We start from the raw sequence: 49,357 nt of genomic DNA, 5'->3' as shown, positions 1-49,357 counted from the left end.
CCGGGCTTGGCCCCATTCAGCACGGCCACGACGCCGGTATGCGCCACGCCCGTCTGCACCTCCATGCCCAGCTTTTTCAGGTGGTCGGCCACCAGCTTGGCCGTGCGGAATTCCCGGTTGCCCAGTTCGGGATGCTGATGGATGTCGCGGCGCCAGGCCACGATCTTGGGTTCCAGCGCCTTCACATCAGACTTGATATAGGCAGGAATGTCGGGGGTGGGGGCCGTCTGCGCCTGCACCGGCGGGACCAGCAGCGGCAGCGCCAATGCCGCCAGCAACCCCGCCCGCTTCCACTTTGCCCGACCCGTCACCCGCATTTGTTTTCTCCGCATGGATGCTGATATGCGGATAAGGGTGACAGGCGTGGCGGGCGGGCGCAATGGGGATGCGGGCGGCCCAATGGGTATTGGTCGCCGGAGGAAGGCCCGCAGCTTTCGTGCGGGTGGCCGCTTAAATTGCTACCAAGCACCACTGAGCCCGAGCATCTTCCTCAACTACTGACGCGAGTGATAGAACTCCGCTGGTGCCGGGTGCGTTCAGATCGCGCAGGGCGAGGCCACTCTGTGTGCTTGTGATATAGAGGTATGTATTATCATCCTGAATGACTTTAACCATCCAATATTGATCTCCACTATCAATGGATTGGGAAACAAAAGCAACATCAGATGAACTCGCGGCAATGAACCAGCCAGGCCATCGAAGATTATTTATTCGAAATGACTCTGGTCTTACAGAAAGAAAATACCAAATCTGATCATCTCTTACGTCCGATCCGCCATAGACATGCAAGCCAGCCGTTTGATCCCAGCCTCCGCTCTGGGTAATGAGATTGTTGGTGTATTTGTTCCTCAGGCGATACCGGGATGCATAGTTGAATGCCATGGTGGCGCTCCCTTTTCATCGGTTCGGTTGATTTTAATTCTATTAAGATGATTTTATCATATGCCTAATTATAGATAATGCACCAGAAAAATTAAATAGAAACAAAATACATCCAATAACTGATCTACGGTTATTTAAGTAGCCGTAAAATAGCATATTGCCTTAAATATCTATATGCGGGTATATTTAATGACTACATTTAAATGTTAGATCTTGTTAGATATTTCCGTCGGAATACACAATGTCCGCGAAGGGGGCGATCTTGTTGCGCATGCGCTGAGCACCAGATCGGCTGGCAGGTGGTCGCTGATTCACCGTCAGCCCATCAACCGCGTTGGGGACAGCGATGGTCGGGACGGTGCCGGCAGGGCAAAGAGCGCTGCGGGATGGTGACGAATTTCCCACCGGGCATGGGTGCAAAAACAGCGGCCTAGCGGCCACGCTTCGCGCTCGGGCTGGCCTCGGTCATATGCTGGCCGGCGGTTAGATATGTCGGGGATGGGGCATCCCTGAGAGCCGGACGCCCAGATCCCCACAACATTGCGTGGCTGCCGAGCCTTACTGGCCGATAAATGTCTGGTTGATAGGCCAGCAGGAAAAAAATTCAATGATATTTAATGCTCTATTTAAAAAATATTCGAACAGTACAATTTAGACCCCGTAGAAAACCGTCAAACAAAAATCTCGGAATACTTTCTCCGGCAATGGCATAAGGTCCATTGCCGGAGAAAGCTGAGTCAAGAAGGTCAAACCACCCGAATATTCTTGAACTGCCACGGATCGGACGTGTCCACGTCTTCCACGAACAGCTTGTTGCGCCCATCCAGCGGCGTCCAGTCCGTGTAGGCACCGACCACCGGGCCCAGATAGGGCATGCAGATATCCAGGCAGCGCTGGAAATCCATATCGTCGGCTTCGACGATGCCGCGATCGGGGTTTTCGATGGCCCAGATCATACCGGACAAGGCGGCGACCGTGACCTGCAGGCTGGTGGCGCTGTTGAATTCCACCAACTGCCGCGCCTCCGAACAGGTGAGCTGGGAGCCGAACCAGTAGGCGCCCTTTTCATGGCCGGCCAGCAGCACGCCCAACTCATCCACGCCGTCGATGATTTCCTTCATCAACAGGCGTTGGGTTTCCTGCTGCACGAAGTTTTTGCCGGCGAATTCGTGGATGGATTTCACCGCATCGTCGCAGGGGTGATAGGCATAGTGGCAGGTGGGGCGGTAGATCGCCTTGCCGTCCGCGTCGCGCACCGTCAGGTAATCGGGGATCGACAAAGCCTCGCTATGCGTGATCAGGAAGCCGTGGAAGGGGCCTTCCATCGGGGTCCAGGTGCGCACGCGCTGTGTCACGCCCGGCCGGTTCAGGATGATGCCGGCCTGACAGCCGAAATCATGGCGGATACCGTCGGGCGGGAACGTCGCCTCATGCGTGCCCCAGCCCAACTCCGCCGGTTGACACCCTTCGGAGATGAAGCCGTCGATGGACCAGGTATTGACAAACTCCCCCCGTTTTTTCGGGATGGAGGAGACCTGGGTGTCGCGTTCGGCGATATGGATCACCTTCACGCCCAGGTCATGGGCCAGCTTGGCCCAGGCTTCGCGCCCGGCCGGCACCTCGGTCACGTCGCGGCCCGTATCCTCGGCAATGTTCAGCAGCGCCTGCTTCACAAAGTGGGAGACGAGGCCGGGATTGGCGCCATGGGTCAGCACGGCGGTCGGCGCGTTGGTCCCCAGCTTGCCCCGGAGATCAAGCGCCTGTTCGCGCAGCGCGTAATTGGAGCGCATGGAGGGCGACAGGTTGGGATCGGTATAGCCGCCGGGCCAGGGCTCGATACAGGTGTCGAGATAGAGCGCGCCGCGTTCGGCACACAGCTCCACCAGGGCCGTGGAGGAGACATCCACCGACAGGTTGAGCAGGAAATCACCTTTGGAGAGCAGGGGTTCCAGCATGGCCCGGTAATTCTGCCGGGTCAGCGGTTCCTTGACGAACTTGATGCCGAAATAGTCAGCCTCACCGTGGCCGCGCTCGTCCGCCGTGATGATGGTGATGTTCTGCCGGTCAATCTCGATATGCCGCAGAATCAAAGGCAGCACACCTTGACCGATGCTGCCGAATCCAACCATCACAAGACGCCCGGGAAGGGCACAATGCTTCTGATATTGGGTCATTTTCGGGGGTTCTCCGGGGCTATTACCCGCCTATGGGAGCCTCATGGCTGTGGGGTTGACGTGCTTCAGACGTGATGCAGGACAACAGAAAGGCACGGCCCCGCCCAGATGGATGGGACCGCGCCCGGTTGGAATTAACACAATGCTATATCAAGCGTTGCGATTAGTGAAGATGATGCGTGTCAAACTATCATCGGCCCGATGCGGGGTGCAACGACGCCCCTGTGAAATAATCATGTAACACCCCGGCGATCATCGGTGAAAGGAACGGTCAACAGCTTATTCCGCTGCTGCACAATCTGGATTTTAACCCTGATAAACTTGGCCGGCGCCCTGCGCGTGGCACGATCGTTGCGCAGGCGATGCCATTATTCTCGCATCCTTGCCAATTATACTCCCTGTGGCGCGAAGCGCGCGACATCACGCCGCGCGAACCGATAGGGCGATACCATGGCCGGCGGTCTCCAGCAGCGGGCCGTCCGCCACCTCCACCAGATGCGCCTGATCAAAACCGTTGAATTCCGTGCGCAGCGTCGCCCCATAGGCACCCAACTGCCCGATTTCGATCCAGTCGCCCTCCTGCACGTCGGCGGGCAGCAGGAACGGGCCTTTCATGCGGTCGGCACTGTCGCAGGTGGGACCCCAGAAGCTGAACGGGGCGAGCGGCGCATCGCTGCGGCGGATCAGGCGGCAGGGGAACAGGAAGCCGGGCACGCCCGCATCCGACAGGCTGCCATAGACGCCATCATTGATGAACAGCTCGTCCGTTCCACGCCGGCGCTCCACCTGCACCACGACGGACCCGCTGGCGGCGACCAGGGCCCGGCCCGGTTCGCACCAGATGCGGGTGCTGGACGGCAGGTTCAGGGCCGCGATGCCCTTGGCGATTTCGTCCATGTACAGCGTCAGGTCGGGCGGGTCCATGTCGGGATAGGCGACGGGGAAGCCGCCGCCCACATCCAGAACGTCGATGGCGACGCCGGCGGCCTCCATCACTTGGCCCGCCAGTGCCAAGGCACGACCATAGGCCGCCGGTTCCAGCATCTGACTGCCGACATGGAAGCACAGACCAACGCGCCCCCCCACGGTCCGGGCGCGGCGCAGCAGGGTGACGGCCTCGTCAAACTGCGCCCCGAACTTGCCCGACAAATCATAGGCAGCCTTGCCCTTGGGCATGGCGAGACGGATGAACAGGCCCAGGTCGGGGGCATTGCTGGTGACCGCCAGGATCTTCTCCAGTTCCTCCACACTGTCCAGCGAGAAGTCGCGCACCGCATAGTCATTATACGCCTTGGCAATGGCGGCGCGGTTCTTGACCGGGTGCATGTAATGGATCTGCGCATCGGCAAACATCTGCCGCACCACGCGGATTTCCGCCGGCGAGGCGCAGTCGAAATGCCGGATGCCACCATTGTACAGCGCACGCAGGAAGGCCGGATCAGGATTGCACTTCACGGCGTACAGCACATCGCCCATACCGCCCGTCGCCTTGCCGAACAGGTCAATGAAGCGGCCCGCCGTGGCGCGCAGGGTGGCGGGGCGGATGCAGTGCATCGGCTCCGCCGGTTCCAGCCTTACCACCATCTGATCGACGCTGGGCAGGCGGGGCGTGGTGCTGCGCGCGGTAGCGCGGCGCAAGGGGGCGACGGCGGTGCGGAAACGGACCTGGGCCATGGACGTGCCTCTGGGGGACAATCCCCGATGCCACCCAGCCTCGCCGATCAATGGGCGCAGAACAGGGCGGGAATATGAAATGATCGCGGCGGGCGGTACGGACCGGCCAACCGGATGGTGCGGGGAAGATCGGGGTCTGGTGCCGCGTCGTGATTGCCGGGTCGAACAAGACCGCAAAGCGTCAACGGACGAAGCGAACCAGCGGGGTCCTTACCGGACCATGCCTTCTCGGCGGGAAACGGCGTTCATGTGACTATCCCTCTCGGGGTACCGGCCCACGGTTGACCGGTGCTGCCAAAAAGGACGCCTGACGTCGTTGCATAAACACCAGGGGCATCGCCGGTTTCCGGCGGTGTCGCCACAAGGGCCAGGGGCACGTGCGGGTGCGTCGTGAGATCAGCTTATCCATGCGAACGCCCGTTCGTGCAAGACCTTGTTGCAGTGCAGTTCGCATGGCTGGTTTCCCCCCTGTGCGGGCGGCAAAAGGATGCCCATTTAGGGTGCATGCACACGGCGATCCTTCTTCCCGCACTGGCTGCCCTGATCATGCTGTGCCCCTATGCCGGGGCGCAGGAAAACCCGCTTCTGTCCCCGCCGCCGGGCCTGCCGGGATTACCGGCCAACCCCAGCCCCCTGGACGCCGAGCGCGGCCGGGCGCAGGCGGATGGCTTGCGGGGTGGGGCTGACCTGTCGTTGCGGCCCGCGCCTGACCCGATGCAGCGGCGCGACGCCAGGGATGCGCGGCTGGATGCTGACCGGGCTTTGCGCGCTTTGCAGGACCCGGTACCGCCCACACCGCCCGCCCCCGGCATCGAGGGGCCGCCTGCCCCGCGCATCGACCCACCCGAACCCCGAATCAGCCATGGGCGCAAGAAGGGCGCGCCGACACCGGCCCAATCCTCCCCCGTGCCCGGCGCCAAGCCACCCCCGCCGCCCGACCCTTGACGATCGGCCCCGATTGCTGTTGTTGACGCACAGCAGCAGCGGAACCGGACCCATGATCCCCATCACCCCCTATATCGCCATCGACGAGGAGGAGCTTCAGGAAAGCTTCCTGCGCGCGGGCGGTCCGGGCGGGCAGAATGTCAACAAGGTGGAAACGGCGGTGCAACTGCGTTTTGACGTCGCCAACTCTCCCACCCTGCCAGACTGGTTGAAGCAGCGGGTGCGGGGCGTGGCGGGGCGCAAGCTGACGGCGGACGGGGTTCTGGTGCTGGTGGCACAGGCCCACCGCAGCCAGGAACGCAACCGCGAGGATGCCAAGGCGCGGCTGGTGGAAATCCTGGCCAAAGCGGCGGAAAGGCAGGCCCCGCGGCGGCCCACGCGACCCACGCTGGCATCCAAGACCCGCCGCCTGGACGCGAAAACCACCCGGTCGGGGGTGAAGAAGATGCGCGGTAAGGTGGATATGGAGTGATCCCCATGATCTTCGCCTGACCGGCCCCTGGCCGTTCGCATTACCCCTTTGCGTTAGAAGCCGCCCATGTCTTAATGCGTTCACAGGGGCCGGAGCGTTTCCGGCATGGTTTCCAGGCCTTGGGTTCGATGTCGAAATTTACCCGCACCGGCGGTTCCTCCAGAACCGATCTCAGCCGCGTGGCGATCCAGAAATCGCCTTCGCTGCTGGATGAACGGTTGGGCGTGTACCGGAACAAGATCGCGCAGAATGACATCGACGTGATGCTTAAACAGCATCAGGCCTTTGTCGAACAGCGCGTCAGCGGGGTGCGCGCCCATTTCAAACTGTGCGAATTGTCGAACCTGGACCTGTCGGGTGCGGTGCTGGCCTCTGCCGATTTCACGGGGGCCAAGCTGCATAACACGCTGTTGCGCGGCGCCGATCTGCGCATGACCAATTTTTATGCCGCCGATCTGGCCGAAGCCGACCTGATGCATGCCGATCTGACCGCGGCGGATCTGCGCGGGGCCATCCTGCGCGGGGCGGTGATGATCAGTTGCAACCTGACGTCGGCCGATTTCCGCAACGGCACCCTGGCGCTGGCCCGGAACGGCGAACTGGTGTCGGTGCAGTCTTCGTCCGAGGCGGACCTGTCCAAGGCCGTAATCATGCGTGCCACCCTGTCCAAGGCGCGGCTGTCGGACAGTTTCGTCATGCAGACCGACCTGCGCGATGCCGACCTGCGCGGGTCCATCCTGGTCAAGGCCAACCTGTCGGACAGCAACCTGACGGGATGCGACCTGACCAGTTGCGATCTGACGGAGGCCAACCTGGAAGGCGCCAATCTGGAAGGCGCCATCATGACCGGTGCCATCCTGCGCCACGCCAACCTGAAGGGCGCCAACCTGATCGGGGCCATCCTGGACGGGGTCGACCTGACCCTGGCCAATATGGAGGATGTGAAAACCATCGAGCAGTTGGCTGGCATGGAGGAAAGCCTGGCCGACATGCTGACAGCCCACGCCAAATGGATCGAAACCAATGGCGGGGCCGGCAAGCAACTCGACCTGTCGGGCAAGGACCTGACCGGCATGGACCTGTCGCGCATGACCCTGTCGGCGGGTATTTTCCGGGGGGCCGTGCTGCGCAATGCCAACCTTTCCCGCTCGGCCCTGCTGATGGCGGACCTCTCATCCGCTGACCTGCGCGGGGCCAACATCCGCAATGCCAATCTGCGCGGGGCGCGGCTGATCCGGTCCATGATGGTGGGGGCGGACATGACGGGCGTGTTGGCCTCGCCCATCAATATCCAGGGCCATGACTGGCAGACCAATATGGAACGGGCCCGGTTGGGCAAGGCCATTCTGGTCGGCGCCGACTTGACGGGCGCCAACCTGACCGGGGCCGATCTGCGTCAGGCCCAGATCCGCAATGTCAGCATCAAGGGGGCAGACCTGACGGATGCCAATCTGACCAATGCCGACCTGCGCGGGGTTGACTTTGGCAAATGCAAGCTCAGCAACACCAAGGGCCTGCCTGATATGGATAATCTGGAAAGCGACGATTGATCGGGCTGGCATTCCCTGCTACCCGACGGGGATGACCTTACACCACGACATCATCATCGCCGGCGGCGGGGCCGCCGGGCTTTACGCCGCCATCTTTGCCGGACGGCGCGGGCGGCGCGTCCTGGTGCTGGACCATGCGGAGAAGGTGGGGAAGAAGATCCTGATCTCCGGCGGCGGGCGCTGCAACTTCACCAACCTGGACGCCAAGCCCGACCGCTACCTGTCAGCCAACCCGCATTTCGCCATTTCCGCCCTGAAACGCCATACGCAGCATGATTTCATCGCGCTGGTGGATCGCCACGGCATCGGCTGGCATGAGAAGAAACTGGGGCAGTTGTTCTGTGACGATGGGGCGACCCGCATCCTGGGCATGCTGCTGGATGAATGCGCCGATGCCGGCGTGGCCATCCGCACGGCATGCCGGATTGATGAGGTCACGCCTGTTGAGGGTGGCGGGTTCAGTGTGGTGACCAGCCATGGCACCTTCACGTCCGACAGTTTCATCCTGGCGACGGGGGGGCCCTCCATCCCGAAGATGGGGGCGACGGATTTTGCCTTCCGTCTGGCGGCCCAATGGGGGCTGAATGTCGTGGAGCCCCGCCCCGCCCTGGTGCCCCTGACCTTCGCGCCGCTTGATTTGGACAAGCTGAAGGACCTGTCGGGTGTGCCGCTGGAGGCCAGCGTGTCCTGCGGCAAGGGCAAGTTCCGTGAAGCGCTGCTGATCACCCATCGCGGCCTGTCCGGCCCGTCGATCCTGCAGATCTCCTCCTACTGGCAGCCGGGGCAGGGGGTGCGTATCGATCTGTCGCCCGACCTGGGCCTGGCCGAGCATCTGAAGGGGCTGAAGAAGACGCGACACAAGGCAGAACTGAAAACCATCCTGGGTGAGATCTTGCCCCGCCGTTTTGCCGAACGGTTGTTCGAGGTGGCGCTGGTGGGATCGGCCTCCCTGGTCAACCGCCCCATGGCGGATATCAAGGATGCCGACCTGGTGGCTGTGGCCAATGCCCTGCACGCCTGGACCGTTCACCCGGACGGAACCGAGGGTTACCGCACGGCGGAGGTTACGCTGGGCGGTATCGATACGGCCGAGCTGTCATCCAAGACCATGGAATCCCGAAAAATCCCCGGCCTGTTCGTGGTGGGGGAGGCCGTGGACGTCACCGGCTGGCTGGGCGGGTATAACTTCCAATGGGCCTGGTCCAGCGGCCATGCAGCGGGCATGGCGGCCTGACCCAACGCCTCACGGCCGCCATCTTCGTCCCTGACAACCAACCTTGTTGCGCCCTTCGCCGATCGGCCTAGGATGCAGGTTAGGTTCCCTTTCGGAAGTCCGATCATGAAAAACACCCTTCGCGTCGCCGCATCCCTGTTGGCCCTGGTCAGTCTTGCCGGTTGTATGGCTGCACCGGCCCAGCGCGAATCGCGTGAAGGCATGGACCCGCGCCGTGCCTGCATGGCGCAATGCAGCCGTGATAACAATATCTGCATGGATCAACATGCAGCCAGCCCCGGCAATACCTCTCAGGTCGGTCGCACCGACTATGGTATGGGGGCAACCTGCAAGGCCGAGTTACAAAGCTGTCAGGCCCGTTGCTGATTTCTGCTCAGGTGTGACGATGACCAAGACCATCGCCCCCCGTCTACTGGCCCTGACGCTGGCCACAGCCGTGTTGTGCCCGGTGCCGGTTGCCATGGCCCAGACCGTGCCGGCCACCCGCGCTGATATCACCATGTCGTTTGCGCCGCTGGTGAAACAGGCTGGCCCGGCCGTGGTGAATATCTACACCAAGCGACGGGTGCAGCAGCGGATATCCCCCCTGTTGCAGGACCCGCTGTTTCAGCGGTTTTTTGGCGATGCCCTGTCTGGCATCCCGCGCGAGCGGGTGGAAAGCAGCTTGGGCTCCGGTGTGATCCTGGCATCTGACGGGCTGATCGTCACCAATGCCCATGTCATCAAAGACAGTGATGAGATCACCGTCGTCCTGGCCGACCGGCGCGAGTTTGCCGCCAAGCTGGTCACCACTGATGAACAGGTCGATCTGGCTGTCCTGCGCATCGATCCGGGTAAAGAAAAGCTGCCCTTCCTGCAGATGCATGACAGCGACAATTTGGAGGTGGGTGATCTGGTCCTGGCCATCGGCAACCCGTTCGGGGTCGGCCAGACGGTGACCAGCGGCATTGTATCGGCAGTGGCCCGCACCGCCGTCGGCATCTCTGACTATAATTTCTTCATTCAGACCGACGCTGCAATCAATCCTGGCAATTCCGGGGGCGCGCTGATCGGCATGGATGGACGGCTGGTCGGTATCAATACTGCCATCTACAGCCGGTCGGGCGGGTCCATCGGTATCGGTTTTGCCATACCCGCCAACATGGTGCGGACAGTGGTGGACGCGGTGCGCAATGGCGGCAAGTTGATCCGTCCCTGGATTGGCGCTGGCGGGCAGGCGGTGACCAGCGATATCGCGTCTTCGCTGGGGCTGGCGCGCCCGGCCGGTGTGCTGATCAATCAGGTGCGCAAGGGCGGACCGGCGGATCAGGCGGGGTTGAAGGTCGGTGACGTGGTCACTGCCGTCAATGGCAAGCTTGTCGACGATCCCGACAGCATGCGTTACCGCGTGGCCACGCTGGGTGTGGGCGGTACGACCAATGTCACGATCCTGCGCAATGGCCGGGAACAGACCCTACCGCTGCGTCTGATCGGTCCGCCGGAGGACCCGCCGCGCCAAGAGACCACGCTGGCCGGTCGCACGCCCTTGTCGGGCGCGAAGGTGGCCAATCTGAACCCCGCCCTGGTGGAGGAACTGCGGTTTGACGGCGCCGACACTGGTGTGGTTGTGCTGGAGGTCGGGCGTGGATCGCCTGCGGCTTCACTGGGGCTGCGCCCTGGTGACGTGATCCTGTCGGTCAACAATGCCGACATCCGCCGGGTGGGTGATCTGGATGCCGCCCTGTCCAGTCAGATTCGCCGCTGGACCATTGCAGTCAGACGAGGGGACCAGACATTGACCACCACGGTCGGTGGCTGATCCGGATGGCGGTCAGCGCCGTATATCGGAGCGACCATCCCGCCCCGGAAAGACCGCCATGACCAGCCGCCGAAACTTTCTTGCCGTTTGTGTGACAGCGCCATTGCTGTCTCTGCCGCCCCTATGGTCGGCGAAGGGCGCAGGGGTCGATCCCACATCGCCCGACCTGCCGGTGGTGACAGGCCTGATCCAGGATGCCATCCGTCGTCACCGCCTGGACGGGGTTGCTGCTATCGCCCATCACAGGGAGCGGGTGCTTTATCGCGGCTATTTCGGGGATATCGGGCCTAACACGGTGATGCCTGTGGCGTCGGCCAGTAAATGGGTGGCGGGGCTGGTGATCATGGCCCTGGTCGCGCAGGGAAAGCTGCGGCTGGACCTGACCCTGGAGCAGGCGGGCATGGTTACCGGCGGTCCTGCCGCTGACATCACCCTGGCGCAGTTGATGAGCCATACCTCTGCCCTGCCTTCCATCGGGCCGCTCAGGCAGGATTGGCGCTATCCGACCCCGGCCGCCGCCGCACGCGGTCTGCCCAAGATGCACCTGATCGGGCAACCGGGGCAGGTCTTTGCCTATGCCGGCGTGTCGATGGAGGTGGCGGCGGCCCTGGCGGAACAGGTGGGAGGGGCTGATTGGAATAGCCTTTTCCGCCAGCTTATCGCCGATCCGCTGGGCCTGTCCCCGGCCTGCCGCTGGGGCGAAAAATGGGGAGTGGGTGGGGGTCTTTTCGCCACCCCGGACGATTATGAACGTCTGCTGCTGCTGGTCGCGGCCAAGGGTGTCACCCGGCAGGGGCTGCGCCTGCTGCCGGCTGACCTTGTCATGGACATGGAACGCGACCGTATCGGCACTGCTGTTCGCAAAGGTCAGCCCAAAGCAGCAGCATTGATGCAGGGCTATGGCATCGGGCTTTGGTGTGAAACGGTCCTGTCCGACGCGACCTGTCCTGTGGTCTCCAGCGCCGGGGCTTTCGGCACGTTGCCGCGCATCGACCGCGGGCGCGATTTGACCATTCTGTTGATGGTCAAATCGCGCCTGCCGAAACTGCTGGATGACTGGCGTGCCATCGTCCAGGCGCTGACCGACGCGGCAGATGCCCATACGCCCTGACCCGCTTGGCATTCACGGCAAACAGGCTCCAACCGCTGCCCGGCGTCAGAGTTGCGCTGCCAGAGCGTAAGCCTGCTGGGTCGCGAAAACGATACGCCGGGGGGCAAAGGCGTCGCCCAGCAGATGCAGATTGGGCTGTCGCCCTTTCAGATCGGCATAAAGCCCGGCATCCGCCACCGATCCGCACGCCAGCACCACGCTGTCCACGCCGTCGGCCAACTCTTCCTTGAAGGAGAAGACGTTGCGCAGGCGGATGCGGTCCGGTTCGATGGCCACGGCCTGTACCTGATGGCGGAACGTCACGCCCCCGCGTGACAGCCGGGCCAAAAACGCCCCCAGGGTATAGCGCCCGACCAGCGGGGCCGGTCCCGGCGTCTGGTACAGCATGGTGACCAGATGCCCGCGCTGGGCCAGCATGTCAGCCAACGCCAGGGGGGCGGAATGGTCATCCTGCACAATGATATGCACCCGCCGCCCCAGGGCTGCGCGGTCGGTCAGCACGTCGCGCATGTCATGCACGAAGGGCAGGTCCAGACCCGTGATTTCGGGGCGGCGGGCCACCGCACCGGTGGCCACCGCCACGATATCCATGCCTTCGGCCAGCACATGGTCCGCCGTGGCCCGACGCCCGCGATGGACATTCACGTCCAACTGCCCCAACCGGTGCGCAATATGGTCGATCCAGGCCAGGAAACCCTCCTGTGTCGGCAGTAAGGCGGCCAGCCGCACCTGTCCGCCCAGCCGGTCACCGGCTTCCCACAAGGTAACCTTGTGCCCGCGCTCAGCGGCACGGACAGCCAATTCCAGACCGGCCGGTCCGCCCCCCACCACCAGGAGCCGTTTTTTCGCCGCCACGCGGGGGAGTGGCCCTTCCACCTCCCGCCCCGCATCGGGGTTCACGGCGCAGGCAAAGGGCAGGTTTTCCACATAGCGCCGGCTGATACATTCGTTGCAGCCGATACAGGGGCGGATATCGGCGGTCCGGCCTTCGCGTGCCTTGGCCAGCAACTGACCGTCGGCGAAATGCGCCCGTGCCATGCCCAGCACATCGGCATGCCCGTCCGCCAGCGCCTGTTCGGCCACGTCAGGCCCGGTGATGCGGCCTGTGTAGACGATGGGGATGGACAGCGAGCGGCGGTAAAGCGCTGCCTGCTCGGCCCAACCGCCGGCAGGGTAATGGTGCGGCTGAATATAGGACGGGTCGCCCCAGGGGCTGCCCATGACCAAATGCACATAATCCACCAGCTTGGCATCGGCCAGGCGGCCGGCAATGGCGGCACCGCCCAGCAGGTCATAACCGCCTGGCTCACCTTCGGCCATGTTCATGCGGATGCCGACGGTGAAGCCCGGTCCGGTCGCATCCCGGATCGCGGTCAGGATTTCCGTGATGAAACGCAGACGGTTGGCAAAGGAACCGCCATACGCATCGTCGCGCCGGTTGGTCAGCGGCGACAGGAACCATTCCATGAGATCGTCATGGTTGGCATGGATTTCGACCCCATCCAGTCCAGCCTTCTGGGCCTGGGCAGCGGAAAACCGGTATTCCTCCACAAACCAGCGGATTTCATCCCGGTCCAAAGCGTGGGGGATCTGGTTGATCAGGGGGCCGGACAGGCGCGCGCTGGGCGCGTGCGGCATGCCGCCCTGGATCACCAATTGTGTGGTCGCCGTCGCCCCTTCTGCCTTGACCGCTGCCGCATAGGCCCCGGCCCGTTCCAGATAATGTGGCAGGCGGAACACGCCCTGTTTCATGGCACCGACGCCTGTCGGTTCAAATCCCGGCGGCATCCGGTTCTCAACAAAGCCCGTGATGCCGTCGATCCAGCCGGCACCGGCCCGTGCCCGCGATGCCCAATAGGCGATGTTGCGGTCGGCCTCCGCCGCGGTGCCCCAGAGATTGCCGACAGCGCTGGCGTGGGGGGGCAGCATCACCCGGTTCCGCACGGTCATGGCGCCGATGGTCAGGGGACGGAACAGGTGCGGATAGCTGTTGGTCATGGTGCCTTCCCCGTTAGCATTGATTGGACCGGGCCGCCGCACGGCCTGCGCGCCAGCCAAAGATCATCGCCGGGCCCAGCGTGCCGCCAGCACCGCCATACACTTTGCCGGTGACCCCGCCCATGGCATTGCCGGCTGCGTAAAGGCCGGCAATGGGCTGGCCCGACAGGTCCAGCACTGCCCCGTCCCGGTCCGTCTTTGGACCGCCCTTGGTGCCCAGCGTGCTGGCATGCACCGGTACGGCATAGAAGGGGCCGCGATCCAGCGGTCCCAGGGTGCGGGCAGGCCCGGCGGGGCGGTCGACATCGCCGTTCCAGCCGTCATAGGCACTGGTCCCCCGTCCAAAATCGGCATCCTCACCGACGGCCATCATGCGGTTCCAGCGGGCGACCGTGTCGGTCAGCGTATCCTCAGGCAGACCCAGATGCTGGGCCAGGTCCGCGACGCTATCACCGCGCGCGATCCAGTCCGGCGCTACGGCCCCTGGTGTCACACCGAAAAAGCCGTACCGGTCCAGGTAGGTCTGGCAGAAAATCAGCCAGCAAGGCTGGTTGGCATAGGTGAAACCGACAGGATCGAAAGCGTGCAGCACGGCCCCAAAGGCATTGTAATTCGTCGCCTCATTGGCGAAGCGACGGCCCTTGGCATTGACCATGATTGAGCCGGGCAGGGTCCGTTCCCGCAGCAGCAGGAAATGGCGGCTCGGATCGTTGCCGGCTGCCGCCTCCCCACCCCAGGCGATGGTGGGCACCCACCATGCCTCTGCCATGTTGGTCAGGGCAGCCCCGGCCCGCATGGCCATGCGCAGCCCGTCGCCAGTGCAGGTGCGTGCCGTGGGCAGATGGCCGATAGGGCCGCGCAGGAAATCGCGGGCCAGATCCCGGTCCCATTCAAACCCACCGGTGGCGATAACCACCCCGGATCGGGCAGCAATCATGGTGCCATTCGCCCACACACCGGTGACGCGGCCGCGTTCATTGCGCTCAAGGTCGGTGACCGTCTGGTTCAGGCGCAGTTCGATCCCCCGGTCCAGACAGGCTTTCAGCAACCAGCCCACCAGCGCGCGGCCGCAGCATTCGATGCCGGCGGCCCGGCGAGCCTGAAGCGTGGTTGCATCCACCCCACCGCTGCCATCACCCCGGGGGCGTTCGCCGATCATGGTCCAAGGATTGGCCCGACCGCGCAAAACCTTGTCTGCCCAGTCGCCCAGCGACGGCATGGGAAACGGGCCGGGTTCCAGTGACCGACCGCCGTCCGGCATGCCACCTGGATGTTCGGGGTGATAATCGGGGAAACCATCGACCAGCCTGATATCCATGCCCACCGGACCCGACAGCCAGTCGATCAACGCAGGCACCGTGTCCACATAGGTTTCGGCTATCAAAGGATCAATCAGACCCAGCGACAGGGCATCGAGATAGGCCAGTGCCTCCTCCCGGCTGTCCCCATCACCGGCGAAGCGGTTGGCCGGCAGCCAGAACACCCCGCCCGACAGGGCGGTGGTCCCGCCCACTGCACCCGCCTTTTCCAGCAGCAGCACCTGCGCGCCCGCGTCGGACGCGGCCAGGGCGGCAACCAAGCCGGCGGCGCCGCTGCCCAGGACGATCACATCCGCCATCTCCATTCCCGGCCCTTCCATCTTTTCCTCCCGCGCGGCATGATGGCCCGACGCTCGTTATATAACGGGTGTTATTTATAACAAACGTTATAGGAAAAGCAATGCCGGCCGTGGTGGATCACGAGGCGCGCCGACGCGCTGTGGCGGAAGTGACGGCGGACCTTGTCGCCAAGGCGGGGATCGAGGCGGTGACGGTGCGGGAAGTGGCGCAGGCCGCCGGCTACAGCACGGCCATTGTCAGCCATTATTTCGCGTCCAAGGTGGACCTGCTGTTCTATACCTACCGTACCACGGTGCTGCGTGCCCATCAGCGGATGGAGACGGCCCTGGCAGCGGGGGACGGCGCCATGCGACCCTATCTGGCGGCCCTGTTACCGCTGAATGCCGAACAGCGGCGGGACTGGCTGGTCTGGTTCGCCTTCTGGACCATGGCCATTGCCGACCAGACCCTTTCCGCCGAACAGCAGGTCCGTTCACGGCAGATCACGGCGCGGGTCGCCACCCTGTTGCAGCAACGTGGATTGCAAGAAGAGGCGGCCAAGGCCGGTGCACGGCGCCTGCTGGTCACCATATATGGCATGGCCAGCCAGGCGTTTTTTGATCCTGACCGCTGGCCCGCCGCGACCCAACTATCCTTGCTGGATGCTGATCTGGCAGCGCTGGGCGTCAATTGATCACGCGTGCCGGTGCCGGGGCAGGGCGCTTGGGATAGTCAAATTTCGGCGGTAGCCGGTGATGCAGGGCGGCATAGACCACCATCACCGCCGCCCCGGCAACCGCAATCGACAGCAGTTCCAGGGCCGGCATGGCCGATGATCCGGCCACCACAACGGGCATGGCGCCGGCGGGCGGATGGGTCAGGCGGGCCAGCGACATGGCGGTGATTGCCGCCCCCACGGTCAACCCCACCACCCACCAGTCAGCGGGCAAGGTCATCTGGGCTAGCAGCGTGACCAGACCAGCCAGCAGATAACCGCCGACCACGTTGACCGGTTGGGCCAGGGGACTGGCAGCCTGCGCGAACAACAGCACCGCGCTGGCCCCGAACGGCGCCAGCAGCAATGGCAAATGTGTCCGCCCCGCCAGCCAGCCCGCCGCCCCGATACAGACCGCCGCCCCCAGCCCTCCCTTCAGATGCGCCACCAGATGCGGATGGCGGGTTTCGTGTCGGACAAGCAGATGACGCGGCATGGGTAAATCCTGTGCATTATCTGCCTGTTTTCTGACCTGATATTGCACAATTTGCAATCAGCATTGATCCTGTCCGCGATTGTCGGTCGTGCAGGCCTGTCTCACCGGCATCAGCATGTGATGGTCGATGCGTGTCATTTCCCGTGCCTGCCGGATTGTTGACTTGTCACCGGACCGTGCTTTGGCCACCCTGGGGCAAATCAGTGATGGGAAGTGGCATGGGTCCGGTTTTCGGGTTGCAGGGCAAACTGGCTGACTGGCAGCGGGATGGCATTATTGATGCCGATCAAGCCGAACGCATTGCCACGTATGAGGCGGGGCGCAGCCGGCCCCGACTGGCCCTGGCGCTTGCCGTGCTGGGGGCTTTCACGATCGGGGTAGGGGTCATCGCCATCATCGCCGCCAATTGGGATGCCATCCCCATCGCCCTGCGGCTGGGTCTGCATATGGCGCTGAACCTTGTTCTGGGAACCGCCGCCTGGGTGTGGACCCGATCAACCGGGCCGGAACCGTCGGTCAGAGGCGAAGGGGCGGTGCTGCTGCTGTCGCTGTCCACCCTGGCCTTGATCGCCCATATCGGGCAGAGTTTCCAGTTGCAGGGCAGTGCTGCCGGGCTGCTGGGCGGGTGGTTGCTGCTGGCCACCCCCTTTATTGTGCGGCTGTCGCGTGGCGGCATCAACCGTTGGGTCTGGACCGGGGGGCTGTTCGCCTGGATGCTGTTTACCTTGGATGAGCATCATCGCTGGCTGTCGGATAAGCATCTTTTAAGCACGTTTTTCATGCTGTTCCTGGCTGTGCTGTCGGCCTTGCGAGCCGATAGGCTCCGCCTGCCACCCGTCTGGGCGCGGCATCTGGGGCAGGTGGCAGCGGGTGCCGCCATCCTGGGCACCTCCATCATGCTGATGATCGTGGCGCCGCTGATGACCCGGCCGGTAACCGAGGCGGCGCGCCACGATGTCCTGATCGGGGCTGGTGTTGGCCTTGTCGCGTTGGCAGCGGCGCACCTTCTGGTGCCGGCAGACCGGCGGGGTGCGCGCCTGGGGCTGGGTGTTGCTGTCGCCCTGGCACCGGCCCTGTTCGCCCTGCCGCTTCTGTTCACCGGCACCACCGGGGCCATCATCGCCGGCGTGGCCTTTTGTCTTTACTGGATCGGGCTGGCGCGGCTGGCCCTGGTGGCAGGGCGGCCGGGCTGGTACCGGCTGGCCGTGGTGTTAATCGCGGTCAGGGTGTTTGTCGCCTATCTGGATGCGGCAGGCGGGTTGATGGCAACAGGCCTCGGCCTGATCTTGGCGGGACTGGTTTTGCTGGGTCTGGCCTATGCCGCGTGGCGGATGATGGAATGGCGCATGGAGCGGCCGGTATGAAAAAATCAGCGCTGTCTGCCGCTCTGCTGCTGCTGCCCACCCTGATCCTGGCGGGATGGGCACTGTGGCTGCCCATTCCACGTGCCGATGATCCCGGCCTGCGCATCCGGCTTCTGGGCTTTGATCCGCGCGACCTGCTGCGCGGTCATTACCTGCTGGCCCGGCTGGATATCCATGATCTGCCACCGGGTCGGTTTGGTCCCGACGATTGTGTCTGTCTGTTTGACCGGCCGCAGGATCCTGGCCGTCCCGGCTTTACGCCCTTGCCTTCCTGCGCGGCAGCGATCTTGAAAACCTGCCCCCTGCCCCTGTCCGATCCTGGCCGGGAGTTGCGCCTTTACCAGTCGCAGGAGATGGCGCAGGCGCTGGAGAACTGGCTGGCCGGTGGCAAACGGATTGTCGATATTGACGTCCGTTTCGACGGCAAGGGCGGCATCGCCCTTCAGGATATCCGTGTTGACGGGCAGACGCCGGACAGTGGCCGTTGACCGACTGAAAACAGGAGCAAAGCCATGGCGCGTGAAGGACGTCTGATCCGGGTTGAAGTGGCTTTGAGCCATCTGGACGGGTTCATCGAGTATTTCGGCCATAACCTGCGCCACAGCCGGGAAGAGCCGGGCTGTATCCAGTTCCGCGCAGCGCGGTCCCGGTCGGAAGAGGTGGAGGGCGGCCCCGCCATCTTTCATGTCTGGGAGGAATTTGTGGACGCCGACGCGATGAATGCCCACCACGCTTCGGCGCATTTCCAGCGCTGGAGCCATTGGCGTGCTGAACAGGGCGACGCCGTGGTGCGGGTCGGTCTGGTCACCGAACCCTGGGAATGATGCCTGGCGCTCAACCCAGCATCAGGTAACCGGCGCCCCCTGACACGCCCGTGAAACTCAGGATGCCGGTGGCCTGTACATTCGACAGGGTGACGCTGGCATCGACGATGCTGTCACCGGTCAGATCGATATGCCAGGTGGCCCCCTTGTAGCCATCGGCCCCGTCCACCGGCGTGCCGATCACACGGCTTTTGCCCGCCACCCAACCCCAGATGGTTACACTTTCCAATCCTTTCGTGAAATCGGTAATGGTGCTCCATACCGTCCGGCCTGCGGCGCCGTCGGCACTGCGTCCATCAATGAAAAAAATATCGCTCCCAGTGCCGCCTGTCAGAAAATTGGACCCCGTGCCGCCATCCAGGATGTCGTTGCCGGCCCCACCCTCCACCGCGTCGTTACCGGCATTGGCGTTGATGAAGTCGTTGCGGCTGGTCCCAACAACGAGATCATTGCCGCTATCGGTCACAAGCACCCATTCCAGGCCGAATGACCCGTCCGCCAATTGCGGCGTCACGGTCTTTCCACCCACCAGCATCTGCTGTGCGGTATCCCGGACTGCATTTTCATCGCCAGCCGTATTTACCGCCAGGGTGCTGAGGGCGATATCGCGCCGGACTTGCTGTGCCAGGTCAGCCCCGAAACTCTCTAGGGAAACAACGCCCTTATTCATATAGTTCTTGGCTAACAATGACTTGAATGACGCTTCTGGCCAGGGAATGTCTAAGAAAAAGGATACCGTCCAGCTTTCTATCCTGTTGGCGGTGGATTGCCAGTCGATGAAGATCACGCCGCCACCCGTGCGGGTGTCGATCATCATCAGATGACGCCCGTCCAATTCTGCGATGTAGTTCACGTTCCGCAGGAAGCCGCCATCATCGAAACTGTCACCGCTGCTATTTCCGCCATCCAGGACATAATTCAGGCTGGTTAATGGCGACGTTAGGGCATAACGGTCGCCGCCCTTGCCGCCCGACAACAGGACCCCTTCGAAACCGGCGCCCAGCAGCAGCGTGTCGATGCCATCCAGGCCAAAGACACGCTGATATGTGGTGGTTGGCGACAGGATGTCGTTGCCCGCACTGCCAAAGATATCCAACAGATCCCCCGTCGCCCGCATCGGCACCGCCCGTGGGGGCGCTTTGCGCCTTCACGCGGCGATGAATATGCCGGGGGATGGGTCGGGCGATCCGTGAACTGGTTCACAGCAGCGCCCGTTCATTGCATTGAGACAAGGGGCTGAACTATTCAGTTGTAGCTTTCGCGGTCATCCACGTTGCGGGCCAGCACCTCACGCTTTCCGGCATGGTTGGCCTTGCTGATCACGCCTTCTTTCTCCATCCGTTCAATCAGGCGGGCGGCGGAATTATAACCGATGCGCAGGTGACGCTGGATGAAGCTGGTGGAGGCCTTGCCCTCGCGGGTCACCACTGCCACAGCCTGGTCATACAGGTCGTCGCCCGACGCCTCGCGCCCGCCATCGCCGCCGCCACCCCCGCTGCTTTCCGCAGCAGAGGGATCGAACTCCTCATCCTCCTCGGTGACGGCATCGACATAGGAAGGCTCGCCCTGGGCCTTCAGGAACTTCACCGCCTGTTCCACCTCTTCGTCGCGGACAAAGGGGCCATGGACGCGGGTGATGCGGCCGCCGCCGGCCATGTACAACATGTCACCTTGGCCCAGCAACTGTTCAGCCCCCATTTCGCCCAGGATGGTGCGGCTGTCGATCTTGCTGGTCACCTGGAAGCTGATTCGGGTTGGGAAATTGGCCTTGATAGTGCCGGTGATCACGTCCACGGATGGGCGCTGTGTCGCCATGATCAGATGGATGCCGGCCGCACGTGCCATCTGGGCCAGGCGCTGGATGGCGGCTTCAATATCCTTGCCGGCGACCAGCATCAGATCCGCCATTTCATCGACGATCACCACGATATAGGGCAGTTCCGTCAGATCAATGGGCTGTTCTTCATAGATCGGCTTGCCCGTGTCGGGGTCAAAACCGGTCTGGACACGGCGCATCAGCACTTCGGCATTCTGCCGCGCTTCCTTGAGGCGGGCATTGTAGCCATCTATGTTGCGCACACCCAGCTTGGACATATTGCGATACCGGTCCTCCATCTCCCGTACCGCCCATTTCAGGGCCACGACAGCCTTCTTAGGATCGGTCACCACCGGTGCCAGCAGGTGCGGAATGCCTTCATAGATGGACAATTCCAGCATCTTGGGATCGACCATGATGAAGCGGCACTTGTCCGGCGGCATCCGGTACAGCAGCGACAGGATCATGGTGTTGATGGCCACAGACTTGCCCGAACCGGTGGTGCCCGCGACCAGAAGATGAGGCATGCGGGCCAGATCGGCGATCACCGGGCCGCCACCAATATCCTTGCCCAGGACCAGGGCCAGTTTCTGCTGGCTTTTCTCATAGGCGTCCGACATCAGCAGTTCGCGCAAATACACTGTTTCGCGCCGCTGGTTCGGCATTTCGATGCCGATGACATTGCGCCCCGGCACGACCGCCACACGCACTGACACTGCCGACATGGACCGGGCAATGTCATCGGCCAGACCGATGACACGGGCTGATTTCACACCCGGCGCGGGTTCCAGTTCATAAAGGGTGACAACAGGGCCAGGGCTCACCTTCACGATCTGCCCGCGCACACCGAAATCCTCCAGCACGCTTTCCAGCATCTCGGCATTGCGCTGCAACGCCTCCTCGCTCATCAGCGGGCCGGCACCATGTGGGGGCAATTGCAGGATATCCAGCGGTGGCAATTCATAATCGCCGCGCGCTTCGGGTTCCAACAGCAGGTTGGCCTGACGCGCCTTCTCCACCTTGCGGGCCACCTCCGGCAGCGGTTTTGGCGCTGGACCGACGACGGGGGGGGCGTGGCGGCGGCGTTCCTCCGCGGGGGCGCTGATCCGCTCCGTTGCCGGTGGCTCTGCCGCAGCATCGGTGCTGCCTCCCGGACCGGGGTCGCCCAGGCTGGGTGCCACGCGCGGGGGCACGGCTGTGGGGGCTGCGGCGCTGCCCGTGCCCTTGATCCGGGCACGCAGACTGCCCAGCAAGGCCCCGGCTTTGGTAGCCAGGGTGGCCATGTCGGGCGAACCGCCCGCCGTCTCCGGCTTGGGTGCCCAACGGGTCGGCTGGACCGGGGCTGGCGGTGGCACCGCCTCCTCATCCGCGTCTGCCCTGGCCGTCGCACGCCGCAGCGTTGCAGCACGCCGGCGCAAGGTCCGGATAAATTCACCCACCTCCCACAGGCGGACATCCAGCGCCCACAGGCACAAGAAGATGGCCGGCACCAGCAGGACCAGTCCCATCATCAGCCCGGAAACGCTGCCCGCCAGGGCCACCACCAGTTTCAGCAACGGCTTGACCAGCAGCGCTCCCGCCGGACCACCCCAGGCGGCATTGCCATTGGCTAGGCAGACCATGGCCATGGCTGTGACCAACACCGCCGCCAGGGCCAGGGGTACACGCAGGGCGATGTTGCGGACCGGCCGATGCCGGAACACACGCAGTCCCCAACCCAGCAGGAACAGCGGCAGCAGGTAGGCGGCATACCCCAGCGATTGCAGCAGCAGATCGGCCGTATAGGCGCCGGAGCGGCCCAGCAGGTTGGAAACGGGGATGGTATCCCCCGGTACCGCCGTGCTCCAGGACGGGTCTCGGCTGTCATAGGACAGGAACGATAGCAGCAGGGCCACACCCAGCAGCATCACCAGCAGACCCGCCCCTTCCACCAGCCGGCGCAGCGCAAACACCAGCATGCCTTCTGGCAGCAGACCGGATCTGCGCGATCCCGGACCCGCGCCGATGCCGGGACCGGGTGCCGGTCCGCGGGGCGCGGGGCGGCCGGCGGGGGGCGGGGTCTGGGGGGCGGAGCGGCTGGGCATTGGCGGTTCGTCCGGTAGCGGAATGAACAGGGATTGATCAGGTCAGGATACGGACCAGCCGTTCCATCGACCGGGCAACATTGTCGGCATCCTGAACCAAGGCGACGCGGATATAGCGGTCCCCCGGATTGAAGCCATCCATGTGTGGTTGGGTCAGATAGGCACCGGGCAGCACCTTGATCGCCCCCTCTCGCCATAGGCGTACGGTGGCTTCTTCGCCATTCTCCGCAACCTGGGAGACATCCAGCCACAGGAAAAAGCCGGCGTCAGGTCGGTAATAGCCCAGCTTTCCTGCCAGTACCGCTTCTGCCGCGTCGACATTGGCGCGGTAATAGGCGCGGTTGATCGCCACATGCGCATCATCGGCCCACAGCAGCGCCGACGCTGCCAATACCGGCAGCGGCATGCCGGCCAGCGAATAGGCCCGCAGACGGGTGAAGCCGGCGATCAGGGCGGGATCACCAACAACGAACCCGGAACGAAGACCGGCTGCGCTAGATCGTTTCGACAGCGAATGGAAACTGAGCAGGTTCGATAATGGGCGATCCCCTCCCAGTTCGCGGGCCGCGTCCAGCCCGCCTGCCGGCACGCCATTGTGCCACAGTTCGCCATAGCACTCATCGAAAGCCACGGTGAATCCGTGCCGCCGTGCCAGGGTCAGGGCGCGTTTCAGATAGTCCAGGCTGGCCACCGCACCCTGTGGATTGGCGGGGGTGCAGAGATAGAACAGGGCCGTGCGCGCCCAGATCTCCTCGGGTACGGCATCCAGATCAGGTAGGTATCCCGTCTCTTTGGTGCCATCCAGGAAGACAGGCTCCGCCCCGGCCATCACGGCGGCCCCCTGATAGACCGCGTAGAACGGGTTGGGGATCAGGACCACGGGCTTTTGCCCGGCTTTGGTTTCCGGTACCACCAACTGCGCCAGTTGATACAAAGCCTCCCGCGTGCCGCAGACCGGCAGGATTGTGCGGTCCGCATCAATGAAATCAGCGGGCAGGGAGAAGCGACGCGACAGCCAGCCACCGACCGCCGCGCGAAATTCCGCGGTACCGGCTGTGGGCGGATACTTGGCCCAGGCGGATGGCGCAGCGGCAGCCAGCGTCTGCGTCAACAAGGTGGGCGGGTTATTCTGCGGTTCCCCGATGGTCAGGATGCCAGGCACCACATTGGCCCGTGGCGTGACATCGGCCAGCAGCGCGTGCAGCCGGGGAAACGGGTATTCGGACAGGCTGGTCAGCCGATCACTGTGGCAGGGCGCCTGATCGGCGGGGGCGGCGTTGAACATCATGGCCCTTGCGGCTGGCAAAATCATGGTCATGCCGCACGACAGGGCGGCGGCCTTTCGCGAAGTGTAGCCGCCACCCGTGGCCCGCACAAGCCGCCCATTCGGGGGCGTCCGAGCCTAAGAATCCACCTGTTACAAGGGCTTGTGGATAAGTCTTGAGAAAAACGTTGAAAACTCTCGTAAACGCTTGATCCGAATCACAAATATTTTCGTGAACGAATCAGGACAACCTGTTCGCAGAAGGTTCCGCGAACAGGTTTTCCGGTCGATGAAAGCTGTGAAATGTGGGGTGCTTACAGCGCATCCCCATTCTGTTCGCCCGTGCGGATACGGACGGTCTGCACCACATCCAACACGAAGATCTTGCCATCACCGATGCGGCCGGTATTGGCGGCCTTCTGGATGGCATCAACGACACCATCCACCAGTTCGTCGGTGACGGCCACTTCCACCTTCACCTTGGGCAGGAAGCTGACAGAATATTCAGCGCCACGATAAATCTCGGTCTGGCCCTTTTGACGACCGAACCCCTTCACCTCCGAGACGGTCAGGCCCTGGATGCCAAGTCCCGTCAGGGCCTCGCGCACCTCGTCCAGCTTGAACGGCTTGATGATGGCCACGACGAGCTTCATTGCGCTCTCCCTTCCTCTGCATGGAACAGAAACGACTGCGGATGCCGGCACCGGCCCGGGTTGGAACCGATGCATCGACATCCTAACTTACAAGAACCGTGCCGTGCGCCATTTCCATGGGGTTTGGCGCGAAAAGCTGTGGGTGCCGCGGGTCCATGGTTGAGAACCGGCGCGCACATGAGCAGATGTTGATTAAAAATTGAGCAAAGACTGCGACGCCACGCCGTCTGGACAGGCGACAGGGCTTACGACAAGCTGACCAGCGCCCAAAAGAACAGCCAAATCCCGGAAAAACGCATCATGTCCGTGCAGAATGCCGATCACCAGGCCGATGTCATCATTGTGGGCGGGGGCCTGTCCGGCCTGACCCTGGCCTGCGCATTGGGGACCGCCGGGGTCACCACCCTGGTCATTGATCGGGAGCCGGCCGACGTCACGCTGCTGCCCGATTTTGACGGCCGTACCACCGCCATCGCTTATGGGGCCGGGACGGTGCTGATGGGGGCTGGTATCTGGGAGCATCTGGACGGCAATGTCGGGCCGATGCTCGATATTCGTGTCACTGACCAGTCCTCGCCGTTATTCCTGCATTATGACCATCGGGAAGTGGGTGATCGTCCCTTTGGCTGGATCATCGAAAACCGCGTGCTGCGCCATGCGCTGCACCGCCGGCTGGCACAATTGCCGTCGGTCACGCATCTGACGGCGACGATGGTGACCGGCATGGTGCGCGATGCCGCCGGTGTTCGTGTCACCCTGTCCGATGGGCGCACAGTCGCCGGGCGGCTGGTGGTGGGGGCCGACGGCAAGAAGAGTTTCTGCCGGGAGCATGCGGGCATCAAGCAGATCGGCTGGTCCTACAAGCAGCATGCCATTGTCTGCACTGTCCGGCATGAAGGGCCCCATGGCGGTGTGGCGGTGGAGCAGTTCTTACCCGCTGGTCCGTTTGCCATGCTGCCGCTGGCCGGTGGCCATCATACCAGCATCGTCTGGACCGAACCGTCCAGCATGGTCGATTTCTACATGGGCCTGCCGGAGGAGCGGTTCCAGCAGGAGTTGCAATTGCGGGTGGGTGACTGGCTGGGCCGGATCACGCCGGTAGCCGGGCGTTGGTCCTGGCCGCTCGGCCTTTCCCATGCCGAACGCTATGTCGATACGCGCCTCGCCCTGGTCAGTGAAAGCGCCCATGGCATGCACCCGATCGCCGGTCAGGGGCTGAATGTCGGTATCCGCGATCTGGCCGCACTGGCCGAAGTGGTGGTGGATGCCCTTCGTGTCGGTCTTGACCCCGGCGCGGCTGATGTGCTGGAGCGTTATCAGCGCTGGCGGCGCACGGACACTGTCACCCTGCTGGCCACCACCGATGTGCTGGTCCGGCTGTTCAGCAACGATATCAAGCCACTGGGCCACGCCCGGCGACTTGGGATGGCGGCGCTCAACAACGTGGCGCCCCTGAAACCCGCCAAGCAGTTCTTCATGCAGCATGCCATGGGCATTGTTGGCGAGTTGCCGCGTCTGGTGCGTGGCGAAGCTTTGTAAAGCCCGGCCGCAACCAGCCTGCAGGGCAGGCTGGTTCGCGCAGTGACCAGCCCCGCGTCCGCCGCCCTTGCCACACCGGCGGCATGCTTCAGGCGCCCGGCACACCCTTTGTGGTTGAATATTCAAAATGCATGGGCTGATCGGGATGGATCAGCGCATGTACGGCATGGGCTGCCATGGCCGCCTCACTGAACCCGCACAGGATCAGCTTCAGTTTGCCCGGATAATGGGCGATATCGCCGATGGCGTAGATGCCGGGGGCGGAAGTGGCCAGGGTCCGCTGGTCAGCCAGGATATGGCCTTTTTCCATGTCCAGGCCCCAATCAGCGATGGGCCCGAGATTCATGGCCAAGCCGAAGAAGGGCAGCAGTACATCGGCTTCCAGCACCTTTTCCTGATCATCCAGGTCGGCGACGCGCACGCCCGTCAGCGTGCCATCGGCCCCTTCCAGGCCGGAAAGCTGATAGGGCACCACCATTTCGACCTTGCCTTCCTTCACCAGCGCCTCCAGACGGGACACGCTTTCGGGTGCTGCGCGGAATTTCGGGCGACGATGGACCACCATGACATGGGCGGCAACTTCTGACAGGGAATTGGCCCAGTCAACAGCACTGTCGCCGCCCCCGGCAATGACGATCCGCTTGCCGGCGAAATCCTGGCGCCGTTTCACCAGATAGAAAACACCCGTCCCCTCATAGCGCTCAAGCCCAGCCAGCGGCGGCTTATTGGGACCAAAGGCGCCGACACCGGCAGCGATGATCACGGCCTTGGCGTCGATCTGGGTGCCCTTGTCGGTACCCACGCGCCAGCCGCCGTCGATGCGGGTCAGGGTGGTGACCTGCTGGCCCAGGTGATAGGTGGGGTTGAAGGGAGCCGCCTGTTCGGCCAGCCGGTCGATCAGGTCGGCGCCGTCGATGGCCGGGTGCGCCGGAATGTCATAGATCGGCTTTTCCGGATACAGCGCCGCGCACTGCCCACCCACCATGTCCAGCGCATCCACCACATGGGTGCGCAGTTTCAGCATGCCGCACTCAAACACGGCGAACAGGCCCACAGGCCCGGCGCCGATGATGACGACATCAGTGGAATGGAGGGTTTCGGTGGACATGGACAGCGCTCCCCAACGGGCGGACATCAATTCAAGCGGGTTTGGTGCCGCGTTTCAGGCGCGATGGCAAGTGTGGAAGCGGGGATGCGGGATTGCGTCGCCCCTTGCGGTGTGAGGGGCTTTTATCGGAGTCTGTCCATATGACCGTGGAAAGCCAAGCTGAATGACCCTGACCCTATCCCTTGCTGATGAATCCGCCACCAAAGCGCTGGCGGCCCGGCTGGCGCCGCATCTTCGGGGCGGCGATGTGGTGACCCTGCGCGGGGACCTCGGTGCCGGCAAGACGGCGCTGGCGCGTTTTCTGATCCGGTATCTGGCGGGTGACGAGGCGGAAGAGGTGCCAAGCCCAACCTTTACCCTGGTCCAGACCTATGAACATCTGACCCCCCCCCTCTGGCATTTCGACCTGTACCGTCTGACCGATCCGGGAGAGGTGGTGGAACTGGGGTGGGAGGAGGCACGCGAGGCCTGCGCCCTGGTCGAATGGCCGGAACGGCTGGGTCCGCTGTTGCCGCGCGACCGGCTGGATGTGCAACTGACCCTTGACGGGCCGACGGCACGCCGGGTGGTCATCACCGGCCATGGCGCCTGGGAAAAACGCGTGGCGGGGATATGAGGGTGATGCGCGAGAATGTGATTATCTGCTTCCTGGCCAGAGCCGGCTGGGCCGATGCAGCGCGCGCGCCGATGGGGGCTGACTGGTCCACACGACGCTACGAGCGGCTGACCCGGCCCGATGGAGCAAAGGCCATCTTGATGGATGCAGCGGGTGACGGGGCCGGGCAGGTACCGCCCTTTGTTCGCCTGTGCGGCCTGCTGCGCGCCATGGACCTCTCGGCGCCGCTGATCTTCGCGGAAGATCAAGGCCAGGGCTTGTTGCTGTTGGAAGATTTTGGCGATGACAGTTTTGCCTTGCTGCTGGATCGGGGAGATGATCCCTGGCCGCTCTATTGCAGGGCGACCGATGTCCTGTCGCATCTGCACAAACGCTTTGATCCCGGCACTGCCCCGGATATCCAACGTTATGACCTGACCCTGTTCACCCAACAGGTGGCATTGTTCGGCGATGCCTATCTGGATGCGGCGGCGACCCCCCTGAGCCCCGCAGGACGGCGGGCGCTGGATGATGCCTGGACGATGGTTCTGACCCAGGTGCTGGGTATCGTGCCGGACAGCCTGTTGCTGCGCGACTATCATCCGGGCAACCTGATGGCGCTGCGTGACCGGGCGGGTGTGCGGGCATGCGGTTTGCTGGATGTTCAGGATGGGGGCATTGGGCCGATCAGTTACGACCTGCTGTCGCTGCTTCAGGATGCGCGACGCGACGTGCCGGATGAGATCCAGTCGGCGATGATCGACCGGTACTTGTCGGCCATGCCCGGCCTGTCCCAGGGGGCCTTCCTGGCCAGTTACGCGGTGATGGGCGCGATGCGGCATGCCCGCATCCTGGGACGTGTGGCGCAACTGGCGGCGGGCGGGGGCAAAGCCCGGCAGTTGGCGTTCCTGTCCCGCGTCTGGGGCCAGTTCCGGCGGGCTATCGCCCACCCGTTGTTGTCCCCAATACAAAGTTTCACGGATCAACATTTGCCCCCCGACGGCGCCGTGCCGCATATTCTGGGTCAGTAATTAACAGGAGTAGTGTGATGTCCTTCATGCCCAAGCGGGCGATGGTGCTGGCGGCGGGCCTTGGCCTGCGGATGCGCCCGGTGACATTGGAGATGCCCAAGCCATTGGTGACCGTCGGTGGCCGGACCATGCTGGACCATGCGCTGGATCGGCTGGAAGCTGTCGGCGTGGAAGAAGCAGTGGTGAATGCCCATTGGCTGGCCGAAAAGATCGCTGCGCACCTGGATGCCAATCCGCGCCGCCATCTGAAACTGACCCTGTCACGTGAGGATGTGCCCTTGGAGACGGGCGGCGGCGTGAAGCACGCGTTGCCGCTGCTGGGCGATGATCCGTTTTTTGTGGTCAATGCGGACATTGTCTGGCTGGACGGGCCGGTCCCGGCATTGAAGCGGCTCGCCGATAGCTGGAACCCGGCCGTGATGGATAGTCTGCTGCTGGTCACGCCCACCCCGTTTGCCATCGGCTATGACGGGCGGGGGGATTATCAGATGGACCCGGATGGTCGTCTGACCCATCGTCCCGATCTGGAGGTCGCCCCCTTCGTCATGGCCGGCGTGTCGATCATGACGGCAGCCCAGTTCACCGATACGCCCGAAGGTGCCTTTTCCAACCTGCTGCTCTGGCAGCGGGCCGAGGCGGCGGGCCGGCTGTTCGGCGTGCGGCATGAAGGCAACTGGTACCATGTCGGCACACCGGCGGCGATCCCGCTGGTCGATACGCATCTGGCCGCCCCGGCCAGCCGCGAGGTTGTGCCCTGATGATGGACCCGGCTGGCGTGTCCCCTCCGGCCAGTGTTTTCACGCTGGCCCCCAACCTGCCCTTTGTGGACGCCCTGGCGGCGGGCCTGTGGGCGCAGGCGGGCGGGGATCCGCTGGCGCTCAACCGGTTCACGGTGCTGCTACCCACCGCGCGGGCTGTACGCTCCCTGCGGGAAGCATTTTTGCGTCTGTCGGACGGCCGCCCGATCCTGCTGCCCCGCATGGCCCCTTTGGGCGATGTGGACGGGGATGAGATATCGCTGATGATGGATGGGGTGACGGGCAAGGCCGGCGGCTTGGACCTGCCGCCCGCTATATCCCCCTTGCGTCGGCAATTGCTTTTGGCGCGCGCCATCGCGGCGGCCGGTGACCGGTTCGCCAAGACAAAGGCCCAGGCGGCGCGGCTGGCGCGGGAACTGGCCAAGCTGTTGGATCAGACGCAGACGGAAATGGTGGGATTCGACCGGCTGCACGCCCTGGTCCCGGATGATTATGCCGAACATTGGCAGGTGACGCTGTCCTTTCTGTCGATCATCGTTGATCAATGGCCCTCAATCCTGGCCATCGAAGGCGCGGTAGACCCGGCGCAGGAACGCAATAACCGTCTGCTGGCCTATGCGGCGGCGCTGCGGGCGGCACCACCGCCGCACCCCATCATTGCCGCTGGCTCCACCGGGTCCATTCCCGCTACGGCGGAACTGCTGGGCACGATCGCACGGTTACCCACCGGTTCGGTGGTGCTGCCCGGCCTTGATCGGGCCTGTGACGAGGCGACCTGGGCGGCGCTGGACGACGCCCACCCGCAATTCGGCCTGAAACAATTGATCGACCGGATCGGGGTGACACGCGACCAAGTGGCAGATTGGCCCCTGGCCGCCGGCGTTGTTCCCTCCTGCCCACCGGCGCGCACGGCCCTGATGGCCGAGGCGCTGCGACCGGCCGTTACCACAGAGGCGTGGCGCGACCTGGGTGACCTGGACCCATCGGCCCTGTCCGGCCTGTCGCGCATCGATGCCACGACACCGCAGGAAGAAGCGGGCATCATTGCCCTGATCCTGCGGCAGGCACTGGAAACACCAGGGCAGACGGCGGCCCTGGTCACGCCGGACCGCAATCTGGCCCGGCGGGTCGCCACCGAACTGCGCCGCTGGGACATCCGGGTGGATGACAGTGCCGGCCGCCCCCTGGCCCAGACACCGGTCGGGTCCTACCTGCGCCTGATCATGGATACGGCAGTGCAGGGCGCGCCCATCCCGCTTCTGTCGCTGCTGAAACACCCGATGGCTGGGGCCGGTTGGCCGGCGGGGCAGTTGCGCCGACAAGCCCGCCTGTTGGAAACCGCCATCCTGCGCGGGCCCCGCCCGCCCGCCGGACTGGAAGGGTTACGACAGGCCATTCGTTTCATGGCATCGGATGCCGCCGACAAACGCCGCCGCATCAGCAACCCCGCCATCCGCGACGATCTTCTGACCCTGGTGGACCGGTTGGAGGCGGCGATGGGCACCCTTGCCAATGCCGTTGCGGATGGGGCGGAACGATCCCTGTCGGACTGGTTGCGCCTGCATGTGGCGGCGGCAGAGGCCCTGGCGGCCCTGGAGGGAGAGGCGGGATCAGACCGGCTGTGGCGCGACAAGGATGGGGAGGCGGCCGCTGCCTTCATTGATGAACTGCGCGACGCGGCCCAGGGCTATCCGCCGCTGGGCGGCAAGGATTATGCGGGTTTGATGGAAGTGCTGATCGCCGGCAAGGCCGTGCGGTCCGCATTTGGCCTGCACCCGCGCCTGCATGTGCTGGGTCTCATGGAGGCCCGGCTACAGCAGTTCGACGTCATGGTGCTGGCGGGATTGAACGAGGGGACCTGGCCTCCCGCCCCACCGCCCGATCCTTGGATGTCGCGCCCTATGCGGCGGGATTTCGGCTTGCCAGCCCCGGAACGGATGGTCGGGCAGGCGGCCCATGATTTCGCCACCGCTTGCGGGGCGAGGACACTCTACCTGACCCGGTCAGAACGGGTGGAGGGCACCCCCACGGTGCCATCGCGCTGGCTGCTGCGGCTGGATACGGTGCTGGACAAGGCTGGCCTGCGCGGACGGATCGAGGCGGATGGCGATTATTGGCGCGGCCTGTGGCAGGCGCTGGACCGTCCCGCCCTGGTCCGGCCCTGTCCGGCGCCGGCCCCGAAGCCACCGGTTTCAGCCCGTCCCCGTCGATTGTCGGTGACCAAGATCGAAACCTGGATGCGTGATCCCTATGCCATCTATGCGGGAGAGGTGCTGAAACTATCTGCCCTGGACCCGATTGATGCCGATCCCGGTGCGGCGGAACGCGGCGAGATCATCCACAAGGCGCTGGACCTGTTTGTGCAGCGTTATCCCGATACTTTGCCCGCCGATCCGTTGGGCGAACTGATCGCCATCGGGCGTGGGGCTTTTGGGGATCTGATGGATCAGCCCGGCGTCGCCGCCTTCTGGTGGCCGCGCTTTGAGAAGGTTGCGGCATGGTTTGTGGCGCAGGAGACGGAGCGGCGGCGCACCATCAAGCCGCTGGCCACCGAGGTGGCAGGCCGCATCACCCTGTCTGGCCCTGGCGGCGATTTCATTCTGTCGGCCAAGGCCGACCGCATCGACCGTACACCCACGGGGGGTCTGGTGCTGATTGACTATAAAACAGGCACTCCGCCGAGCGACAAGGATGTGCGGTTGGGTAAGGCGCCACAATTACCGTTGGAGGCCCTGATCGCAAGCCGGGGTGGGTTCGAGCATGTGAAGGCGGCGGCAGTGGACAGTCTGGAATATTGGCGCCTATCGGGTGGCGACCCGGCCGGTAGCATCCAGGCCCTGAAAGAAGATCCGGCGTCTTTGGCCGCCGAGGCGCAGGAAGGGCTGGAATACTTGATCCGTCAGTTCGACGACCCTGACACGGCCTATCACAGCCAACCACGCCCCGCCTGGGCGCCAAAATATACCGACTATGCCCACCTGGCCCGGATCAAGGAATGGTCGGCCGGCGGTGGCGAAGCCGAGGGCTAAGCCCATTCCTCAGAAAGCCTGTACAGAACACGCATGGCGGCAATATTCCTTCGTGCATTGACCCCGATGCTTGCCGAAAAGCATAAGCGAAGCGGATCGTTCGCAGGATGGGTGTCATGGCTGAGACAGGGGTGCGTGCACAGGATCTGGGGTCGGCGCGGCGGCTGATTATCAAGATCGGCTCAGCGCTGATGGTCGACGCGGGCACCCATAAGATCCGCACCAACTGGCTGGACACGGTGGCTGACGATGTCGCCACCTTGCGCGCGCGCGGGGTGGAGGTGGTGATCGTCACGTCCGGTGCGGTGGCCTGCGGCCGGGAACATCTGGGTTTAGTGGGCCGTCCACTGCGTCTGGAAGAAAAGCAGGCTGCTGCGGCCACGGGACAGATCCGTTTGGCCCATGCCTACCAGGAAACGCTGGCCCGCCATGGTATCACCGTTGCCCAGGTCCTGCTGACCCTGGACGATACCGAGGATCGCCGCCGTCACCTGAATGGCCGCGCCACCATTGAAACCCTGTTGAAGCTGGGTGCGGTTCCGGTCATCAACGAGAATGATACGGTCGCCACCGCCGAAATCCGTTTTGGCGACAATGACCGGCTGGCCGCCCGTGTAGCCCAGATGATCAGCGCCGATACGCTGATCCTGCTGTCGGACATTGACGGGCTGTACACTGCCGACCCGCGCAAGGACCCCGCAGCGAAACACATTCCTATCGTTCAAGAAATCACGCCGGAAATTGTCGGCATGGCCGGGGAACCGCCGCCGGGATACAGCAGCGGCGGCATGGTCACCAAGATCGTGGCCGGGCGCATCGCGCTGGCCGCCGGCTGCCGGATGGCCATCGCCATGGGCAAGCGGCCCAACCCGCTGTCGGCCCTGTTGAAGCCGGTGGAACAAGGCGGGGCGTTGGCCACCTGGTTTGTGCCAGGGGCGGAACCGCGTACGGCCCGCAAGCGCTGGATCGCCGGCAGTCTGAAGCCGCTGGGCACCCTGGTCCTGGATGATGGGGCTGTAAAGGCCTTGCTGAAGGGCGGGTCGCTGCTGCCTGCCGGCGTGCGCAGTGTGGACGGGGAGTTTGAGCGCGGCGATCTGGTCTTGATCCAGGGGCCGGATGGACGCACGGTTGGGCGTGGCTTGTCGGCCTATGGTTCGGTGGACGCCCGTGCCATTGCCGGGCGGCGCAGTGCCGACATTGAGGATGTGTTGGGCTATCGCGGCCGCGACGAAATGGTGCATCGCGACGATCTGGTCCTGGGCTGACGGTCATCTAGTCCGGGACAGCCGCCTCCATCTCCCGCTGCAAGCTGATGAAATCATCCCCGCAGCTCAGTTTGGCGGACAAGGTGGTGCGCTGGGCGATGACGCGCCAGAAGGGGGTGATGGCCGACATGGGCACTCCCTGGCCCAACCGTTCCAACGCGGCCTCTGCCACGATGCGCAGGAAAATGGCGGTCGATACGGGACAGGTGGCATCGGCCCCGTGCTGACGTGCCAGTTGCTGCCGCAGCACCGGCACATCCTGAACGCTGCCACGCGGTATGGCGGCGATGGTGCGGTCCAGCAGCAGGGGCGACGCAATCAACAGCCGCGCCCCCACAGGCACTCCGGCAAAGGCCTTTTCCAGCGTCACGACATGCGGTGCCTTGCCGCCGGATAGTTTTTGCGTCCATGTCTTGGGCATCAGCGTGGCTCCATCACAGCGCTTTACTGTGGCTACGATGATGATAGGTCATTTTCTGACTGACAGTCAATATATGGAGGGTGGGCGTTCCATGCCCAAGGCAAAGGGCCGAAACGCAGAGATGCGGCAGGCGACACGGGCGGCCATCCTGGATGCTGCTCGTCGGCTGTTTGAGGTCGATGGCTATGATGCGGTGCCGACGCAAGCCATATGTGCTGCGGCCGGCGTGTCGCAAGGCGCGCTGTTCGACCATTTTGGGTCAAAGCGCGACCTGTTCATCGCCGTGCATGACCAGTGGCAGGACCGGCTGGTGGCGACCATTGAAGCGGCGGCCACCGGCATTGCCGACCCGTGGCAGCGATTTTCCGGCATCTGGCGCACCTACCTGTCATCGACCCAGGACCCGGCCATGCGGCAGGTGCTGTTGCTGGATGGGCCCTATGTCATCGGGCTGGCGCCAATGCGGGCCCGCGACCGCGACACGGCCTTTGCCTTCTTTAAGGAAGAGGTCACAGCCCTGATGCAGGCGGGCCTGATCCGCGCCATGGATGCGCATGGGCTGTCGGTGTTGCTGTTCGGCGCGTTGGATCAGGCGGCGTTCGAGATGGCGGACTTTCCCGCTGATACGGCGTTGCGCCACCGCCTGCTGGACAGTTTTGAGGCCTTGATGCAGGCTCTGCGCCCGGCTCCCGGTCCCGTGCCGTGAACAGATGGCTGCTCGCAACCATCTGATGCTGGGCTTGGCGGGGGTCGGGGCGCTATCATCCCGCTTGATGCGATATCAAAGGCGCTGAGCATGACCGACACCGCCCCTACTGCTGCCCTGCTGATCATCGGCAACGAGATTTTGTCCGGCCGCACCCAGGATGCCAACATGGCCTTCATTGCCAAGCATCTAGGGGCGCTGGGCATCCGGTTCCGTGAGGCGCGGGTGGTGCCGGATGAAGAGGCGGAGATCGTGGCGGCGGTCAATGCGCTGCGGGCCCGCTATACCTATGTCTTCACCACGGGCGGCATCGGCCCCACCCATGACGACATCACGGCCGAGTGCATCGCCAAGGCGTTTGGCGTGCCCCTGATCCGCAATGAAGAGGCAGTGCGGCGACTGGAGAACCACTATAGCGGCACCGGCCTGCTGAACGAGGCGCGGCTGCGCATGGCCAATACGCCGGAGGGCGCCATTCTGATCGATAACCCGGTATCAACGGCGCCGGGTTTTCAGATCGGCAATGTCTTTGTCATGGCGGGTGTGCCGGTGATCATGCAGGCGATGCTGACCGGTATCGGTGATCGGTTGGTCGGCGGGCCGGTGGTGAAAACCAAGTCGGTGGCGTCGGCCATTCCGGAAGGCAGCTTCGCCGATACGCTGCGCGCTATTGCCGCCGCCTATCCCGGCGTCGATATCGGGTCCTACCCGGCTTTCCGACAGGGCAAAGTCTCCACCGCGCTGGTCCTGCGCGGCACCGACCCTGCGATGCTGGAGGCGGTGACGGAACGGGTGGCGGACATGCTGCGCGCACTGGGTAGCGACCCGATCATTATGGATGGGTATGGGGAAGGCTGACCCTGTCCCGTCCGTCGCTGCTGTCTATCTTTGGTCGTACAGACCTGTCCTGTGAAAGCCGCCTGCGCATGCGTCCCCTTAACCGCCGTGACCTGTTTTCCGGAGCGTCTGCCGGCCTGCTTCTGTCGGGGTCCAGGGTCCAGGCACAGGCGCCGGGACTGACCTGCGGCGTCATGGATACGCCCCCCTGGATGCTGGAGGGCGATGCGCTGCCAGGGATCGGGGTGGATATGGTCAGCCTGCTCGCACGGCATGCGGGGCTGACCATCACCCCTCATTTCGCCCCGCCCGTTCGGATGGTGAAGGCCTTGGTGGCTGGCCTGATCGACATGCTTGCTTATGTTCAAATGCCGGAACTGGACAAGGCGGCCAGGTCCTTGGGCAGTATCGGCAATGTCGATATGGGGGTGGTCACCCGTCCGGACTTCCGGCCCGCGGTGCCACAGGACCTGGCAGGCTGCACCCTCGGCATGATGCGCGGCAACAAGCGTGATGCTATTATGGACCGGCTCTCGAACGTGACACCGGTGGAAGTCCGTGACCTGTCACATGGGTTGTCGATGATCGCGGCACATCGACTGGATGCCTTGTTGGGCAGCCGCCTGGCCCTGGCCTGGCATATCCATCAGGCGGGGCTGGGTTCAGAGGCGCTGGGTCCGTTCCTGCTCCTGGCCCGCGAACAAATGATGCTGTACCTGACCCTGGCCCGCCCCTACACCGAGGATACAGTGACCCGCCTGACCATGGCGGCGGCGGGCGTTAATGGACAAGTCGATGAATTGGCCATCCCCTACCTTGAGCGTCTGTGACAGGACGGCCCTGCTTGGGGCAGGGACCGCCCCCCAGGTCACAGATTAGTCGGCATAGACACCCGCCGCAGTGATAATCGGCTTCCAGCGGTCAATTTCCGCCACCACATAGTCACCCAGTGCCTTGGGCGTGGCGCGATCTTCGGCCACCGGTTCGGTCCCCAGTTCGTTGAAACGCTGCTTTACCATGTCATCCTTCAGCGCCACCTTCAGGGCGTCGGACAGTTTCTTGGTGACCGCGTCAGGGGTGCCTTTCGGCGCATAGATACCGTGCCAGACCGCGACCTGCACCGTCGGCAGGCCTGCTTCCTTGGTGGTGGGCAGGTCGGCCAGGGAGGGCACGCGGGTCGGGGTGGTCACGGCATAGGCCTTCACCGCACCACCCTTGATCTGGCCGGTGGTGTTGGTGGTCTGGTCGCACATCAGATCCACCTGACCGCTGACCAGATCATTCATGGCAGGCCCAGTGCCCTTATAGGGCACGGTGGTCAAGGATGTGCCCAGTGCCTGCATGAACAGCATGCCGCACAGGTGGGACGCCGCCCCCACACCGGCATTGGCCAATGTCACCTTGTCAGGATTGGCCTTCACATAGGCCACCAGTTCCTTCAGGTCCTTCGCTGGGAAGTCCTTCTTGGCCACGATGGTCATGGGCACATCGGTGACAAGGCCCACCGGTGCGAAATCGGCTTTCGGATCATAAGGCAGCTTGCGGTACAGGGTGGCCGCCGTGGCCTGTCCGATATGGTGCAGCAGCAGGGTGTAGCCGTCGGGGTCGGCCTTGGCCACGCGCGCAGCACCGATGGTGCCCCCCGCCCCGCCAACATTCTCCACAATCACCTGTTGGCCCAGTGTCTTGCTCATCGACTGCGCCACGAGGCGGGCCACGGTATCGGTCGGGCCGCCGGCCGCGAAGGGGACGACCATGGTGACGGGCCGGGTCGGGTAATCCTGGGCCTGGGCCGTGCCGGCGCCGATCAGCAGGGCCGCCGCCAGGGCGATGGGTGCAAAACGCATGGTTCCTCCTGTTTATCTTTTTGGGGGGGCGGGGACGGGAAGGGGGTGTACTGAGGCTCTGCTCAGTCCTCCTCGTGGAACACTTCCTGGCGCCGTTTGCGGACCGAAGGCAGCAGCACGACGGCAATCAGCACCAGAGCGATGACCAGCAGGGTGGCAGAGAGGGGGCGGGTGACAAAGATGGAGGGGTCACCCCTGGCAATCAGGAAGGATCGCCGCAGATTTTCTTCCATCAAGGGCCCAAGCACAAAGGCCAGCAGAAGGGGGGCGGGTTCAAACCCGTGCTTCAGCAGGAAATAGCCGATGCCCCCGAACAGGGCGACCAGCATCACCTCCACCCCCGAGGAGTTGATGGAATAGACCCCGATGCAGCAGAACATCAGGATGGCCGGAAACAGGATACGGTAGGGCGCCCGCAGCAGCCGCACCCAGACGCCGACCAGCGGCAGGTTGATGATGACCAGCATGGCATTGCCGATCCACATGCTGGCAATCATACCCCAGAACAGGGTCGGGTTCTCATTCATCACCTGCGGACCGGGCACAATGCCCTGGATGGTCATGGCGCCGACCATCATGGCCATGACGGCATTGGGGGGGATGCCCAGGGTCAGCAACGGGATAAAGCTGGTCTGGGCGCCGGCATTATTGGCGCTTTCCGGTCCTGCCACACCCTCAATGGCCCCCTTGCCGAATCGCGACGGCGTCTTGGAAATTTTCTTTTCCAGCGTGTAGCTGGCATAGGGCGCCAGAACCGCACCATTACCGGGCAGGATGCCCAGGACCGACCCAATGCCGGTGCCGCGCAAGATGGGCATGGCGCTTTGCTTGATATCGGTCCAGGTCGGCATCAGGCCGGTGATCTTGGCCCCCAGCACCGACCGGTCGGCTGTCTTCTCCAGATTGCGTAGGATTTCCGCGACACCGAACAGGCCGACAGCCAGCGTCGTGAAATTGATCCCCTCTGCGATCTGGGCAATGCCGAAGGTCATGCGCGGCTCCCCCGTCTCGATATCCGATCCGACAGAGCCCAGCAGCAGGCCGACAATGATCATGGCCACCGCCTTGACCACCGACCCGCTCGCCAGGACGGTGGCGCCGATCAGGCCCACCAGCATCAGCGCGAAATATTCCGGTGGGCCGAAATTCTGGGCGAATTTGGCCAGAACCGGGCCGAACAGGGCGACGATCAGGGTCGCCACCGACCCCGCGAAGAAGGAGCCCAGCGCCGCGATGGCCAGTGCCGGGCCAGCCCGGCCCCTGCGCGCCATCTGATGCCCGTCCAGCGTGGTGACGACGGACGAGGTTTCTCCCGGCATATTGACCAGGATGGCTGTGGTGCTGCCGCCATACTGCGCACCATAATAGATGCCAGCCAGCATGATCAGGGCGCCCAGCGGGTCCAGATAAAAGGTGATGGGCAGCAGGATGGCGATGGTGGCGATAGGGCCAAGGCCGGGCAGCACCCCGATCAGCGTCCCGACCAGCGCCCCGATGAAGCACAGGCCGAGATTGAGGGGCGTGGCGGCGGCCCCAAACCCCATGGCGAGATTGGAAAACACATTGTCCATGGATCAGAACCTCGGCCAAAGGGGGAAGGGCAGACCCAGGGCCAGCACAAACAGCCCTACCGCAAACAGGATCAGGGCGGCGCTGACCACCAGCAATTCCCGCCATTTGGTGTCAGGCGAGGCAAACGCTGCGATCGCGAACAGCAAGCCTGAGGCAATAACCAGACCCAGCGGCCGGATGGCCAACCCGAAGGCCAGGATGGCCCCCAGGATGGGCAGGGCCTGACGCCAATGCAGCCGGTCCAGTGACGGCCCGTCCAGAAACAATGACCGTCCGGCGATGATCACCCCCATCAAACCGGTCAGGCCGGCCAGCACGGTTGGGAAGTAACCCGGTCCCATGCGGGAGGCGGTGCCGAATTTCAGATCGGTGATCTGGCTGAAGGCCAGCAGCGACAGCAAGATCAGGGCGATGCCGCCCACCAGATCCTGGGGGCTACGCACGCGCATCGCCTCTCCCTCCAGCATGATGGTTGAAGCCGGTCGCGGGTCGCCGCATGCGTTCATCCCTCCCCTGCGGGCCTCCCGGTTTGTCCGGGTTTGCCGGGTACCGAAAAGCGGGCTTTGCGCCATGTGCGCAGAGTAAACCAGCCATGAACAGGGCGCAATGTCTGCCCCGGACCTTACGACCTTGGTCGCGGGGTGAATTCGGCTTCAACGTCCAGCCACAGTGCCTTGTCGGTCAGGGGCGTCTGCACAGGCAGGTCGGGATTTGAGAGGTGAAAGATACGCGCCCCCTGGAACCGGGTCAGAGGGAAGATCATGGCAGTCGCCGGATGCTCCTGCATGAAGCGGCGCAGCCCTCCGCTGCGGGCCATGTTTTCCAGGCCGATCCGCAGGCGTTCCGCCAGTTCCTGTTGTGTGGGCGACACAAACAGATACATGGGCAATGGATAGGTCAGCAGCAGCCGGTCATAGACAATGACATTCTTGTCCCCGATGGCTGCCACTTCGCTGTCAATCTCGTTCAGGGCGCGGGGAAGATAGTCGCAGCGTCCATCATGCAGGCCGGGATAGGCCATATCGATCCAGGTGACTTCCACCACCCGCAAACCCGCCGCCCGCAACACAACCGTATCGGGCCAGTAGGAGCCCTGGCAGGCCTTCAACTGTGACAGTTGCTCCAGCTTGGTAATCTTGTCGAATTCGGCCTTGCGGTCGGCCCGGATGACCAGGGCCCGCTGTCCGGTCAGCCCCATATCCAGGGGGATGCGGATGGGGGTGACGATCCCTTCGCGCAGATTGCTGGTGGTGGTCCAGAGCAGGTCCAGTTTGTTGTGGGCCAACTGCGCCAGAAGCCGCGCCTGTGGCACATCCTCGGGCACTTTCTGCAACCGCGCCGGACCGAATTCCGCCTCCGTATCGGCCAGAAGTTTTTCGATCAGGTCGAGATAGTAAGAGCGGACATTTTTCCCGGCAGGCGAGGCGTTATGTTCAATGCGATAGGTCTGGATCGCGGTATCTGCCGCCCGCCCCCCCGATGGTGCCAGCAGCGCCAGCGACAGCAGCAGGCCCCCGAGCCACCGCATAGATGATTCCCCCCAAGGCCCGTTTTCCGGGCCTTTTTTGAATGCGTCCGTATGTGTGCCAAAACATATCGGAATCAATGCCTGGGCAAGTGGAAAATGCTGGCTGTTGCAAAGTCGGCGACGACCGGAGGGGGGCGTGTCTTTTCAGGGCGTGCCGTCATTCACCCCCGATACTTGCCCAACTCCATCTTGCCGATCTGGTTGCGATGGACCTCATCCGGGCCGTCGGCGATGCGCAGGGTGCGGGCACTGGCATAAGCCCAGGCCAGCGGGAAATCGTCGCAGACGCCGCCGCCGCCATGGGCCTGGATGGCCATATCGATGACCTGACAGGCGACATTGGGGGCCACGACCTTGATCATGGCGATTTGAGCCTTGGCCACCTTGTTGCCCACCGTATCCATCATGTGAGCGGCCTGCAGGGTCAGCAGCCGGGCCTGATCAATGGCGATACGGGCATCCGCAATACGTTCCAGCCAGATCGACTGTGCCGCCACCGGCTTGCCAAAGGCCACACGGGTGGAAAGCCGCTGACACATCAGTTCCAGCGCGCGCTCCGACGCGCCGATCAGGCGCATGCAATGGTGGATGCGGCCCGGCCCCAGGCGGCCCTGCGCGATCTCAAACCCCCGCCCTTCCCCCAGCAGCAGGTTGCTGGCCGGCACGCGTACATTGTCGAACAGCACCTCGGAATGACCATGCGGGGCGTCGTCATAGCCGAAGACGGGCAGGGGCCGCTTGACCGTCACGCCTGGCGTGTCGGTGGGGACCAGGATCATGGATTGCTGACGGTGGCGGTCGGCCCCGTCCGGGACGGTCTTGCCCATCACGATCATGATCTTGCAACGTGTGTCGCTGGCCCCGCTGATCCACCATTTGCGGCCATTGATCACATAATCATCGCCGTCACGGATGATGCGGGTGGCGATGTTGGTGGCATCAGAGGAGGCGACCTCCGGCTCCGTCATGGCAAAGGCGGAGCGAATTTCGCCGGCCAGCAGCGGTTTCAGCCAGCGTTCCTTGTGTTCTTCGGTACCGTACCGCACCAGCACTTCCATATTGCCGGTATCCGGGGCCGAGCAGTTGAACACTTCCGGCGCCCAATGGCTGCGCCCCATAATCTCGCAGAGCGGGGCATATTCCAGATTGGTCAGGCCCGCACCCAGGTCGCTTTCCGGCAGGAACAGGTTCCACAGGCCAGCTTGGCGGGCCTTGGCCTTCAACTCTTCCAAGAGCGGTACCGGCTTCCACCGTGTCGGTCCCGCGGCGACCTGCGCGGCAAGCGCCTTCTCGTTGGGGTAGATATAGGCGTCCATGAAGGCGGTAACCCGCTCATGCAGGTCACGGGCACGGGGCGACATTTCGAATATGGCGGTCATGGCGTTGGCTCTCATCAAGGGGAGGGGAAGTGCGGCAGGATGGGCGGATGCTCATCCGAACCCCTTCCTCCCTTCCGCCACCAACCGCTTCAGGAGGGGGGCCGGTTCCCAATAGGCACCGTCGGCGTCACCCGCCGCGACGGCATCAGCGTGGTAGCGGGTGATATCGGCCAGGACCTGGTCCAGGCCCGACAGTTCCGCGAACTTCATGGGCCCGCCGCGCCAGGCAGGGAAGCCGTAACCGTAGATATAGACAATGTCGATATCGCCGGCCCTGAGCGCCATGCCCTCTTCCAGGATCTTGGCGCCCTCATTCACCAGCGCATAGATCAGGCGCTTGGCGATGTCCTCGTGCGTGAAGGTGCGGGGCGTAATGCCGCGTTCGGCGCGATAGGCGTCGATCATGGCCGTCACTTCGGGGTCGGGCAGGGGCGTGCGGTTACCCGGTTCATACCGGTACCAGCCGCGCCCGTTCTTCTGCCCCTTGCGGGCGGGATCAATCCGGTCGGAGAGGGGCGTACCATAGATCAGGCCGGCGGCCACGCGGCGGGCGCGAATAAAGGCCATGACGTCCAGCCCGGCCAGATCACCCATGGCGAACGGGCCCATGGCCAGACCGAATTCCAGGGCCGCCTGATCCACCTGTTCGATGGAGGCCCCCTCGATCACCAGACGCTGCGCCTCCGTCGCGTAATATTGCACCATGCGGTTGCCAACAAAGCCGTCGCAATTGCCGACCAGGACGCTGACTTTCCCAATCTGCTTGCCCACGGCCATGGCGGTGGCGATGACATCGGGGGCGGTGTGCTTGCCGCGCACCACCTCCAGCAGCTTCATCACATTGGCCGGGCTGAAAAAATGCATGCCGATCACGTCGGCGGGCCGTCCGGTGTTGGCGGCAATGGCGTCAAGGTCCAGCGTTGAGGTGTTGGAGGCCAGGATGGCACCGGGCTTTGCCACCTCATCCAGGCGGCGGAAGACCTTGGCCTTCACGTCCGCATCCTCAAACACCGCTTCCACGATCAGGTCGGCATCGGCCAGATCGGCATAGTCGGTGGTGGGTTGGATCAGGGACAGGCGCTTGTCCATCTCCGCCTGGGACAGCTTGCCCTTGGCGACCGTCCCGGCATAGTTCTTGGCGATGACGCCCATACCCCGGTCCAGGGCTGCTTGATCCAGGTCCAGCAGGCGCACGGGGATACCGGCATTGACAAAATTCATGGCGATGCCGCCGCCCATGGTGCCGCTGCCCAGCACCGCCACCTGGCCAATCTTGCGCGGGGTCACGCTGGGCGGTACGTCGGGGATCTTGGTGACGGCGCGTTCGGCGAAGAACACATGGATCAGGGCCTTGGCCTGATCATGCGCCATGCATTGCATGAACAGCTCGCGCTCGCGCGTCAGCCCCTCGTCAAACGGCAGGGTGAAGGCGGCTTCCACCGCATCGACACAGCGCTGCGGCGCGAACTGGTTGCGGGCGGACTTGGCCAGGGCGGCCCGTGCCTCGGCAAACACGCTGCTGCCCCGGTCGGCGGCCAGACCGTCCTCCCGGTCGCGCGTCCGCTTGTGCGGGCCGGCGGGCAGGGTGGCGGCAAAGGCCAGCGCGACCGAAAGCGGGTCCGCACCCTCCCCCACATGATCGATAATGCCCAACGCCTGGGCCTTGGGTGCCGGGATGAAGGCCCCGCTGGTGATCATTTCGATGGCCGTCTTTGCCCCGACCAGCCGTGACAGGCGCTGCGTGCCGCCGCCACCGGGCAGGATGCCCAGCTTCACCTCCGGCAGGCCGACCAGCGCCTTGGGCACGGCTACACGGTAATGGCAGGACAACGCCACTTCCAGCCCGCCGCCCAGCGCTGTGCCGTGCAGGGCGGCGATCACCGGCTTCGGTCCCGATTCGATCAGGTCGTTGACGTCGTTCAGATCCGGTTCGCCCATACCGCCCTTGATGAATTCGGCAATATCGGCCCCGGCGATAAAGGTGCGGCCCGCCCCCATGATGACCAGGGCCGTCACAGCAGGGTCTTGGAACCCTTCGGTCACCCGGTCCCAAAGGCCCTGGCGTACGGCCTGAGACAGGGCGTTCACTGGCGGGCTGTCCACGGTGATAAGGCCGACCGCGCCCTGGCGGTCATAACGGACGGGCGATTGGGTCATGGGTTCCCCCTGGTACCGGCGCCAATGCATGGCACCGCGTTTTTCCTTGCGGGTCATGCTAATTTCAAACAAGCGTTTAAGTCAATGCAAACGGCGACCGGTACCTTCCGTTACGTCAGCCATGCGGATAGGTGGTGTTACAGGATGGTTGGCGCGGCCCCCGCCGCCCGGTAAAGTATGAACAGCCGTTTGATACGGACTCACAATGCCCCGGAAAGGGGCAGTTCAGGGTAGAACTGGGGACGGGACAGGATGAAGGCAGGGGCCGATATCGCGACCGACATGGAAACAACCGGGGGGCGTCAGGACACAAAAGAGGTGATCCTGGACGCGGCAGAGAAGCTGTTTGCGGAAAAAACCTACTCTGCCGTGTCGCTGCGGGAACTGACACAGGCGGCCGGCGTCAATCTGGCCGCCGTGAATTACCATTTCGGGTCCAAGGATGCGCTGCTGATCGCGCTGTTCCGGCGCGGCGCCATCGAACTGAACCGCGCCCGTGCCCGACTTCTGAGAGAGGCGGAGGAACGGGCCGGCGGCGGCACTCCGCCTGTGCGGGAGATTGTGGCGGCGCTGGTCCTGCCCGCTATCCGTTATTCCTTCACCTCCACCCGGCTGGCGCTTTACAACCAGTTTGTGGCCTTTGCCCGTGGCGATGGTCCAGCAGAAGCGCGGGAAATGCTGGATAAGGAGGTGGGGCATTTGCAGCGCTTTGCCCTGTCGCTGGCCCGTGCTCTGCCGCATCTGCCGCAGCACGAGGTCTATTGGCGGCTGCATTTCGCCATGGGCGTGCAGCATTCGCTCTATACAGACATGAAACGTCTGGAAACGCTGTCGGGCGGCCTATGCCAGTTGGATGATCTGGAGGCCGTGGCCGCGCGCGTCATCGATTACGTGACGGCAGGGTTGGAAGCGCCCTATACGGCGAAGGGGTGATGGGGTTGGTCGCCTGCGGCCCTGTGGGCCGCAGGCGACGTCCCGCTTTACAATAACGGAGCTGTTGCCCGCTCCAGCCAGGCCAGATCATCGCCCGATACCAGCGGGCTCAATTCCGCCTTGACCCGCGCATGGTAGGCGTTAAGCCAGTCACGCTCGTCCGCGGTCAGCAGGTCGCGGTCCACCATACGGCGGTCGATGGGGCAGAGTGTCAGGGTCTCAAAGCCCAGCATGGACCGTTCGGCACCGGGAATGGCGACCGGCACCACCAGTTCCAGATTCTCCATGCGCAGCCCATAAGATCCGGCCAGATAATAGCCCGGCTCATTGGAAAAGATCATGCCGGGCAGGATAGTGACGCTATTGAGCTGCTTGCCGATGCGCTGCGGCCCTTCATGCACGGACAGGTAGCTGCCGATACCGTGGCCGGTGCCATGGTCGTAATCCAGCCCATGCTGCCACAGGAACTGGCGGGCCAGACTATCCAACTGGCTGCCGGCGGTGCCGGCGGGGAAGCGGGCGCGGTTCAGGGCGATATGGCCCTTCAGGACCAGGGTGAAGTGCCGGCGCGCCTGTGCCCCGACATCACCAACGGCCAGGGTGCGGGTAATATCTGTGGTGCCGTCCAGATACTGCCCGCCACTATCCAGCAGGAAGACGCTGTTATTCTCAATGCGGCGGTTGGTGGCCTCGGTGGCGCGGTAATGGACGATGGCACCATTGGGGCCGGCACCACTGATGGTCTCAAAACTGGGTCCCCGGAAATCGGCGGCGCCCTGGCGGGCCTTGTGCAGCGTCGCCACGACCGTCAACTCGTCCAGCTCACCCTTGGGCGCTTCTTCATCAAACCAGCGCAGGAAGCGGACCATGGCCGCACCATCGCGGCGATGGGCGGCCTTCGCACCCTCGATCTCGGTCTGGTTCTTCACGGCCTTGGGCAGGACGCAGGGATCACCACCCTGGTCCAGCACCGCCCCGGCCCTGGCCAGACGGTCCACGACCCAGAGCGCGGCGGTGGCACCATCCAGACGGACCTTCGCCCTCGCCGCACCCAAACTGTCCAACGCCCCGGCCAACTCTTCCGGCGCGCGGATGGCGACCTGATTGCCCAGATGCTCCTCCAGGCCCGGTGCCAGCTTGCGCCGGTCCACGAACCAGTCGACATTGCCGTCGGCGCGGATGGTGGCAAAGGACAGAGGCAGCGGCGTGCAGGGCACATCGGCCCCGCGCACATTCAACAGCCAGGCGATGCTGTCCGGCTGGGTCAGCACGGCGGCATCGGCTTTCAGCTTGGCCAGCGCGTGGGCAATGTCGGCACGCTTGTCAGCGGCGGCACGGCCGGCGGCGGACAGGGGTTGGATATTGACCACGCCCAGCGGGGCCGGCGGCTGATCTTCCCACACGGCATCGACAGGGCTGCCCTCAGTTGCCACCAGTTCCACCCCGGCTGGCCCCAGGCTGGCACGCATCTTGTCGGCCCAGGCGCCCGTATGCATCCAGGGATCAAAGCCCAGCTTGGCACCGGCCGGCAGGTTCGCCGCCGCCCAGTCGCCGTGGAATTCCTCGATCAGGTGGTGGTAGCTGAACAGGCCGGGCGATACTTCCTGGCGCGCCTGGATCGTGTAACGGCCATCAATGAAGATGGCGGCCTTGTCCAGCAGCACGATGATGGCGCCTGCCGACCCGGTGAAGCCGCTGATCCAGGCCAGACGGCTGCCGCGCAGCGGCACATATTCACCCTGATATTCATCGGCGCGCGGCACCACGAACCCGTCCAGGCCCCGGCGCTTCAATTCCGCGCGCAAGGCCGCCAGCCGGGCCGCATGGTCGCCCTTGGCCGGGTCGGCGGGCCGGTCGATGGTGGCGCGCAGGGCCGTCAACTGCTCGGACGTCGCGTCCGATCGGCGGGCCGAAACAAGGTCCAGCCAGGCATCGGGCAGTTCGCCATCCGGCGCGGCATTGACGCCGGCAATCAGGTCCCGGATGGACGCGACCGTCCGGTCAATCCCGTCGGCGCGTAACAGATCGGCCAGGACGGCGTCGCCCTGATAGGTGGCGGTATTGGTGCTGACAGACACTTTATGGCTCCCGCGAGCTTTATTGGTGCCGCCACGCTAGTGCGGCAAGCGCGGGGGCGCAAGGGCCGGAGATGTCTGTTTGGGAGAGAGAAAAAGGCGGTGCAGAGCGCCGCAGGGCACTGGTGCCGGCTGTCAGGATTGAACTGACGACCTACCGCTTACAAGGCGGTTGCTCTACCACTGAGCTAAGCCGGCGATCCAGGCGGGGGTGCCGGAGGGGAACCCCTCCGGCGACCGGGCCGGGACATTAGCGCCGTCGAGCGACCTCGTAAAGGGCTACGGCGGCTGCGGTGGAAACATTCAGGCTGCCAACAGGGCCGCCCGTGGGCAGTTTGACGATTTCATCGGCCCGTTCCCCTGTCAGGCGGCGAATACCGTCGCCTTCGGAGCCCAGAATCAGGGCCGTGCGGCCCGACAGGTCGACCTGATGCAGGTGGCGCGCACCTGATTCGGCCAAAGCGACGGTCCAGAAGCTGGCGGCCTTAAGCTGATCAATGGCGCGGGCCAGGTTGGTGACACGCACCAGCGGCACCGCCTCTACCGCACCCGATGCCGTCTTGGCCAGGGTGCCGGTGACGGGCGGGGCGTGACGGTCCTGTACGATCACGGCCTTGGCCCCGAACGCGGCGGCCGACCGCAGGATGGCCCCCACATTGTGCGGGTCCGTCACCTGGTCCAGCACGACCACCAGGGCCAGCGGGTCCTCGGCAGCGGCATCGACAATATCTTCGATCTCCACCTCGGCCAGGGGCGCGCAGGACAGGGCCACCCCCTGGTGAACGGCGCCGGGCGGCAGCAACTTCTCGATCTCCTCCTTCTCCACCAGACGCGGCTCGGGCCGGTCCAGTTCGGCGTCGGAAGCCTTCTGGAATGCGTCTTCCAGCGCCTCCAGGCCGGACTCGGTGACAAACAGGTCACGAATACGGCGGCGCGGGTTCGCCCAGGCAGCGGCGGCGGCATGCACACCATACAGGAGATTGTGCTTGTTCAGGGCCGGTCCGGTGCTGGCCCGCAGCGGGGTGGTTTCCAGACCCAGTTCCTCGGCCGCGCTCAGGGGACGGCGGCGTTCCGCCGCACCCCGTTCATGGCTGGGGGGCGGCCGCCGATCATCCCGCCGGTCGTCACGGCGATCATCCCTCCGCTCGGGGCGGGGGCCACGGGGCGGACGGGCATCGCCGCCCGTGCGCGCGCCGCGCGTATCATCATCACGGCGGGGGCCACGCGGGGGCCGCGCGTCGCCGTCGCGGGCCGGCTTGGCAAAGCCGGGCTTGCCCGCAGGCTTGGGACCGCGCGCGGCGCGGGGATTGTCATCGTCACGACGGGTGTCGCGCGCGGGGGAACGGCCGCCAGGGCGTCCGGCGCCGCTACCGCTGGCGCCGCCTTTGCCACCGGGGCGACCGGATTTGGGGGAGGGGGGTCGGTTTCTCATTTACGCACTTTCGTTCAAAGCCAGGATTTCCGCCAGCGGATAGAAAGAATGAACACGCATGTCAGATTGGCGTTGACAGGTACGATTTAATCCTTATAACCCGCACTCCGTTCAGGCCGTTGGCCGGGAACGGCACCGCGGAAGGGTGGCCGAGTGGTTAAAGGCAGCAGACTGTAAATCTGCCCGCATAGCGTACGCTGGTTCGAATCCAGCCCCTTCCACCAGTTCAGGCGCGCCCCAGAATATGGGGCGCGCCGTTCTGCTTGTGGTGGCGTTGCACGGTTGAGTGGGTGAACATCCGTGCGGGTGTAGCTCAATGGTAGAGCAGAAGCCTTCCAAGCTTACGACGAGGGTTCGATTCCCTTCACCCGCTCCAGATAATCCGTTTTCCACGACCCGGCGTCTTCTAGAGATCGCAGCAGGCAAGGGCACAGGATACCATGGCTAAGGCAAAGTTTGAGCGGACGAAGCCGCACTGCAACATCGGCACCAT

General features: G+C 64.0%; 41 protein-coding genes, 3 tRNA genes and 1 pseudogene. 23 read left to right on the top strand and 22 right to left on the bottom strand.

Translation table 11 applies throughout. The annotated features are described in order from the left end of the window. The 4 genes and pseudogenes from CHU95_RS01005 to CHU95_RS00995 all read right to left on the bottom strand — a co-directional run. Window positions 1-317 (bottom strand): annotated as a pseudogene (locus CHU95_RS01005) (hypothetical protein); the annotation flags it as partial. 133 nt (window positions 318-450) lie between these two features. Further along, window positions 451-882, bottom strand: coding sequence for a hypothetical protein (locus CHU95_RS22005; protein WP_133065365.1), 432 nt, complete (start codon window positions 880-882; stop codon window positions 451-453). 746 nt (window positions 883-1,628) lie between these two features. Then, window positions 1,629-3,056, bottom strand: coding sequence for a homospermidine synthase (locus CHU95_RS01000; protein WP_094452828.1), 1,428 nt, complete (start codon window positions 3,054-3,056; stop codon window positions 1,629-1,631). A gap of 420 nt (window positions 3,057-3,476) precedes the next feature. Next, complete coding sequence (locus tag CHU95_RS00995) at window positions 3,477-4,730, bottom strand: type III PLP-dependent enzyme (RefSeq protein WP_094452826.1); 1,254 nt, start codon at window positions 4,728-4,730, stop codon at window positions 3,477-3,479. 504 nt (window positions 4,731-5,234) lie between these two features. On the opposite strand from CHU95_RS00995, the gene CHU95_RS00990 reads away from it, so the two are divergent. From CHU95_RS00990 to CHU95_RS00960, 7 genes are all read left to right on the top strand, one after another. After that, entirely contained in the window at window positions 5,235-5,675 is a 441-nt protein-coding gene (locus CHU95_RS00990; protein ID WP_094452824.1) for a hypothetical protein, read from the top strand. Between the two features lie 52 nt (window positions 5,676-5,727). Next, window positions 5,728-6,147: an alternative ribosome rescue aminoacyl-tRNA hydrolase ArfB gene (arfB, locus tag CHU95_RS00985; protein WP_094452822.1), complete on the top strand. Its 420-nt coding sequence runs from the start codon at window positions 5,728-5,730 to the stop codon at window positions 6,145-6,147. Window positions 6,148-6,275: 128 nt separating this feature from the next. Beyond that, the gene (locus tag CHU95_RS00980; protein WP_165771928.1) at window positions 6,276-7,697 is read left to right on the top strand and encodes a pentapeptide repeat-containing protein; all 1,422 of its coding nucleotides are present in this window, start codon (window positions 6,276-6,278) and stop codon (window positions 7,695-7,697) included. A gap of 31 nt (window positions 7,698-7,728) precedes the next feature. Then, window positions 7,729-8,931: a BaiN/RdsA family NAD(P)/FAD-dependent oxidoreductase gene (locus CHU95_RS00975; RefSeq protein ID WP_094452818.1), complete on the top strand. Its 1,203-nt coding sequence runs from the start codon at window positions 7,729-7,731 to the stop codon at window positions 8,929-8,931. A 105-nt stretch (window positions 8,932-9,036) separates the two neighbouring features. Then, window positions 9,037-9,297: a hypothetical protein gene (locus CHU95_RS00970; protein WP_094452816.1), complete on the top strand. Its 261-nt coding sequence runs from the start codon at window positions 9,037-9,039 to the stop codon at window positions 9,295-9,297. 19 nt (window positions 9,298-9,316) lie between these two features. After that, window positions 9,317-10,729 carry a DegQ family serine endoprotease gene (locus tag CHU95_RS00965; RefSeq protein WP_094452814.1) on the top strand — a complete coding sequence of 471 codons (1,413 nt, stop codon included), beginning with the start codon at window positions 9,317-9,319 and terminating at the stop codon, window positions 10,727-10,729. 58 nt (window positions 10,730-10,787) lie between these two features. Further along, entirely contained in the window at window positions 10,788-11,840 is a 1,053-nt protein-coding gene (locus tag CHU95_RS00960) for a serine hydrolase domain-containing protein (protein WP_094452812.1), read from the top strand. A 45-nt stretch (window positions 11,841-11,885) separates the two neighbouring features. Here the strand turns inward: CHU95_RS00960 and CHU95_RS00955 are convergent, their stop codons facing one another. Further along, on the bottom strand, window positions 11,886-13,838 hold the full coding sequence (locus CHU95_RS00955; protein ID WP_094452810.1) for an oxidoreductase: 1,953 nt from the start codon (window positions 13,836-13,838) through the stop codon (window positions 11,886-11,888). A 13-nt stretch (window positions 13,839-13,851) separates the two neighbouring features. Then, a complete protein-coding gene (locus tag CHU95_RS00950) occupies window positions 13,852-15,477 on the bottom strand; it encodes an FAD-dependent oxidoreductase (RefSeq protein ID WP_207762330.1) in 1,626 nt (541 codons plus the stop codon). 80 nt (window positions 15,478-15,557) lie between these two features. Between CHU95_RS00950 and CHU95_RS00945 the strand changes: the two genes are divergently transcribed. Next, window positions 15,558-16,130: a TetR/AcrR family transcriptional regulator gene (locus CHU95_RS00945; protein WP_094452806.1), complete on the top strand. Its 573-nt coding sequence runs from the start codon at window positions 15,558-15,560 to the stop codon at window positions 16,128-16,130. On the opposite strand, the gene CHU95_RS00940 is transcribed toward CHU95_RS00945, so the two are convergent. Next, entirely contained in the window at window positions 16,123-16,647 is a 525-nt protein-coding gene (locus tag CHU95_RS00940; RefSeq protein WP_165771927.1) for an HPP family protein, read from the bottom strand. The genes CHU95_RS00945 and CHU95_RS00940 overlap by 8 nt on opposite strands. A gap of 218 nt (window positions 16,648-16,865) precedes the next feature. Between CHU95_RS00940 and CHU95_RS00935 the strand changes: the two genes are divergently transcribed. Genes CHU95_RS00935 through CHU95_RS00925 form a run of 3 tightly spaced genes read left to right on the top strand, consistent with a single transcriptional unit; the run spans window position 16,866 to window position 18,835 of the window. Next, a complete protein-coding gene (locus CHU95_RS00935; RefSeq protein ID WP_165771926.1) occupies window positions 16,866-18,011 on the top strand; it encodes a DUF2157 domain-containing protein in 1,146 nt (381 codons plus the stop codon). After that, on the top strand, window positions 18,008-18,499 hold the full coding sequence (locus CHU95_RS00930; RefSeq protein ID WP_133065364.1) for a hypothetical protein: 492 nt from the start codon (window positions 18,008-18,010) through the stop codon (window positions 18,497-18,499). The genes CHU95_RS00935 and CHU95_RS00930 overlap by 4 nt, the downstream gene beginning before the upstream one ends. A gap of 24 nt (window positions 18,500-18,523) precedes the next feature. Continuing rightward, window positions 18,524-18,835, top strand: a complete 312-nt coding sequence (locus tag CHU95_RS00925; RefSeq protein WP_094452800.1) for a putative quinol monooxygenase — start codon at window positions 18,524-18,526, stop codon at window positions 18,833-18,835. Between the two features lie 10 nt (window positions 18,836-18,845). Here the strand turns inward: CHU95_RS00925 and CHU95_RS22250 are convergent, their stop codons facing one another. The 4 genes from CHU95_RS22250 to CHU95_RS00905 form a co-directional block, all read right to left on the bottom strand. Then, window positions 18,846-19,952 (bottom strand): calcium-binding protein, encoded by a 1,107-nt coding sequence (locus tag CHU95_RS22250; protein WP_094452798.1) that lies wholly within the window; start codon window positions 19,950-19,952, stop codon window positions 18,846-18,848. A 128-nt stretch (window positions 19,953-20,080) separates the two neighbouring features. Beyond that, the gene (locus tag CHU95_RS00915; protein WP_245837786.1) at window positions 20,081-22,609 is read right to left on the bottom strand and encodes a DNA translocase FtsK; all 2,529 of its coding nucleotides are present in this window, start codon (window positions 22,607-22,609) and stop codon (window positions 20,081-20,083) included. 163 nt (window positions 22,610-22,772) lie between these two features. Beyond that, a complete protein-coding gene (locus CHU95_RS00910) occupies window positions 22,773-24,053 on the bottom strand; it encodes an aminotransferase class I/II-fold pyridoxal phosphate-dependent enzyme (protein WP_342744686.1) in 1,281 nt (426 codons plus the stop codon). Between the two features lie 260 nt (window positions 24,054-24,313). Beyond that, window positions 24,314-24,652, bottom strand: a complete 339-nt coding sequence (locus tag CHU95_RS00905) for a P-II family nitrogen regulator (protein ID WP_094452794.1) — start codon at window positions 24,650-24,652, stop codon at window positions 24,314-24,316. 300 nt (window positions 24,653-24,952) lie between these two features. On the opposite strand from CHU95_RS00905, the gene CHU95_RS00900 reads away from it, so the two are divergent. After that, window positions 24,953-26,191: a UbiH/UbiF/VisC/COQ6 family ubiquinone biosynthesis hydroxylase gene (locus tag CHU95_RS00900; protein WP_094452792.1), complete on the top strand. Its 1,239-nt coding sequence runs from the start codon at window positions 24,953-24,955 to the stop codon at window positions 26,189-26,191. 88 nt (window positions 26,192-26,279) lie between these two features. Here the strand turns inward: CHU95_RS00900 and CHU95_RS00895 are convergent, their stop codons facing one another. Beyond that, window positions 26,280-27,299 carry an NAD(P)/FAD-dependent oxidoreductase gene (locus CHU95_RS00895; protein WP_094452836.1) on the bottom strand — a complete coding sequence of 340 codons (1,020 nt, stop codon included), beginning with the start codon at window positions 27,297-27,299 and terminating at the stop codon, window positions 26,280-26,282. A gap of 163 nt (window positions 27,300-27,462) precedes the next feature. On the opposite strand from CHU95_RS00895, the gene tsaE reads away from it, so the two are divergent. The 5 genes from tsaE (at window position 27,463) to proB (ending at window position 33,977) form a co-directional block, all read left to right on the top strand. Further along, window positions 27,463-27,915: a tRNA (adenosine(37)-N6)-threonylcarbamoyltransferase complex ATPase subunit type 1 TsaE gene (tsaE, locus tag CHU95_RS00890; RefSeq protein WP_094452790.1), complete on the top strand. Its 453-nt coding sequence runs from the start codon at window positions 27,463-27,465 to the stop codon at window positions 27,913-27,915. A 5-nt stretch (window positions 27,916-27,920) separates the two neighbouring features. Beyond that, window positions 27,921-28,925, top strand: coding sequence for an aminoglycoside phosphotransferase family protein (locus tag CHU95_RS00885; protein WP_165771925.1), 1,005 nt, complete (start codon window positions 27,921-27,923; stop codon window positions 28,923-28,925). A gap of 17 nt (window positions 28,926-28,942) precedes the next feature. Then, complete coding sequence (locus CHU95_RS00880) at window positions 28,943-29,683, top strand: nucleotidyltransferase family protein (protein WP_094452786.1); 741 nt, start codon at window positions 28,943-28,945, stop codon at window positions 29,681-29,683. After that, window positions 29,683-32,712, top strand: a complete 3,030-nt coding sequence (gene addB, locus CHU95_RS00875; RefSeq protein ID WP_245837784.1) for a double-strand break repair protein AddB — start codon at window positions 29,683-29,685, stop codon at window positions 32,710-32,712. Before CHU95_RS00880 ends, addB begins: the two co-directional genes overlap by 1 nt. A gap of 116 nt (window positions 32,713-32,828) precedes the next feature. Further along, window positions 32,829-33,977, top strand: a complete 1,149-nt coding sequence (gene proB / locus CHU95_RS00870) for a glutamate 5-kinase (protein WP_094452832.1) — start codon at window positions 32,829-32,831, stop codon at window positions 33,975-33,977. A 7-nt stretch (window positions 33,978-33,984) separates the two neighbouring features. Here the strand turns inward: proB and CHU95_RS00865 are convergent, their stop codons facing one another. Beyond that, on the bottom strand, window positions 33,985-34,398 hold the full coding sequence (locus CHU95_RS00865) for a hypothetical protein (protein WP_165771924.1): 414 nt from the start codon (window positions 34,396-34,398) through the stop codon (window positions 33,985-33,987). A 91-nt stretch (window positions 34,399-34,489) separates the two neighbouring features. Between CHU95_RS00865 and CHU95_RS00860 the strand changes: the two genes are divergently transcribed. The 3 genes from CHU95_RS00860 (at window position 34,490) to CHU95_RS00850 (ending at window position 36,771) form a co-directional block, all read left to right on the top strand. Beyond that, entirely contained in the window at window positions 34,490-35,104 is a 615-nt protein-coding gene (locus CHU95_RS00860) for a TetR/AcrR family transcriptional regulator (protein ID WP_165771923.1), read from the top strand. 90 nt (window positions 35,105-35,194) lie between these two features. Then, on the top strand, window positions 35,195-35,962 hold the full coding sequence (locus tag CHU95_RS00855) for a competence/damage-inducible protein A (RefSeq protein WP_094452780.1): 768 nt from the start codon (window positions 35,195-35,197) through the stop codon (window positions 35,960-35,962). A gap of 68 nt (window positions 35,963-36,030) precedes the next feature. Beyond that, window positions 36,031-36,771, top strand: a complete 741-nt coding sequence (locus tag CHU95_RS00850) for a substrate-binding periplasmic protein (protein ID WP_094452778.1) — start codon at window positions 36,031-36,033, stop codon at window positions 36,769-36,771. Between the two features lie 45 nt (window positions 36,772-36,816). Here CHU95_RS00850 and CHU95_RS00845 read toward each other — a convergent pair whose 3' ends face one another. The 6 genes from CHU95_RS00845 to CHU95_RS00820 all read right to left on the bottom strand — a co-directional run bounded on the left by CHU95_RS00845 (window position 36,817) and on the right by CHU95_RS00820 (window position 44,424). Next, window positions 36,817-37,788: a tripartite tricarboxylate transporter substrate binding protein BugD gene (locus CHU95_RS00845; protein ID WP_094452776.1), complete on the bottom strand. Its 972-nt coding sequence runs from the start codon at window positions 37,786-37,788 to the stop codon at window positions 36,817-36,819. A gap of 62 nt (window positions 37,789-37,850) precedes the next feature. Continuing rightward, a complete protein-coding gene (locus CHU95_RS00840; RefSeq protein WP_094452774.1) occupies window positions 37,851-39,359 on the bottom strand; it encodes a tripartite tricarboxylate transporter permease in 1,509 nt (502 codons plus the stop codon). 3 nt (window positions 39,360-39,362) lie between these two features. Continuing rightward, the gene (locus CHU95_RS00835; protein ID WP_165771922.1) at window positions 39,363-39,809 is read right to left on the bottom strand and encodes a tripartite tricarboxylate transporter TctB family protein; all 447 of its coding nucleotides are present in this window, start codon (window positions 39,807-39,809) and stop codon (window positions 39,363-39,365) included. A 173-nt stretch (window positions 39,810-39,982) separates the two neighbouring features. Continuing rightward, window positions 39,983-40,888 carry a hypothetical protein gene (locus CHU95_RS00830; protein ID WP_094452770.1) on the bottom strand — a complete coding sequence of 302 codons (906 nt, stop codon included), beginning with the start codon at window positions 40,886-40,888 and terminating at the stop codon, window positions 39,983-39,985. Window positions 40,889-41,049: 161 nt separating this feature from the next. Next, window positions 41,050-42,267, bottom strand: coding sequence for an acyl-CoA dehydrogenase family protein (locus CHU95_RS00825; RefSeq protein WP_094452768.1), 1,218 nt, complete (start codon window positions 42,265-42,267; stop codon window positions 41,050-41,052). A gap of 51 nt (window positions 42,268-42,318) precedes the next feature. Continuing rightward, on the bottom strand, window positions 42,319-44,424 hold the full coding sequence (locus CHU95_RS00820) for a 3-hydroxyacyl-CoA dehydrogenase NAD-binding domain-containing protein (RefSeq protein WP_094452830.1): 2,106 nt from the start codon (window positions 44,422-44,424) through the stop codon (window positions 42,319-42,321). Between the two features lie 252 nt (window positions 44,425-44,676). On the opposite strand from CHU95_RS00820, the gene CHU95_RS00815 reads away from it, so the two are divergent. Next, window positions 44,677-45,357, top strand: a complete 681-nt coding sequence (locus CHU95_RS00815) for a TetR/AcrR family transcriptional regulator (RefSeq protein WP_094452766.1) — start codon at window positions 44,677-44,679, stop codon at window positions 45,355-45,357. Window positions 45,358-45,404: 47 nt separating this feature from the next. Here the strand turns inward: CHU95_RS00815 and CHU95_RS00810 are convergent, their stop codons facing one another. The 3 genes from CHU95_RS00810 to rlmB all read right to left on the bottom strand — a co-directional run bounded on the left by CHU95_RS00810 (window position 45,405) and on the right by rlmB (window position 48,864). Further along, window positions 45,405-47,435: an aminopeptidase P family protein gene (locus CHU95_RS00810; protein ID WP_094452764.1), complete on the bottom strand. Its 2,031-nt coding sequence runs from the start codon at window positions 47,433-47,435 to the stop codon at window positions 45,405-45,407. Between the two features lie 120 nt (window positions 47,436-47,555). Beyond that, window positions 47,556-47,630: transfer RNA gene (locus CHU95_RS00805), tRNA-Thr, on the bottom strand. 52 nt (window positions 47,631-47,682) lie between these two features. Beyond that, complete coding sequence (gene rlmB / locus CHU95_RS00800; protein WP_094452762.1) at window positions 47,683-48,864, bottom strand: 23S rRNA (guanosine(2251)-2'-O)-methyltransferase RlmB; 1,182 nt, start codon at window positions 48,862-48,864, stop codon at window positions 47,683-47,685. 139 nt (window positions 48,865-49,003) lie between these two features. Here rlmB and CHU95_RS00795 point away from each other — a divergent pair. Together CHU95_RS00795 and CHU95_RS00790 are read left to right on the top strand one after the other, a co-directional pair. After that, a tRNA-Tyr gene (locus tag CHU95_RS00795) sits at window positions 49,004-49,088 on the top strand. 78 nt (window positions 49,089-49,166) lie between these two features. Beyond that, window positions 49,167-49,240, top strand: a tRNA-Gly gene (locus CHU95_RS00790). Window positions 49,241-49,357: the final 117 nt, after the last annotated feature.

The organism is Niveispirillum lacus (assembly GCF_002251795.1).
GTDB lineage: Bacteria > Pseudomonadota > Alphaproteobacteria > Azospirillales > Azospirillaceae > Niveispirillum > Niveispirillum lacus.
The sequence above is the reverse complement of the archived record's forward strand: the minus strand, read 5'-3'. Positions and strand labels throughout refer to the sequence as shown.

What these genes read in the sequence shown, in the direction of transcription:
- CHU95_RS00955 (WP_094452810.1), bottom strand. Translation starts at nt 13,838, where the DNA reads ATGACCAACAGCTATCCGCACCTGTTCCGTCCCCTGACCATCGGCGCC.
- CHU95_RS00960 (WP_094452812.1), top strand. Translation starts at nt 10,788, where the DNA reads ATGACCAGCCGCCGAAACTTTCTTGCCGTTTGTGTGACAGCGCCATTG.
- CHU95_RS00860 (WP_165771923.1), top strand. Translation starts at nt 34,490, where the DNA reads ATGCCCAAGGCAAAGGGCCGAAACGCAGAGATGCGGCAGGCGACACGG.
- CHU95_RS00930 (WP_133065364.1), top strand. Translation starts at nt 18,008, where the DNA reads ATGAAAAAATCAGCGCTGTCTGCCGCTCTGCTGCTGCTGCCCACCCTG.
- CHU95_RS00840 (WP_094452774.1), bottom strand. Translation starts at nt 39,359, where the DNA reads ATGGACAATGTGTTTTCCAATCTCGCCATGGGGTTTGGGGCCGCCGCC.
- CHU95_RS00940 (WP_165771927.1), bottom strand. Translation starts at nt 16,647, where the DNA reads ATGCCGCGTCATCTGCTTGTCCGACACGAAACCCGCCATCCGCATCTG.
- CHU95_RS00825 (WP_094452768.1), bottom strand. Translation starts at nt 42,267, where the DNA reads ATGACCGCCATATTCGAAATGTCGCCCCGTGCCCGTGACCTGCATGAG.
- CHU95_RS00970 (WP_094452816.1), top strand. Translation starts at nt 9,037, where the DNA reads ATGAAAAACACCCTTCGCGTCGCCGCATCCCTGTTGGCCCTGGTCAGT.
- CHU95_RS00905 (WP_094452794.1), bottom strand. Translation starts at nt 24,652, where the DNA reads ATGAAGCTCGTCGTGGCCATCATCAAGCCGTTCAAGCTGGACGAGGTG.
- CHU95_RS00895 (WP_094452836.1), bottom strand. Translation starts at nt 27,299, where the DNA reads ATGTCCACCGAAACCCTCCATTCCACTGATGTCGTCATCATCGGCGCC.
- CHU95_RS00950 (WP_207762330.1), bottom strand. Translation starts at nt 15,477, where the DNA reads ATGGAAGGGCCGGGAATGGAGATGGCGGATGTGATCGTCCTGGGCAGC.
- CHU95_RS01000 (WP_094452828.1), bottom strand. Translation starts at nt 3,056, where the DNA reads ATGACCCAATATCAGAAGCATTGTGCCCTTCCCGGGCGTCTTGTGATG.
- CHU95_RS00900 (WP_094452792.1), top strand. Translation starts at nt 24,953, where the DNA reads ATGTCCGTGCAGAATGCCGATCACCAGGCCGATGTCATCATTGTGGGC.
- CHU95_RS00815 (WP_094452766.1), top strand. Translation starts at nt 44,677, where the DNA reads ATGAAGGCAGGGGCCGATATCGCGACCGACATGGAAACAACCGGGGGG.
- rlmB (WP_094452762.1), bottom strand. Translation starts at nt 48,864, where the DNA reads ATGAGAAACCGACCCCCCTCCCCCAAATCCGGTCGCCCCGGTGGCAAA.
- CHU95_RS00850 (WP_094452778.1), top strand. Translation starts at nt 36,031, where the DNA reads ATGCGTCCCCTTAACCGCCGTGACCTGTTTTCCGGAGCGTCTGCCGGC.
- CHU95_RS00910 (WP_342744686.1), bottom strand. Translation starts at nt 24,053, where the DNA reads ATGACCATGATTTTGCCAGCCGCAAGGGCCATGATGTTCAACGCCGCC.
- tsaE (WP_094452790.1), top strand. Translation starts at nt 27,463, where the DNA reads ATGACCCTGACCCTATCCCTTGCTGATGAATCCGCCACCAAAGCGCTG.
- CHU95_RS00885 (WP_165771925.1), top strand. Translation starts at nt 27,921, where the DNA reads ATGCGCGAGAATGTGATTATCTGCTTCCTGGCCAGAGCCGGCTGGGCC.
- CHU95_RS22005 (WP_133065365.1), bottom strand. Translation starts at nt 882, where the DNA reads ATGGCATTCAACTATGCATCCCGGTATCGCCTGAGGAACAAATACACC.
- CHU95_RS00995 (WP_094452826.1), bottom strand. Translation starts at nt 4,730, where the DNA reads ATGGCCCAGGTCCGTTTCCGCACCGCCGTCGCCCCCTTGCGCCGCGCT.
- CHU95_RS00880 (WP_094452786.1), top strand. Translation starts at nt 28,943, where the DNA reads ATGTCCTTCATGCCCAAGCGGGCGATGGTGCTGGCGGCGGGCCTTGGC.
- CHU95_RS00945 (WP_094452806.1), top strand. Translation starts at nt 15,558, where the DNA reads ATGCCGGCCGTGGTGGATCACGAGGCGCGCCGACGCGCTGTGGCGGAA.
- CHU95_RS00925 (WP_094452800.1), top strand. Translation starts at nt 18,524, where the DNA reads ATGGCGCGTGAAGGACGTCTGATCCGGGTTGAAGTGGCTTTGAGCCAT.
- CHU95_RS00835 (WP_165771922.1), bottom strand. Translation starts at nt 39,809, where the DNA reads ATGCGCGTGCGTAGCCCCCAGGATCTGGTGGGCGGCATCGCCCTGATC.
- CHU95_RS00830 (WP_094452770.1), bottom strand. Translation starts at nt 40,888, where the DNA reads ATGCGGTGGCTCGGGGGCCTGCTGCTGTCGCTGGCGCTGCTGGCACCA.
- CHU95_RS00855 (WP_094452780.1), top strand. Translation starts at nt 35,195, where the DNA reads ATGACCGACACCGCCCCTACTGCTGCCCTGCTGATCATCGGCAACGAG.
- CHU95_RS00980 (WP_165771928.1), top strand. Translation starts at nt 6,276, where the DNA reads ATGTCGAAATTTACCCGCACCGGCGGTTCCTCCAGAACCGATCTCAGC.
- addB (WP_245837784.1), top strand. Translation starts at nt 29,683, where the DNA reads ATGATGGACCCGGCTGGCGTGTCCCCTCCGGCCAGTGTTTTCACGCTG.
- CHU95_RS00965 (WP_094452814.1), top strand. Translation starts at nt 9,317, where the DNA reads ATGACCAAGACCATCGCCCCCCGTCTACTGGCCCTGACGCTGGCCACA.
- CHU95_RS00975 (WP_094452818.1), top strand. Translation starts at nt 7,729, where the DNA reads ATGACCTTACACCACGACATCATCATCGCCGGCGGCGGGGCCGCCGGG.
- CHU95_RS00845 (WP_094452776.1), bottom strand. Translation starts at nt 37,788, where the DNA reads ATGCGTTTTGCACCCATCGCCCTGGCGGCGGCCCTGCTGATCGGCGCC.
- arfB (WP_094452822.1), top strand. Translation starts at nt 5,728, where the DNA reads ATGATCCCCATCACCCCCTATATCGCCATCGACGAGGAGGAGCTTCAG.
- CHU95_RS00915 (WP_245837786.1), bottom strand. Translation starts at nt 22,609, where the DNA reads ATGCTGGTGTTTGCGCTGCGCCGGCTGGTGGAAGGGGCGGGTCTGCTG.
- CHU95_RS00935 (WP_165771926.1), top strand. Translation starts at nt 16,866, where the DNA reads ATGGGTCCGGTTTTCGGGTTGCAGGGCAAACTGGCTGACTGGCAGCGG.
- CHU95_RS22250 (WP_094452798.1), bottom strand. Translation starts at nt 19,952, where the DNA reads ATGCGGGCGACGGGGGATCTGTTGGATATCTTTGGCAGTGCGGGCAAC.
- CHU95_RS00990 (WP_094452824.1), top strand. Translation starts at nt 5,235, where the DNA reads ATGCACACGGCGATCCTTCTTCCCGCACTGGCTGCCCTGATCATGCTG.
- proB (WP_094452832.1), top strand. Translation starts at nt 32,829, where the DNA reads ATGGCTGAGACAGGGGTGCGTGCACAGGATCTGGGGTCGGCGCGGCGG.
- CHU95_RS00820 (WP_094452830.1), bottom strand. Translation starts at nt 44,424, where the DNA reads ATGACCCAATCGCCCGTCCGTTATGACCGCCAGGGCGCGGTCGGCCTT.
- CHU95_RS00865 (WP_165771924.1), bottom strand. Translation starts at nt 34,398, where the DNA reads ATGCCCAAGACATGGACGCAAAAACTATCCGGCGGCAAGGCACCGCAT.